The 52,805-nt window shown below is 68.2% G+C and carries 50 protein-coding genes and 2 pseudogenes; 24 read left to right on the top strand and 28 right to left on the bottom strand.

The annotated features are described in order from the left end of the window. The 6 genes from A5663_RS17180 to A5663_RS17155 form a co-directional block, all read right to left on the bottom strand. Positions 1–292 (bottom strand): CNNM domain-containing protein (locus tag A5663_RS17180; protein ID WP_156744519.1); only part of this gene is annotated, 292 nt, incomplete at its 3' end. After that, positions 285–1,646, bottom strand: coding sequence for a hemolysin family protein (locus A5663_RS17175; RefSeq protein ID WP_068151626.1), 1,362 nt, complete (start codon positions 1,644–1,646; stop codon positions 285–287). The genes A5663_RS17180 and A5663_RS17175, both read right to left, overlap by 8 nt. Positions 1,647–1,848: 202 nt before the next feature. Beyond that, the gene (locus tag A5663_RS17170) at positions 1,849–3,285 is read right to left on the bottom strand and encodes a GuaB1 family IMP dehydrogenase-related protein (RefSeq protein WP_068151625.1); all 1,437 of its coding nucleotides are present in this window, start codon (positions 3,283–3,285) and stop codon (positions 1,849–1,851) included. A 47-nt stretch (positions 3,286–3,332) separates the two neighbouring features. Next, complete coding sequence (gene gndA / locus A5663_RS17165) at positions 3,333–4,796, bottom strand: NADP-dependent phosphogluconate dehydrogenase (RefSeq protein ID WP_068151622.1); 1,464 nt, start codon at positions 4,794–4,796, stop codon at positions 3,333–3,335. Positions 4,797–4,847: 51 nt separating this feature from the next. Then, positions 4,848–5,795, bottom strand: coding sequence for a M56 family metallopeptidase (locus A5663_RS17160; RefSeq protein WP_068151619.1), 948 nt, complete (start codon positions 5,793–5,795; stop codon positions 4,848–4,850). A 14-nt stretch (positions 5,796–5,809) separates the two neighbouring features. Further along, positions 5,810–6,226 (bottom strand): BlaI/MecI/CopY family transcriptional regulator, encoded by a 417-nt coding sequence (locus tag A5663_RS17155; RefSeq protein WP_068151616.1) that lies wholly within the window; start codon positions 6,224–6,226, stop codon positions 5,810–5,812. A gap of 172 nt (positions 6,227–6,398) precedes the next feature. Between A5663_RS17155 and A5663_RS17150 the strand changes: the two genes are divergently transcribed. Next, positions 6,399–7,172 carry an iron reductase gene (locus A5663_RS17150; RefSeq protein ID WP_068151611.1) on the top strand — a complete coding sequence of 258 codons (774 nt, stop codon included), beginning with the start codon at positions 6,399–6,401 and terminating at the stop codon, positions 7,170–7,172. A 177-nt stretch (positions 7,173–7,349) separates the two neighbouring features. On the opposite strand, the gene A5663_RS17145 is transcribed toward A5663_RS17150, so the two are convergent. Next, a complete protein-coding gene (locus tag A5663_RS17145) occupies positions 7,350–7,727 on the bottom strand; it encodes a rhodanese-like domain-containing protein (protein ID WP_068151606.1) in 378 nt (125 codons plus the stop codon). 56 nt (positions 7,728–7,783) lie between these two features. Here A5663_RS17145 and A5663_RS17140 point away from each other — a divergent pair, with 56 nt between their 5' ends. Continuing rightward, positions 7,784–8,206 (top strand): PaaI family thioesterase, encoded by a 423-nt coding sequence (locus A5663_RS17140; protein ID WP_369816655.1) that lies wholly within the window; start codon positions 7,784–7,786, stop codon positions 8,204–8,206. An 8-nt stretch (positions 8,207–8,214) separates the two neighbouring features. On the opposite strand, the gene A5663_RS17135 is transcribed toward A5663_RS17140, so the two are convergent. From A5663_RS17135 to A5663_RS17125, 3 genes are all read right to left on the bottom strand, one after another. Then, a complete protein-coding gene (locus A5663_RS17135; RefSeq protein WP_068151604.1) occupies positions 8,215–9,588 on the bottom strand; it encodes an NAD(P)/FAD-dependent oxidoreductase in 1,374 nt (457 codons plus the stop codon). Positions 9,589–9,696: 108 nt separating this feature from the next. Continuing rightward, positions 9,697–10,626, bottom strand: a complete 930-nt coding sequence (locus A5663_RS17130) for an LLM class F420-dependent oxidoreductase (RefSeq protein WP_068151601.1) — start codon at positions 10,624–10,626, stop codon at positions 9,697–9,699. Between the two features lie 66 nt (positions 10,627–10,692). After that, complete coding sequence (locus tag A5663_RS17125) at positions 10,693–11,364, bottom strand: SDR family oxidoreductase (protein WP_068151599.1); 672 nt, start codon at positions 11,362–11,364, stop codon at positions 10,693–10,695. A gap of 139 nt (positions 11,365–11,503) precedes the next feature. On the opposite strand from A5663_RS17125, the gene A5663_RS17120 reads away from it, so the two are divergent. The 4 genes from A5663_RS17120 (at position 11,504) to A5663_RS17105 (ending at position 16,047) form a co-directional block, all read left to right on the top strand. After that, positions 11,504–12,298: an ABC transporter permease gene (locus A5663_RS17120; protein WP_197503437.1), complete on the top strand. Its 795-nt coding sequence runs from the start codon at positions 11,504–11,506 to the stop codon at positions 12,296–12,298. 6 nt (positions 12,299–12,304) lie between these two features. After that, on the top strand, positions 12,305–13,357 hold the full coding sequence (locus tag A5663_RS17115; RefSeq protein WP_068151597.1) for a sulfate/molybdate ABC transporter ATP-binding protein: 1,053 nt from the start codon (positions 12,305–12,307) through the stop codon (positions 13,355–13,357). 220 nt (positions 13,358–13,577) lie between these two features. Continuing rightward, on the top strand, positions 13,578–14,567 hold the full coding sequence (locus tag A5663_RS17110) for an APA family fibronectin-binding glycoprotein (RefSeq protein ID WP_068151590.1): 990 nt from the start codon (positions 13,578–13,580) through the stop codon (positions 14,565–14,567). A 463-nt stretch (positions 14,568–15,030) separates the two neighbouring features. Then, positions 15,031–16,047 carry a zinc-binding alcohol dehydrogenase family protein gene (locus tag A5663_RS17105; protein ID WP_068151587.1) on the top strand — a complete coding sequence of 339 codons (1,017 nt, stop codon included), beginning with the start codon at positions 15,031–15,033 and terminating at the stop codon, positions 16,045–16,047. A 12-nt stretch (positions 16,048–16,059) separates the two neighbouring features. Here A5663_RS17105 and A5663_RS17100 read toward each other — a convergent pair whose 3' ends face one another. After that, positions 16,060–16,824 (bottom strand): CPBP family intramembrane glutamic endopeptidase, encoded by a 765-nt coding sequence (locus A5663_RS17100; protein ID WP_068151584.1) that lies wholly within the window; start codon positions 16,822–16,824, stop codon positions 16,060–16,062. 11 nt (positions 16,825–16,835) lie between these two features. Next, positions 16,836–19,253 carry a phosphoketolase gene (locus A5663_RS17095; RefSeq protein ID WP_068151582.1) on the bottom strand — a complete coding sequence of 806 codons (2,418 nt, stop codon included), beginning with the start codon at positions 19,251–19,253 and terminating at the stop codon, positions 16,836–16,838. Positions 19,254–19,351: 98 nt separating this feature from the next. On the opposite strand from A5663_RS17095, the gene A5663_RS17090 reads away from it, so the two are divergent. Genes A5663_RS17090 through A5663_RS17080 form a run of 3 tightly spaced genes read left to right on the top strand, consistent with a single transcriptional unit; the run spans position 19,352 to position 23,978 of the window. Further along, positions 19,352–20,224 (top strand): TIGR03619 family F420-dependent LLM class oxidoreductase, encoded by an 873-nt coding sequence (locus A5663_RS17090; protein ID WP_082974202.1) that lies wholly within the window; start codon positions 19,352–19,354, stop codon positions 20,222–20,224. After that, positions 20,221–22,509, top strand: a complete 2,289-nt coding sequence (locus A5663_RS17085) for a CoA transferase (RefSeq protein WP_068151577.1) — start codon at positions 20,221–20,223, stop codon at positions 22,507–22,509. The genes A5663_RS17090 and A5663_RS17085 overlap by 4 nt, the downstream gene beginning before the upstream one ends. Then, complete coding sequence (locus A5663_RS17080) at positions 22,509–23,978, top strand: acetyl-CoA acetyltransferase (RefSeq protein ID WP_068151575.1); 1,470 nt, start codon at positions 22,509–22,511, stop codon at positions 23,976–23,978. The genes A5663_RS17085 and A5663_RS17080 overlap by 1 nt, the downstream gene beginning before the upstream one ends. A gap of 22 nt (positions 23,979–24,000) precedes the next feature. Here the strand turns inward: A5663_RS17080 and A5663_RS17075 are convergent, their stop codons facing one another. The 6 genes from A5663_RS17075 to A5663_RS17050 all read right to left on the bottom strand — a co-directional run bounded on the left by A5663_RS17075 (position 24,001) and on the right by A5663_RS17050 (position 30,666). Then, positions 24,001–24,588: a hypothetical protein gene (locus A5663_RS17075; RefSeq protein WP_068151573.1), complete on the bottom strand. Its 588-nt coding sequence runs from the start codon at positions 24,586–24,588 to the stop codon at positions 24,001–24,003. Beyond that, complete coding sequence (locus tag A5663_RS17070) at positions 24,576–25,331, bottom strand: DUF72 domain-containing protein (protein WP_068151569.1); 756 nt, start codon at positions 25,329–25,331, stop codon at positions 24,576–24,578. The genes A5663_RS17075 and A5663_RS17070 overlap by 13 nt, the downstream gene beginning before the upstream one ends. Before the next feature lie 32 nt (positions 25,332–25,363). After that, positions 25,364–25,696 carry a TfoX/Sxy family protein gene (locus tag A5663_RS17065; protein ID WP_068151566.1) on the bottom strand — a complete coding sequence of 111 codons (333 nt, stop codon included), beginning with the start codon at positions 25,694–25,696 and terminating at the stop codon, positions 25,364–25,366. Between the two features lie 39 nt (positions 25,697–25,735). Then, positions 25,736–28,057 (bottom strand): endopeptidase La, encoded by a 2,322-nt coding sequence (gene lon / locus A5663_RS17060; protein ID WP_068151565.1) that lies wholly within the window; start codon positions 28,055–28,057, stop codon positions 25,736–25,738. A gap of 229 nt (positions 28,058–28,286) precedes the next feature. Next, positions 28,287–29,291, bottom strand: coding sequence for an esterase family protein (locus A5663_RS17055; RefSeq protein ID WP_068151562.1), 1,005 nt, complete (start codon positions 29,289–29,291; stop codon positions 28,287–28,289). Between the two features lie 121 nt (positions 29,292–29,412). Beyond that, a complete protein-coding gene (locus tag A5663_RS17050; protein WP_068151644.1) occupies positions 29,413–30,666 on the bottom strand; it encodes an alpha-hydroxy acid oxidase in 1,254 nt (417 codons plus the stop codon). 56 nt (positions 30,667–30,722) lie between these two features. Between A5663_RS17050 and A5663_RS17045 the strand changes: the two genes are divergently transcribed. Continuing rightward, entirely contained in the window at positions 30,723–31,178 is a 456-nt protein-coding gene (locus tag A5663_RS17045) for a DUF1810 domain-containing protein (RefSeq protein ID WP_068151558.1), read from the top strand. Here A5663_RS17045 and A5663_RS17040 read toward each other — a convergent pair. Genes A5663_RS17040 through A5663_RS17030 form a run of 3 tightly spaced genes read right to left on the bottom strand, consistent with a single transcriptional unit; the run spans position 31,162 to position 34,083 of the window. Continuing rightward, positions 31,162–32,478, bottom strand: a complete 1,317-nt coding sequence (locus A5663_RS17040; protein ID WP_231976814.1) for an alpha-amylase family protein — start codon at positions 32,476–32,478, stop codon at positions 31,162–31,164. The two genes, A5663_RS17045 and A5663_RS17040, sit on opposite strands and share 17 nt — an antisense overlap. Next, complete coding sequence (locus A5663_RS17035; protein ID WP_231976813.1) at positions 32,439–33,497, bottom strand: hypothetical protein; 1,059 nt, start codon at positions 33,495–33,497, stop codon at positions 32,439–32,441. Before A5663_RS17035 ends, A5663_RS17040 begins: the two co-directional genes overlap by 40 nt. Next, positions 33,490–34,083 (bottom strand): TetR/AcrR family transcriptional regulator, encoded by a 594-nt coding sequence (locus A5663_RS17030; RefSeq protein WP_068151555.1) that lies wholly within the window; start codon positions 34,081–34,083, stop codon positions 33,490–33,492. The genes A5663_RS17035 and A5663_RS17030 overlap by 8 nt, the downstream gene beginning before the upstream one ends. Positions 34,084–34,217: 134 nt before the next feature. Between A5663_RS17030 and A5663_RS17025 the strand changes: the two genes are divergently transcribed. After that, complete coding sequence (locus tag A5663_RS17025; RefSeq protein ID WP_068151550.1) at positions 34,218–34,844, top strand: PaaI family thioesterase; 627 nt, start codon at positions 34,218–34,220, stop codon at positions 34,842–34,844. Here A5663_RS17025 and A5663_RS17020 read toward each other — a convergent pair. Beyond that, complete coding sequence (locus A5663_RS17020) at positions 34,816–36,804, bottom strand: FUSC family protein (protein ID WP_231976812.1); 1,989 nt, start codon at positions 36,802–36,804, stop codon at positions 34,816–34,818. The two genes, A5663_RS17025 and A5663_RS17020, sit on opposite strands and share 29 nt — an antisense overlap. Positions 36,805–37,078: 274 nt before the next feature. Here A5663_RS17020 and A5663_RS17015 point away from each other — a divergent pair, with 274 nt between their 5' ends. The 5 genes from A5663_RS17015 to A5663_RS16995 are packed head-to-tail and all read left to right on the top strand — an operon-like array spanning position 37,079 to position 40,494. Further along, entirely contained in the window at positions 37,079–37,915 is an 837-nt protein-coding gene (locus A5663_RS17015) for an SH3-like domain-containing protein (protein ID WP_068151631.1), read from the top strand. Then, on the top strand, positions 37,912–38,625 hold the full coding sequence (scnC, locus tag A5663_RS17010; RefSeq protein WP_068151544.1) for a thiocyanate hydrolase subunit gamma: 714 nt from the start codon (positions 37,912–37,914) through the stop codon (positions 38,623–38,625). Before A5663_RS17015 ends, scnC begins: the two co-directional genes overlap by 4 nt. Then, the gene (locus A5663_RS17005; protein WP_068151543.1) at positions 38,622–38,972 is read left to right on the top strand and encodes a thiocyanate hydrolase; all 351 of its coding nucleotides are present in this window, start codon (positions 38,622–38,624) and stop codon (positions 38,970–38,972) included. The genes scnC and A5663_RS17005 overlap by 4 nt, the downstream gene beginning before the upstream one ends. A 27-nt stretch (positions 38,973–38,999) precedes the next feature. After that, a complete protein-coding gene (locus A5663_RS17000; RefSeq protein WP_068151541.1) occupies positions 39,000–39,707 on the top strand; it encodes an EthD domain-containing protein in 708 nt (235 codons plus the stop codon). 16 nt (positions 39,708–39,723) lie between these two features. Next, positions 39,724–40,494 (top strand): enoyl-CoA hydratase/isomerase family protein, encoded by a 771-nt coding sequence (locus A5663_RS16995; protein WP_068151538.1) that lies wholly within the window; start codon positions 39,724–39,726, stop codon positions 40,492–40,494. Here A5663_RS16995 and A5663_RS16990 read toward each other — a convergent pair. Together A5663_RS16990 and A5663_RS16985 are read right to left on the bottom strand one after the other, a co-directional pair. Then, the gene (locus A5663_RS16990; protein WP_068151536.1) at positions 40,484–40,681 is read right to left on the bottom strand and encodes a bacterioferritin-associated ferredoxin; all 198 of its coding nucleotides are present in this window, start codon (positions 40,679–40,681) and stop codon (positions 40,484–40,486) included. The genes A5663_RS16995 and A5663_RS16990 overlap by 11 nt on opposite strands. 11 nt (positions 40,682–40,692) lie before the next feature. After that, positions 40,693–41,325: a fatty-acid--CoA ligase gene (locus A5663_RS16985; RefSeq protein WP_068151533.1), complete on the bottom strand. Its 633-nt coding sequence runs from the start codon at positions 41,323–41,325 to the stop codon at positions 40,693–40,695. A gap of 241 nt (positions 41,326–41,566) precedes the next feature. Here A5663_RS16985 and bfr point away from each other — a divergent pair, with 241 nt between their 5' ends. From bfr to A5663_RS16965, 4 genes are all read left to right on the top strand, one after another. Continuing rightward, positions 41,567–42,052, top strand: coding sequence for a bacterioferritin (bfr, locus tag A5663_RS16980; protein ID WP_068151531.1), 486 nt, complete (start codon positions 41,567–41,569; stop codon positions 42,050–42,052). Positions 42,053–42,215: 163 nt separating this feature from the next. Then, entirely contained in the window at positions 42,216–44,264 is a 2,049-nt protein-coding gene (locus A5663_RS16975; protein WP_068151521.1) for an MDR family MFS transporter, read from the top strand. Between the two features lie 32 nt (positions 44,265–44,296). Beyond that, on the top strand, positions 44,297–44,779 hold the full coding sequence (locus A5663_RS16970) for a carboxymuconolactone decarboxylase family protein (RefSeq protein ID WP_068151518.1): 483 nt from the start codon (positions 44,297–44,299) through the stop codon (positions 44,777–44,779). Between the two features lie 30 nt (positions 44,780–44,809). After that, on the top strand, positions 44,810–46,165 hold the full coding sequence (locus tag A5663_RS16965) for a glutamine synthetase (protein ID WP_369816653.1): 1,356 nt from the start codon (positions 44,810–44,812) through the stop codon (positions 46,163–46,165). Between the two features lies 1 nt (position 46,166). Here A5663_RS16965 and A5663_RS16960 read toward each other — a convergent pair whose 3' ends face one another. Both A5663_RS16960 and A5663_RS16955 read right to left on the bottom strand, forming a co-directional pair. Next, positions 46,167–46,610 carry a nuclear transport factor 2 family protein gene (locus A5663_RS16960; RefSeq protein WP_068151511.1) on the bottom strand — a complete coding sequence of 148 codons (444 nt, stop codon included), beginning with the start codon at positions 46,608–46,610 and terminating at the stop codon, positions 46,167–46,169. After that, positions 46,600–48,390: an amidohydrolase family protein gene (locus A5663_RS16955; protein WP_082974204.1), complete on the bottom strand. Its 1,791-nt coding sequence runs from the start codon at positions 48,388–48,390 to the stop codon at positions 46,600–46,602. The genes A5663_RS16960 and A5663_RS16955 overlap by 11 nt, the downstream gene beginning before the upstream one ends. Before the next feature lie 176 nt (positions 48,391–48,566). Between A5663_RS16955 and A5663_RS16950 the strand changes: the two genes are divergently transcribed. From A5663_RS16950 to A5663_RS16940, 3 genes are all read left to right on the top strand, one after another. Then, a complete protein-coding gene (locus A5663_RS16950; protein WP_068151507.1) occupies positions 48,567–48,962 on the top strand; it encodes a hypothetical protein in 396 nt (131 codons plus the stop codon). Between the two features lie 96 nt (positions 48,963–49,058). Next, a complete protein-coding gene (locus A5663_RS16945) occupies positions 49,059–49,481 on the top strand; it encodes a hypothetical protein (RefSeq protein ID WP_068151504.1) in 423 nt (140 codons plus the stop codon). Then, positions 49,478–50,176: an HAD family hydrolase gene (locus A5663_RS16940; RefSeq protein WP_068151500.1), complete on the top strand. Its 699-nt coding sequence runs from the start codon at positions 49,478–49,480 to the stop codon at positions 50,174–50,176. The genes A5663_RS16945 and A5663_RS16940 overlap by 4 nt, the downstream gene beginning before the upstream one ends. Here the strand turns inward: A5663_RS16940 and A5663_RS16935 are convergent, their stop codons facing one another. Next, the gene (locus tag A5663_RS16935; RefSeq protein ID WP_068151496.1) at positions 50,177–51,283 is read right to left on the bottom strand and encodes a hypothetical protein; all 1,107 of its coding nucleotides are present in this window, start codon (positions 51,281–51,283) and stop codon (positions 50,177–50,179) included. It lies immediately after the preceding gene. 55 nt (positions 51,284–51,338) lie between these two features. After that, a pseudogene (locus A5663_RS16930) lies at positions 51,339–52,244 on the bottom strand (cytochrome P450); the annotation flags it as partial. A 101-nt stretch (positions 52,245–52,345) separates the two neighbouring features. Between A5663_RS16930 and A5663_RS16925 the strand changes: the two are divergent. After that, positions 52,346–52,805: pseudogene (locus A5663_RS16925) on the top strand (cytochrome P450); the annotation flags it as partial.

Below are 52,805 nucleotides of genomic sequence, written 5' to 3'. Positions count from 1 at the left end.
CGTCGGAGACGCCGACGGCGTCGAACGGCTTCTCCAGCAGATGTGCCACCGCGGGCTCACCGACGCGGCCGAGCAGGATCGAGCAGATCGTGATGCCCAACTGCGCACCGGCCAGCATCAGCGACAGGCGCTCGCCCGCGCGGATCACCGCGACCGCGCTTTTCTTGCCCTGCTCGGCCAATGCCTCGAGCCGGTCACGGCGCGCGGAGATCAGCGCGAACTCCGACGCGACGAAGAACGCGTTGACGGCAAGCAGCAGCACCGTCAGCAGCACGCCGAGGAAGTCACCCATCGTGGTGCCCGTCCCCGCGGCGGCCCAGCTCGGTCAGCTCGAGCAGATCGATGCGCCGCCCGTCCATCCGCAGTACGGTCGCCAGCCAGCGGTTGGGGTCGTCGAGCGGCCCGTCGGGATCGAACGCGTCGAGCTCGACCGACTCGCCCTCCTCGGGGATGTGCCCGAGCTTCTCGAGCATCAGGCCGCCGATCGTCTCGTAATCGCCCTCGGGGGCGCGAAACGATGTGGCGCCGGCGACCTCGTCGATGCGCAGCAGCCCGGAGATCTGCCAACCGCCGCCCGCGGGCACCACATCCGGTGCCTCGTCGTCGTGCTCGTCGCGGACGTCGCCGACGATCTCCTCGATGAGGTCCTCCACGGTCACCATCCCCGCGGTGCCGCCGTATTCGTCGACCACCAGCGCGGTCTGCAGCCCGTTGGCGCGGATCTGCGTCATCAGCGTGTCCCCGTCCAGCGTGGAGGGCACCCTCGCGACCGGCAACGCCAGACCGGCCAACCGGGTGGCGTCGCGCTTGCCGGCGGGCACCTCGAACACCTGTTTGACGTGTGCGATCCCGATCGTCTCGTCGAGATCACCCCGGATGATCGGGAAGCGTGAATAACCGGTCCTGATCGCGGCGCTCACCAGGTCGGCGACGGTGTCGTCGGCCTCCAGCGCCTCGATCTTCTGCCGCGGCGTCATGAGCTCTTCGGCGGAGCGGTCGCCGAACCGCAGCGACCGGTCCACCAGCACCGCGGTGGTCTGGTCCAGCGCGCCGCTGCGAGCCGAGCTGCGCACCAGCGACACCAGTTCCTGCGGAGAGCGGGCCGAGCGCAGCTCTTCGGCCGGCTCGATGCCCAGCCGGCGCAGGATCGTGTTGGCGGTCCCGTTGGTCAGCCGGATCAGCGGCGTGAACAGTGCCGAGAACAGCAGCTGGGGCGCGGCCGACCAGCGCGCGGTCGTCACCGGCCGCGCGACGGCGAGATTCTTCGGCACCAGCTCGCCGAAGACCATCGACAACGAGGTGGCGATCATGATGGCCAGCACCAGGGCCAGCCCGCCGGTGAATCGTGGCGGCACCCCGATGGCGTCCAGGCCGGGATGGATCAGCCGGGCCACCACCGGTTCGGCGAGGAAGCCGGTCGCCAGCGTGGTGATCGAGATGCCCACCTGGGCGCCGGACAATTGGAATGACAACGTGCGGTGCGCTCGACGGACCATCTGGTCGCGGCGGTCGCCCTTGCGCGCGTTGGCTTCCACGGTGCTGCGCTCGAGCGCGGTCAACGAGAATTCCGCGGCGACGAACACCGCGGTGCCTGCGGTCAGCAACGCGAACGCCAGCAGCGACAGCAGCGTTGTCGCGACCGTCATCGGACTCTCCGTGCGCGGGTGCCGGGCCTGCTGCCCGGCCCTCTAGAGGAGGGCTCGGCGTCGGGAGGCTCGCGGTCGGGCCGCTCGGCCCGGAAGGCCCCCTCTGAAACCCGGGCCTCGACGGGTGCCTGCGGCACGGGATCCCTTTCGCGTAGAGGAGTGACGAAAACCCATGGTAACGGGTGACAGGCCGGGGGCGGGCTCACCAACCGGTGGGCAGCGGATGTCCTTCGGCGAAGCCGGCCGCCGACTGCACCCCGAGCACCACCTTGTCGTGCAGCTCGGACAGGTTCGCTGCACCGACGTACGTGCAGGTACTGCGCACGCCGGAGGTGATGTGGTCGAGCAGGTCCTCGACCCCGCCGCGGGACGGATCGAGACCCATCCGCGATGTCGAGATGCCCTCCTCGAACAGGGCCTTACGCGCCCGGTCGAACGCTCCGTCGCCTGCGGTGCGGGCCGCCACGGCGCGTTTGGACGCCATGCCGTAGCTCTCCTTGTACGGCTGGTCCTCGCGGTCACGCATAAGGTCGCCGGGAGACTCGTAGGTGCCCGCGAACCACGAGCCGATCATCACGTTGGCCGCGCCGGCCGCCAGCGCAAGCGCCACGTCGCGCGGGTGCCGGATACCGCCGTCCGCCCACACGTGAGCGCCCAATTCCCTTGCCGCTGCCGAACATTCGACGACCGCGGAGAACTGGGGCCGACCCACGCCGGTCATCATGCGGGTGGTGCACATCGCGCCAGGCCCGACGCCGACCTTGACGATCGAAGCTCCCGCGTTGATCAGGTCCCTGGTGCCCTCGGCGGAGACGACGTTGCCCGCGGCCAGCGGCAGCCCGAGGTCCAGCGAGGCGACCGCTTCGATCGCGTCGAGCATTTTCTGCTGGTGGCCGTGCGCGGTGTCGATCACGATCAGGTCGACCCCGACTTCGGTGAGGCTGCGCGCCTTGGCGCCGACGTCGCCGTTGATGCCGACCGCGCCCGCGATGCGCAACCGCCCCCTGGCGTCGACCGCCGGTGTGTACATCCCCGCTCGCACCGCGCCGGTGCGGGTGAGCACGCCGGCGAGCGTTCCGTCGGTCTCGGTGAGCACGGCGAGGTCGATGAGCGCGTGTTCGAGCAGGTCGAAGACCTTGCGCGGCTCGGTCCCGACCGGAGCCGTGACGAAGTCGGAGACCGCCACGTCGCGCACCCGGGTGAAGCGGTCCACGCCCACACAGTTGGCCTCGGTGACCAGCCCGATCGGCCTGCCCTCGAACACGACGACCGCCGCGCCGTGCGCGCGCTTGTGGATCAGCGCCGTCGCGTCCGACACCGAGTCGTCGGGGGAGAGCACGACCGGGGTGTCGACGACGAGATCGCGGGTCTTGACGAACTCGACGGTCTCCTTCACCGCGGAGACCGGCAGGTCCTGCGGCAACACCACGAGGCCGCCGCGACGGGCGACCGTCTCGGCCATCCGGCGGCCGGCGACCGCGGTCATGTTCGCCACGACGACGGGGATGGTGGTTCCCGAGCCGTCGGAGGTCGACAGGTCGACGTCCATCCGAGACAGGACGTCGGAGCGTCCCGGAACGATGAAGACGTCGTTGTACGTCAGGTCATACGGGGGTCGGTGGCCGTCGAGAAAGCGCATCTCTGCCGAGTGTAGTGCGCCGAATCCGCCCGCCGGGCAGACGGAATCTACGCCTCGACCTCGCTGCGGTCGCCGCTCCACAGGGTGTGGAACCGCTTGGCGGGGTCGGCGTCGATGCGGCCGTAGGTGTGCGCGCCGAAGTAGTCACGCAGCCCCTGGGTCAGCGCGGCGGGCAGCCGCTCCTGACGCAGCGCGTCGTAGTACGACAGCGCCGAAGCGAAACCGGGGATGGGGATGCCGAGTTCGGTGGCGGTGACGACGACGCGTCGCCAGCTGTCGATCGCCGCCTCGATCGCACTGCGGAAGTAGGGCGCCACGATCAACGTCGGCAGGTCAGGGTTCTCGTCGAACGCGTCCTTGATCCGGTTGAGGAACTTGGCCCTGATGATGCAGCCGCCACGCCAGATGGTGGCCAGGTCGCCGGGTGTGACGCCCCAGTCGTACTCGGCGCTGCCCGCCTGGATCTGGTTGAAGCCCTGCGCGTAGGCGATGATCTTCGACGCGTAGAGGGCCTGGCGGACATCTTCCGTGAATTTTGTTGCGTCAGTGGGCTTTTCGCCGAGATCGCCGGAGGCCAGCCCGGTCGTCGCCTTGCGCTGGGTCACCGACCCGGACAACGCGCGCGCGAACACCGCCTCGGCGATACCGGTGACCGGCACGCCGAGGTCGAGCGCCGACTTCACCGTCCAGCGGCCGGTGCCCTTCTGCTCGGCCTCGTCGAGGATGACGTCGACCAGCGGCTTGCCGGTCTTGGCGTCGGTCTGACGCAACACCTTCGCGGTGATCTCCACCAGGAAGCTGTCCAGGTCGCCTTTGTTCCACTCGTCGAACACGTCGGCGATCTCCCCGGCCGACTTGCCCAGCCCGTCGCGCAGCAGCTGGTAGGCCTCGCCGATGAGCTGCATGTCGGAGTACTCGATGCCGTTGTGCACCATCTTCACGAAGTGGCCGGCGCCGTCGGGCCCGATGTGGGTGCAGCACGGCACGCCGTCGACGTGCGCGGAGATCTCCTCGAGCAGCGGGCCGAGCGACTTGTAGGACTCCGCGGGGCCGCCCGGCATGATCGACGGCCCGTTCAGCGCCCCCTCTTCGCCACCGGAGATGCCGGCGCCGACGAAGTGCAGACCGCGTTCACGCATCGCCTTCTCGCGGCGGATCGTGTCGGTGTACAGCGCGTTGCCGCCGTCGATGATGATGTCGCCCTCTTCCATCGCATCGGCGAGCTCGTTGATCACCGCGTCGGTGGGGTCTCCGGCCTTGACCATGATCAGCACCCGGCGCGGCTTCTCCAGCGCGTCGAGGAACTCGGCGATCGTCTCGCTGCGCACGAACTCGCCGTCCGAGCCGTGGTCTCGCAGCAGCGCGTCGGTTTTGGCGATCGAGCGGTTGTGCAGCGCGACGGTGTAGCCGTGCCGGGCGAAGTTTCGCGCGATGTTGGAGCCCATGACGGCAAGGCCGGTGACCCCGATCTGAGCGGTACCGGTGGTCGCAGCGGAAGCATCAGAGCTCATTCGGGCAGCCTTTCGTTGTTCTGTTGTGGGGGAACGTTTGTAGAGCCTGGCTCATCCGTGAGCGGTGAAGAGCCGTTGCAGTTCGGTCAGCCAGGGCAGGGCCACCGCGATGGTCGGCAGGACCAGTACAGCCGCGGCCGCCGCGTATGCGCCGGCGGCCAGCGCCAGGCTGTTGGGCCGACCGCCGAGGCGACGCACCCGCAGAATCGTGGTCGGCCCGCCCGCCGCCAGGGCGCCCGACGGCGCGCGACCGGCGGCGCAGGCGACCAGCGCGCGGGCCAGGGGCGTGGGACCGGCGGCGCGCACCGCGGCGTCGTCGGCGAGCATCTCGACCAACAGACGCACCGCGTCCAGTGCGCTTGCGCTGCGGACGAAGCGGGGGAACGCCGCGTGCACCGCGGTGAACATCTCGAGGACCAGATCGTGGCGGGCCCGCAGGTGCGCGCGTTCGTGCGAGAGAATCGCGGCCAGTTCGTTGTCCGCCAGCGTCGACAGGGCGCCTTCGCTCAGGACGACGCGGCTGCGCACTCCGGGCAGGCAGTAGGCCAGCGGTTGCGCCACGTCGAGGATTCGCAACCCGTCCCCGGTTGCCACGTGGGCCCACTTCTGTGACTTACCGACGAGGTCGACGACCATGCGATGGTGCGCGCGACGGCGCCGGGTGGCGATCGCCACCTGCAGGACCGAGGTGATCAAGCGAGCGCCGATCACCGCCGTCAGAGCGAAAACCACGACGTAGGCGGTCCACAGCGGCCAGCCCAGAACGGCGATCTCGTTGGTCACGGTGGTGGTGGGCAGGCCGTCATCGCCAGGGGTCAGCAGCCGGCTGGCGATCGCGATGCCGGCCGAGAACGCCGACAGGACGGCCGCCATGGCGATCGCCTGCCACAACACGATGGCCGCTCGAGGCGCGCGGAAGGGCCATGAGGCGCGCGCCAGCATCGCGGGCACCGGTCCGCACAGGACCAGTGCCAGAACGGTGAAGGCCAGCGCGGACACGCCGTAAGTCTCCCTCAGCCGGTGCCCGGATTACCAGCGGACGACGTAACGCGATGTTTGTCTTCGAGTTCGGCCAACGCGCGACGCAGCGCCGCCGCTTCGTCGGCGCCGACACGCTCGACGAAATGCACCAGAGCCGCTTCCCGGCTGCCCGAGTCGGCAGCCTGGTCGAGCGCGTCGACCATCAGGCCCGCAACCAGTTCGTCGCGGCCGTGGGTGGGCGCGTAACGGTGGGCGCGGTCATCGCGGTGCTGCACGACGAGGTTCTTCTTCGCCAGCCGTTGCAGCACGGTCATGATCGTGGTGTAAGCCAAGTCGCGATGTGCGGAAAGCGCCTCGTGAACTTGGCGCACGGTTTGGGGCTCGCGCGTGGACCACAGGTGATCCATCACTGCGCGTTCCAGTTCCCCTAGACGCGTCAACTTCGCCATGTCGGTTCATCTCCTAGAGGCTGTAGATCCAGGGTACTACGGGTTACTACCGTGTGTCGTATTCGTTCGCCGGATAGCTGGCCGACCCCCGTGTGAGAGCAGTCACAGGGTCTGGCCCTCGTTGGCACCCTGACTATAGTAAGGCTTACCTAACTCCAAATAGGGAGGCCTCATGACGGTTCTGGTCGACGATCCGCTCATCGCGAGCATGGCAATCCGCAGGACGCTGCCGCTGCACGAGTCGAGTCGACGACTTCGCGACCTCTACCCCGAATGTCCGCGGGTGTACGGAGTGGCGGTGATGGGCGATCTGTCCCGGCGGCGATGGTGGCCGCTGGCCGAGGCGCTGACCACCGACCGACTGAAGGCCATGTTCGACCTGGCCGCCGAGGAGACCGACAGTCGGGGTGCGGTGGCCCATCAGTTGGCGGCCACGCTCGCGCACGTCGTCATCGGACGGGTGGTGCCGCTGCTCGTGCTCGAGGGCCGGGCCTGGGACACCGGCCTGGAGAACCTGTGGGTGCACGTCGACTCGGAGGGTGCCATCGACTGGGTCGGCGTCGTCGACGCCACCCTGCGGGCCCTCCCGGACGATCCACATTTCGCCCACGGACCGGACCGCTCCGGCCCCTCGGCGCGCGACGGCATCGTGGCGCTGCCCAGCGAAGCGGCGCTGACGACGTGGATCGCGCACCGCAGTCACCGCGCGCTGGCTCCGCTGTTCGCCAAGCTGAGCGAGATCAGCGGGGGCGCCATGTCGGTCGCTGCGATGTGGCACGTCGTCGGCGGATCCGTCGTCGGCGCGGCGACGCAGGTTCCGCTGCTCGCCGGGACGAGCGAGTGGACGAGCATGCGGCGCGGCCAAGCGGTGCTGGACGCGTTCATGGGCTTCGGCCTACCGGTGCGAGGCGCTTCCAGAGTAGGGGGGAAGGTCTTGCTTAATTAGGGCAGCCTTGCCTATGCTGATCCGCAGAGTTCCAACCGAGAACCACCGGACCGCGCCGGAGTCCTGAGGGCTGCAGAGACCCCCGGTCCACACGGAGGACGGGCCCCGCACCATTGGTGTGGGGCCCGTCCGCATGCACGGCACTTCTTCGAGAGACACCTCGAAAACCGTTGTAAGTCAGCCTGTTTCGACGGCGCCTCCGCTTTCGGCCCAGTCGCTGAACGCGCCCAGGTTGTAGACGTCGGCGTAGCCGAGTTCCTTGAGGGCCCGACCCGACAATGCCGAGCGTCCGCCGGACGCGCAGTACACGATCACCGGCTTGTCCTTGGCGAAATGCTCGTCGTGGTACGGCGACTCCGGGTCCGCACGGAACTCGAGCATGCCGCGCGGCACATGGACGGCACCTGCCACCTTGCCGCTGCTCTCGAGTTCAGGGGCGTCGCGCACGTCGACGACCAACGCTCCCTTGGCGATCAGCTCCTGGGCTTCGGCGTGGGAGATCTTCGGCACCACGGCATTGGCTTCTGCAACGAGGTCTTTCGCGGTCTTGGCCATGGCCGAGCCTAACTCCCGCCCCGGCGCGCCCAGGGAGCCGATGGGCGTGTAGACACATTCGCGTGACCCCCGATGCGACCGCAGACCTGTTTTCCGAACTGGGCAAGGGCTTCGACAGCGAGCTCGGCCTCACCTATCTGGAAATCAGCCCCGACGGCGGCCGCGCACAGCTGAAGATCGACGACAAGCTGCTGCAGCCGTACGGCATCGTGCACGGCGGCGTGTACTGCTCGATCGTGGAAAGCCTGGCCAGTGTCTCGGCCGCCGTCTGGCTGGCGGAGAACGGCGGAGGACACGTCGTCGGCGTCAACAACAACACCGACTTCCTGCGGGCCATCTCGTCGGGCACGGTCACCGCGGTCTCCACGCCCGTGCACCGGGGCCGCCGTCAGCAGCTGTGGCAGATCACGATCACCGACGACAACGACAAGCTCGTCGCGCGCGGCCAGGTGCGGCTGCAGAACATGCCCGCCGAATAGCGCTGCTACTAGCCGGCCACCTTCTCGGTGTCTCGGACGCCCGCGGCGATCTCCTCGAGCTCCTCGATCCGGGTGCGAGCGTAGGCCTGCTGCTCGGTGATGGTCAGGTTGCCGCGCTGCGTCGACAGGAACGTCACCGTCCACGACAGCAGCGTGGTGATCTTGCGGCGGAAACCGACCAGGTACACCAGGTGCAGCACCAGCCAGGCCAGCCACGCGATGAAGCCGCCGAACTCGAGCGGGCCGATCTTGGCGACCGCGGAGAACCGCGACACCGTCGCCATCGAACCCTTGTCGAAGTACTGGAACGGCTCGCGCTGCGCGGGGTCGGCGCCCTTGAGCTCGGCCTTGACCGCGTTGGCGGCGTACCTGCCGCCCTGGATCGCTCCCTGCGCCTGGCCGGGCACGCCCTCGACGTGGGCCATGTCGCCCACCACGAACACGTTCGGGTGACCGGGGATCGTCAGGTCGGGCTGCACCAGGACGCGTCCCGCCCGGTCCACTTCGGCATCGGACTGCTCGGCGAGGTCGCGGCCCAACGGGCTGGCCTGCACACCGGCCGACCACACCTTCGTCGCCGACTCGATGCGCCGGATCGTGCCGTCGGAGTCCTTGACCGTGATGCCGTTGCGGTCCACATCGGTGACCATCGCGCTGAGCTGGATGTCGACGCCCATCTTCTCCAGCCGCGCCTGCGCCTTGCAGCCGAGCTTCTCACCCATCGGGGGCAGCACCGCGGGGGCCGCGTCGAGCAGGATCACCCGCGCCGTCGTCGAATCAATATGGCGGAACGCACCTTTGAGTGTGTGGTCCGCCAATTCGGCTATCTGCCCGGCCATTTCGACGCCGGTCGGGCCGGCGCCGACGACGGTGAACGTGAGCAGCTTCTCGCGGCGGGCCGGGTCGCTCGAGCGCTCGGCCTGTTCGAACGCGCTGAGGATGCGCGCACGCAACTCCAGCGCGTCGTCGATGGACTTCATGCCGGGCGCCCACTCGGCGAAATGGTCGTTGCCGAAATAGGACTGGCCCGCGCCGGCAGCGACGATCAACGTGTCGTACGGAGTGACGTAGGTGTGGCCGAGCAGCTCGGACTTGACCGTCCGGCTGGCGAGGTCGATGTGGTTGACGTCGCCGAGCAGCACCTGACAGTTCTTCTGCTTGCGCAGGATCATCCGCGTCGGCGGGGCGATCTCGCCGGACGGGATGATGCCCGTCGCCACCTGATACAGCAGCGGCTGGAAAAGGTGGTGGGTGGTCTTGGCGATCAGCTTGACGTCGACATCGGCGCGCTTCAGCTTCTTGGCAGCGGTCAGCCCGCCGAACCCTGATCCGATGATGACGACCTTGTGCCGATCTGATGCAGTGGCTCCGGGATGGCTCATGTTGGGCTCCTCGACGGTGTCACGTGCAGTTCTACCCGTAACGGTAGTCGCCCGAACCTCGGTTCGACGATTCCCTTTGCTGTGGCATATCCCACGCCGGGGGCCGGATCACCCGGCCAGGATCGGCCTGAGCAGCTCGCCGACAGCTGTCACGCCGCCGGGGTGGTATCCGTTCAGGCTCGTCACGGGACTCAAGATCACACCGTCGACGCCGGCGTCGAAGACCTTGGCCTGCAACTGCTCGACGACCTGCTCGGCGCTGCCGTAGACCGCGCGCTGCTTGAAGTCGTCGGGGATGACGTCACCGGAAACGTTCTCGTCGATGATTGCGACGACGAGCATGCTGGTCTCCAGCGTCGCGGGGTCGCGGCCGATCTCCTCGCAACGCTCCCGCACGGCTTGCAGCTTGCGGGGCAGCTCGTCGAAGCCCGCGATGATGTTGAGGTGGTCGAAGTGCCGCACGGCCAATGGGATCGTTTTCTTCTCGCCGCTGCCGCCGATCAGCAGCGGGATGTGGTCGCGCAACCGCGGCTCGGCCATCGCCTCTTTGGTCCGGTAGAACTTGCCGTCGACGGTCGGCCGCTCGCCCGCGAGCATCGGCAGGATGATCTGCAGCGCTTCGTCGAGCTTGTTGAAGCGGTCGGTGAAGGTGCCGAACTCGAAACCGAGGCTGTCGTGCTCCAGTTCGTACCAGCCGGTGCCGATGCCGAGCACGGCGCGGCCCTGGCTGACCACGTCGAGCGTGGTGATCGTCTTCGCCAGCAGGGTGGGGTTGCGGTACGTGTTGCCGGTGACCAGCGTGCCCAGCTGGACGCGCTCGGTGGCGGTGGCCAAACCGCCCAGCGCCGTGTACGCCTCGAGCATCGGCTGGTCCGGGGTGCCGAGCCCGGGCAGTTGGTAGAAGTGGTCCATCACGAAGACCGAGTCGAAGCCGGCAGCCTCGGCTTCCTGCGCCTGCGCGATGACGGTCGGGTATATCTCCGCGACGCTTGTGCCGTATGAGAAGTTGGGAATCTGAAGCCCGAGTTTGATGGTCATGTTTTCACGTAACCACACCCCCCCGTGACGATCGGCCGCGTCAGCTTCGGGCGAACGGGGGAATACTCAGCCGAAGTTCGCTAGCGCGCCCTGGCTCACATGCAGTGTCTGACCGGTGATGTGGCGCGCCGCAGGCGTGGTCAGGAAGAGCGCCAGGCGGCTGATCTCTGCTGCGACCGACGGCGTGGTGCGCGACAGGCCTTCATAACCGGGCTCGGCGCTGCGCCCGGACGCCACGGCGTTGACCGTGATGCCCCGGGTACCGAAGTACGTGGCCTGGCCGGCGGTCCAGTCGGACACCGCTGCCTTTATCGCCGCCGCCGCGCTGCCCTCGGCCGGGTTCTCGGGAATCACGCTGACGATCGAACCGCCCGAACGCAGAAGGTCACCGAGAATCTGCACCGTCAGCACCGCCGAGACCATCGTCGAGTCCAGCGCCTCCCGCCACGCTGTGGCCACATCGGCGAGCGAATAGGTGCGCGGGTCGCCGCCATCCCAGCGCGGTGCCGGCACGTTGACGATCGTGTCGAGGTGGTGGGGGAACTGCGGCCGCGCTGCTTCCAGGCTGGCCGGGTCCGTGCTGTCGAACACGACGGCGTCGACATCGAGTTCTTTCGCGGCGATCTCGAGCTCGTCGCGGCGCGCACCGGCGATCACCACCCGGTGACCGGCGTCGCGGAATCCTTCGGCGATCGTTCGACCCAGATCGGTGTCACCAGCGGTGACCAGCACCTCCATCGCGAGACCCTCCCTGATCGTTTCGGTCGCTGACCCAGCGGTCCACCGCAATGTTACTGGACAGTAGCTAGCGGACGAAACCGACGCGCGGCGCCACGTGCCCTAGGGTTTGGCGGGTGAGGTGGAGGGCGGCATCGGCTTGACTGCATCGGCCGGCCTTCCGCGCTGGCTCTACGTGCCCGCCGCGGTCGGCGCGCTGTTCGTCGCGGTCCCTCTTGTCGCGATTGCCCTACGGGTCGACTGGCCGGATTTCCTTCATCTGATCAGCAGCGACTCCTCGGTCAGCGCGCTGCTGCTGAGCCTGCGCACGGCGGCGGCCAGCACGGCGCTGTGCCTGGTCGTCGGCGTGCCGATGGCGCTGGTGCTGGCCCGCAGCGACAGCCGGCTGGTGCGCGCGGTGCGGCCGCTCATCCTGCTGCCCCTCGTCCTGCCTCCCGTTGTCGGCGGGATCGCCCTTCTGTACGCGTTCGGCCGCCTCGGCCTGATCGGGCAGTACCTCGACGCGGCGGGTATCCAGATCGCGTTCACGACGACGGCCGTCGTGCTCGCGCAGACGTTCGTGTCGTTGCCGTTCCTGGTCGTCGCGTTGGAAGGTGCGGCGCGGACAGCGGGTTCGGACTACGAGTTGGTGGCCGCGACGCTGGGCGCTCGGCCGTCACGCGTGTGGTGGCGGGTCACCCTGCCCTTGCTGACGCCCGGCCTGGTGTCGGGCGCGGTGCTGGCATTCGCGCGCTCACTCGGCGAGTTCGGGGCGACGCTGACCTTTGCGGGCTCACGCCAGGGCGTTACCAGGACGCTGCCGCTGGAGATCTATCTGCAGCGCGAAAGCGACGCCGACGCCGCGGTGGCCCTGTCGTTGCTGCTGGTCGCCGCGGCCGCCGCTGTCGTGCTCGGTCTCGGCAGTCGACGGTTGCGCGGCGCGGATGCGTGGTAGGCGAATGTGACCGGAGTCAGCCTGCGCGCCGTCGTCGAGCATCGCGACGTGGACGTCGAGTTCGACGTCTCGGCCGGCGAGGTACTGGCTGTGCTGGGACCCAACGGCGCGGGCAAGTCGACGGTGTTGCATGTGCTCGCGGGCCTGGTGCGCCCGGACGACGGCTTCGTGCGTGTCGGCGAGCGGGTGCTCACCGACACCGCGTCGGGTGTGCACGTCCCGACCCACGACCGCCGCGTCGGCCTGTTGTTACAGGATCCGCTGTTGTTCCCGCATCTCGACGTGACCGCCAATGTGTCGTTCGCACCTCGCAGCACGCGACCGGAGCACTGGCTCGAGCAGACCGATGCGATGCATCTGGCCGATCGCAGGCCTCGACAGCTGTCGGGGGGCGAGGCCCAACGGGTGGCGCTGGCCCGCGCGCTGGCCGCCGAACCGGACGTGTTGCTGCTCGACGAGCCCCTGGCCGGCCTCGACGTCGCTGCGGCCGCTGCGATGCGCAAGGTGCTGGGCCGGGTGCTCGCACGCGATGGCCGATCGGCTGTGCTGGTGACGCATGATGTGTTGGACGTGGCCACCCTCGCCGATCGGGCGGTGGTGCTCGAATCCGGGCGCGTCGTCGAAAGTGGTTCTGCTGCAACAGTATTAGCGACACCGCGCAGCGCGTTCGGCGCGCAGCTGGCCGGGGTGAACCTGGTCCGCGGGACGGCGGCCGGCGACGGGGTGCTGAGCACCCGGTGGGGGAGCACCTGGTACGGGATTCCCGGCGCGGATGTGGCGGTGGACAGCTCGGCGGTGGCGCTCTTTCACCCCACCGCGGTCGCCGTCTATCGCGACCCGCCGCACGGCAGCCCCCGCAACACCATCAAGGTGACGGTCGCCGAACTCGACGCCCGCGGACCGGCGATCCGGGTACGCGCCGAGGAGCAACCCGACGGTGGTCCGGGCCTCGCCGCCGACATCACCGCGGACGCCGCGGCCGCGCTGCGGCTTGCGCCTGGCGAGCAGGTGTACTTCGCGGTGAAGGCCCAAGAGGTTGCGATCCATCCGGATCCGTAACGCACGTCGAGTCCGTCGCGAAAAATGGGACAGATGACCGGCGGCCGCACGACGAGAGCCGTCCGGCGACCCCCGCGACACCCGCGGGGGTCTTGTCATGGCAGCAACCCAGGAAATCGGCCAGTAACTGGGCATTTGCTCTGCACAGCAATTTCTCATTTGAACACTTTTTGAGCAACTCGCACTTGCGTCACGGCGGTAACACGGTAGTTTCTTTTCCATGGATCAGCCGGACGCGATTTCCCGCCCCCACAGGGGCCTCTCCAAGCTGGCAGCCGCCGCCCTGACGGGCGCCACCGCCGTGGCGCTTGCGTTGCCGACCGTGGCGCAGGCACAGCCCGAGCCGACGCCTCCGCCGACGCCCGCGCCGTCGGGCAACACATTCCTGGGCGGTCCGCCACCGCCAGCGGCGCCGGCCGCGCCCGCTCCGGCACCGCCGGGTCAGCCCGCGCCGCCGCCTGCGCCCGGGGCGCCCGCACCCGCGCCTGGTGCACCCCCGGCGCCCGGTGCACCGCCGCCGGGAGCGCCCGCGCCTGCTCCGCCGCCCGCCGACCCGGGCCGCGTCGAAGCGCCCGCCGGCGGACTCAGCTACGTCGTGCCCGCGGGATGGAAGGTGTCGGATTCGACGCAGCTGTCCTACGGCCAGGCACTGCTGACCAAGATTCCGCCGGAAGGCGCCGCGCCGCCCAATGACACCAGCATCCTGCTCGGACGGCTCGACCTGAAACTGTTCGCGGGCGCCGAGACCGACAACACCAAGGCCGCCCAGCGGCTGGCGTCCGACATGGGCGAGTTCTTCATGCCGTTCCCCGGCACCCGGATCAACCAGGAGACCGTGGAGCTCAACGCCGACGGCATGCCGGGCGTCGCTTCGTACTACGAGGTGAAGTTCACCGACACCAACAAGCCCAACGGCCAGATCTGGGCCGGCGTCGTCGGCAACCCGGTCGACCCAGGCACGGAGCGCAGCCAGCGCGAACCGCAGCGATGGTTCGTGGTCTGGCTCGGCACGGCGAACAACCCGGTGCCCAAACAAGAAGCGCTGACGCTGGCCAACTCCATCCGGCCGTATACGGCACCGCCGGCACCGCCGGGTCAGCCCGCACCGTCGGCCGCTCCCGCGCCCGCCGCGCCTGGCCAGAACCCGAACGTCGGCGTTCCAGTGCCGGTCGCGCCACAGAACGCGCCCGGGATGCTGCCCCCGCCCTGACGCAAACCGGGAACTCTCACCGGCGACAACGCGTGTCGCAATGCTGGCGAGTTGCCGCAGTGACAACGATCGACGCCATAGTCAATTTTTGCTGACGTGGCCCACACGGCGTTCTACGATGGCGGTAAGCCGATGTCGGGGATCGCCGAAGGAGGCCTGCAGTGGGGACGTTGATCAATCGCCTGGCGATGGGCATCGCGGTAATTCCAGCGTCGCTTACGTTCGCGACGCTGGTGGCGCCTGGGCTGGGTAAGGCTACAGAGTGCGGCGTCGGAACCGTTTATGACGCTCCGTCCAACACATGCGTGGCTGCTGCTCTTCCTCCTCCGCCGCCACCACCTCCACCACCGCCACCGCCCCCGGTGTGGAACGGTGACCCCACGCCATATTTTTCAGTAGGTATCTGCGCGCCCATTCCATTCGTGTCGATCTGCGCCAACATCTGACGCGCCGTGACTCGGCGATGAGCCCCTCGACCATGGCCGCGTGGCGAGTCGAACGCCCGGGCCCGATGAACACTCGCCCGCTCGAACGCCTCACGATCGGAGCGCCCCGCCCCGGACCCGGCGAACTCCTGGTCGCGGTGCGGGCGTGCGGCGTGTGCCGCACCGATCTGCACGTCGCCGAAGGGGACCTGCCCGTGCACCGGCACGGAGTCATACCGGGACACGAGGTCGTCGGCGAAGTGGTCGAACTGGGGCAGAGCGCCGGCGCGGCGTTCAGCGTCGGTGATCGCGTCGGCATCGCATGGCTGCGACATACCTGCGGGCGATGCCGCTACTGCACCGCAGGGAACGAGAACCTGTGCCCGGACTCCCGCTACACCGGCTGGGATGCCGACGGTGGATACGCCGAATTCGCAACGGTGCCAGCCGAATACGCTCACCCGCTGCCGCCCGGCTATTCCGACGCCGAGCTTGCGCCGCTGCTGTGTGCGGGCATCATCGGCTATCGCGCACTCATGCGTGCGGACCTGCCGCCCGGCGGGCGGTTGGGAATCTACGGGTTCGGCGGCAGTGCACACCTGACCGCGCAGGTGGCGATTGCGCAGGGTGCAGAGGTCCACGTCATGACCCGCGGGGAAGCCGCACGCACACTGGCGCTGTCCTTGGGAGCGGCTTCGGCTCAGGGCGCCTCCGAGCGCCCACCCGTCGCCCTCGATGCGGCAATCCTGTTCGCCCCGGTCGGCGACCTCGTGCTGCCCGCGCTCGAAGCGCTCGATCGCGGTGGCACCCTGGCCATCGCGGGCATCCATCTGTCCGACATTGCCGCGCTGAACTATCAGCGCCACCTCTTCCAGGAGCGGCAGATCCGCTCGGTCACCGCCAACACCCGAGCCGACGCCCGCGACTTTCTGGCGTTCGCGGGTGAGCACCGTCTCGAGGTGACCAGCCCGCAGTATCCGCTCGAGCGGGCCGACGACGCGCTGAGCGACCTTGCGTCCGGACGCGTTGCGGGGGCAGCCGTTCTGATCGTCTAGCAGGCCCGCGATTCAGGTGGACAGGTGCCACACCAGCGCGGCGGCCAAAGCGCCGAGCCCGTTGAGCGACCAGTGCAGGGCGATCGGCGCGATCAGGCTGCCGCTGCGCCGCCGCAGCCAGGCGAACACGAAACCGGCGACCCCGGTGGCCGACACAGCCATCACCACGCCCGCGACGGTGCCCAGCACACCGCCGCCGAAAAGTCGGGTGAACCCGACATTGCTACTGGTCAGACCCAGTGAGGTGGCGATATGCCACAGCCCGAACAGCAGTGAGCCCGCCGCGGCGACACCGCGCCAGCCCCACGCCCGGTCCAGCGCGCCGTGCAGCACCCCGCGAAACGCGAGCTCTTCGGGGATCACCGTCTGCAGCGGAATGATGACCATCGAGGCGATCAACGCGCCCGATACCGTCGCGTAGTTGTTGTTCATGAACATCGGTCGCGTCCAGGGCAGCAGAGCGCCGATCGCGATGACCGACAGCACCATCACGACCGCTGCCAGCGCGTATCCCGCACCGGACTTCCAGTACTCGCGGCTCAGGCCGAGTTCGGCCCAGCCCAGACCGCGGGAGCGCACCAGCGCCACGAGCAGCACCGCCGCCGCGGGAACGGTCGCGACGCTGGCCCACGGCGTGGTGAAGTGCGCGATCAGGTTGGTCAACGCGAGGACCACCACGACCACCGCGATGTCGACATAGACGCGGAAGTGCTGCAGCGCGGAAAGCTGTTCGACCAGCGGATGCGGGCGCTGGACTGAAACCGCTTGGTCGGACACGAAAATCCAGTCTAGCGATCGTGTTCGCTCTGTGTGTCCTGCGAAAATGACGGTGCGCGGTAGTCCGGGTCCCAGGTCCAGCCGGAGATCGCGGGATCGTCCTCTCCGTGCTCACGGGTGTAGTGGCGGGCCGCCAGGCGGGCGTCGGCCATTTCCTGGCGCAGCCCGGCTGCGTCACTGCCCAGGCCCTCGACGCGGTCGATGACGTCCATGACGAGATGGAACCGGTCGAGGTCGTTGAGCATCACCATGTCGAACGGCGTCGTGGTGGTACCGCGCTCCTTGAACCCGCGCACATGCAGTTGGGCGTGGTTGGCATGGCGGTACGTCAGCCGGTGGATCAGCCACGGGTAACCGTGGTAGGCGAAGATGACCGGCTTGTCCTGGGTGAAAATCGAGTCGAAATCCCGTGCGGACAACCCGTGCGGATGTTCGGAGTCCGGTTGCAGCCGCATGATGTCGACCACGTTGACGACGCGCACCTTCAGCTCGGGTAGCCGGCGGCGCAGGATGTCGGCGGCGGCAACGGTCTCCAGCGTCGGAATGTCACCGGCGCAGGCGAGCACCACGTCGGGTTCGCCGGTGGTGTTGCTCGCCCATTGCCAGATTCCGAGCCCCCGCGTGCAATGCGCGATCGCGTCGTCCATGTCCAGGTAGGTCAGCGCCGGCTGCTTGCCGGCGACGATCACGTTGATGTACTGGCGGCTGCGCAGGCAGTGGTCGGCCACCGACAACAACGTGTTGGCGTCCGGCGGCAGGTAGACCCGCACCACCTCCGGGCGCTTGTTGGCGACGTGGTCGATGAACCCGGGGTCCTGGTGCGACGCGCCGTTGTGGTCCTGGCGCCAGACATGCGATGTCAGAAGGTAATTCAGTGAAGCGATCGGCCGGCGCCAGGACAATTCCCTGCTGCTGGAGAGCCACTTGACGTGTTGGTTCAGCATCGAGTCGATGATGTGGACGAAGGCTTCGTAGCAGTTGAACAGCCCATGCCTGCCGGTCAGCAGATAGCCCTCGAGCCAGCCCTGGCAGAGATGCTCGGACAACACCTCCATCACCCGGCCCTCCGGACCGAGGTTCTCGTCGTCGGGCCCGATCTCGGCGAGCCACGCCTTGTCGGTCACCTCGAGGGTGGCCGACAGCCGGTTCGACGCGGTCTCGTCGGGGCCCATGAGCCGGAACCGGTCTGGGTTTCGCGCGATGACGTCGCGCAGGAAGGTGCCCAGCACCCGCGTCGCCTCGGCGGACTCCGAGGCGGGCTTGTCGGCCGCCACCGCGTAGTCGGTGAACGCCGGCAGGTCGAGATCCCGCAGCAGCAGGCCGCCGTTGGCGTGCGGGTTCGCGCTCATCCGCCGCTCACCGCGCGGGGCGATCGCACGCAGTTCCGCCCGCAGCGCGCCGTTGTCGTCGAACAACTCCTCGGGGCGGTAGCCGCGCAGCCACTCTTCGAGTTGGGCGCGGTGCTCGGGGTTGGTCCGCGTCTCCGAAAGCGGAACCTGATGCGATCTCCAGGTGCCCTCGACCTTCTTGCCGTCGACCTCTGCGGGACCGGTCCAGCCCTTCGGGGTGCGCAGCACCAGCATCGGCCAGAGCGGCCGGCCCTGCTCGCCGTCGAGGCGGGCGGCCCGCTGGATCGCTGCGATCTGGTCGAACGCCTCGTCGAGCGCGGCGGCCATCTGCTGGTGCACGTTCGCCGGATCGTCGCCCGCCACCGTGATGGGCCGGTAGCCGTAACCGAGCAGCAGCGACTCGAGTTCCTCCTGCGGGATCCGCGAGAGCACCGTCGGGTTGGCGATCTTGTAGCCGTTCAGATGCAGGATCGGCAACACGGCACCGTCGGTCACCGGGTCGAGGAACTTGTTGGAGTGCCAGCTCGCCGCCAGCGGGCCGGTCTCGGCCTCACCGTCGCCGATCACGCAGGCGACCACCAGATCGGGGTTGTCGAACGCGGCGCCGTACGCGTGCACCAGCGCGTAGCCGAGCTCTCCGCCCTCATGGATCGAGCCGGGCGTCTCAGCGGCGACATGGCTGGGGATGCCGCCCGGAAAGGAGAACTGGCGGAACAACTTTCGCAGCCCGTCGGTGTCCTCGGAGATCGAGGAGTACACCTCGGTGTACGTCCCTTCCAGATAGGCGTTCGCCACCAGCCCGGGCCCGCCGTGCCCCGGCCCGGTGATGTAGATGACGTTCGCGTCGCGCTCACGGATGATGCGGTTCAGATGCGCATAGACGAGGTTGAGTCCCGGCGTGGTGCCCCAGTGGCCGAGCAGCCGCGGTTTGACGTGCTCGGGTGCGAGCGCTTCGCGCATCAGCGGGTTGTCCAGCAGGTAGATCTGCCCCACGGACAGGTAGTTCGCCGCGCGCCAGTAGGCGTCGATCAGCGTGAGCTCATCATCGGAGAGCGCGGGTGACAGTGCCTGGGCGGTCATCTGACTCATCATCGTCGAGACGGGCGAACATCGCCCGTGTGATCTGACACCCGTCCTGATACCCGATGCGCCGGAACCTACGCACTAGCCTGTCCAGCGTGTTGGGCTTCGCGGTGCCGCAGTACGGGAACTCCGCGCGCGCCGACGTCGCGCGGTACGCAGCCGCCGCCGAAGAGCTCGGCGCCGACAGCCTCTGGGTGGGCGATCGCCTGGTTGCTCCGGTGCACCCGAGCGTCGGCTACGCGGGCACGGACACCATCCCGGCGGAGTTCCGCGCGGGCCTCGACCCGTTCATCGCGTTGGCGGTGGCCGCGGCTGTCACCAGCCGGGTCCGGTTGGGTGCCAGCGTGTTCGTCGCCCCCTGGTACCCGCCGGTGCAGTTGAGCCGACAGCTGACCGCGCTCGACGTGGTGAGCGGGGGCAGGTTGCTGCCGGGGTTCGGCATCGGCTGGTCGCCGGAGGAGTACCAGGCGGCGGGCGTCCCTTTCCGGCGCCGCGGCGCCCAGCTGGAAGAACTGCTCGATGCATTGCAGCAGCTCTGGAGGACGAACCCGGTGGCACACGACGGTGAGCGCTGGACCATTCCGCCGTCGTGGGTCGACCTCAAGCCGGTGCAGACGCCGCCGCCGATCTATCTCGCTTCCTTCTCGGCGGCCGGCCTGGCCCGCATCGGCGCGCGTGCCGACGGATGGCTGCCCGCGGTGCAGGTGCCCGGCGGGGTGTTCCCGGACCTGCTCGACCGCCTGCGCAGCGTGATCGACGACGCCGCCCGGGCGGCGGGCCGCGACCCGGCTGCCATCCACACCTACGTCCGGGTGAACGTCGCGGCGGGAACGAGCGTCGAAAGCGTCGCCGAGGCGCTGCACACACTGCGTGCTGCCGGCTACAGCGACGCGTTCGTCGACCTGATGTACGTCGCGGATGACACCGACGAACACCTGAGCTGGGCCGAACGGCTGCTGGCCGCATGAGCGACGCGCTGCTGGCATCGGTGCGGGTGCTCGATCTGGGCGGTTCCGATTCCGACGCGGTGGGCCGACTGTTCGCCGACCTCGGCGCCGACGTGCTGAAGATCGAACCGCCCGCAGGCAGCCCCGCGCGCCGGGCACTTCCGGCCGTCGCCGGGGTGAGCGTGCCGTTCGCATTGGACAACGCGAACAAGCGCTGCGCGGCCCTCGATCCCGCTGACCGCCGGGCGCTGCTCGACCTGGCGAGCACCGCCGACATCGTGATCGACAGCGGAAAACCCTCTGGCGCAGCACTGTTCGGGACTTCCTGCGTCGAGTTGGCTCAGCGGTTCGGCCATCTGGTGGTGTTGTCGGTGACCGATTTCGGCACCGCCGGACCGTACGCCTCCTGGTCGGCCACCGACCCGGTGTTCTACGCGCTGTCGACGGCGCTGTCTCGCACCGGGCCGACTTCGGGCGAGCCGGTGCTGCCGCCGATCGGGTTGGCTTCGGCAACGGCGGCGGTGCAAGCGGCCTGGGCCACTCTGGCGGCCTACTACCGCCGGTTGCGTGACGGTACAGGCGAATACATCGATTTCTCGCGGTTCGAAGGGGTGCTGCAGTCGCTTGATCCGCCGTTCGGCTCGGAGGGCCAAGCCGCCGTCGGCGTCAAGAAGACCACCGAGATCTGGCGCGGCAGGCCCCGTAACCAGAACATCTATCCGATCTTCGCCTGCAAGGACGGGCATGTCCGCATCTGTCTACTGTCGGCGCGCCAATGGCGCGCGATGCGCGCCTGGTTGGGTGAACCCGAGCAGTTCGCCGACCCGAAGTTCGAGACGATCGCGGCGCGGTACGCGGCCTCGCGCGAACTCAACGCGCTGATCGCCGAGTTCGTCGCGCCGCAGACGATGGACGACCTGGTCGCGCAGGGCCAGTCGCGCGGGGTGCCGATCGCCGCGGTGCTGACTCCCACGGAGGCGTTGGCCTCCGATCATTTCCGCGCCGTCGGCGCATTGACCACCGTGCCCTTCGCGCCGGGCGCCGACGTCGTCGCGCCGGCGGGACCGTTCGTCGTCGACGGACGCCACTGCACCGTGGGGTGGCCGGCCCGGCCGCCTGGCGCCGATGCACCCGCCTGGCGCGGCGAACCAGTCGCGGCGGGTACCACACCGGTGCAGCGCCCGTTCGACGGCGTGCGAATACTCGACCTCGGCGTCATCGTGGCCGGCGGCGAACTCGGCCGGTTGTTCGCCGACCTCGGCGCCGAGGTGATCAAGGTCGAGAGTGCCGCCTACCCCGACGGGCTGCGACAGAACCCGCCGGGCCAGGTGATGAGCCGGTCGTGGGCGCTCACCCACCGCAACGAGCGAAGCCTCGGCCTCGACTTGCGCGCCCCGGCCGGTGCCGAGCTGTTCGCCCGGCTGGTCGCCGAGGCGGACGCCGTGTTCGCCAACTTCAAACCGGGAACCCTTGCCGCACTTGGATTCTCGTATGACCGTCTGCGAGAGCTGAATCCGCGCATCATACTCGCCGAGAGCAGCGCCTTCGGCGCGACGGGGCCGTGGAGCGCACGCATGGGGTATGGACCGCTGGTTCGTGCGACCACCGGGGTCACGTCGCTGTGGACGTCGGCTGACGGTGGGTTCTACGACGCGACAACGGTGTTCCCGGACCACGTGGCGGCCCGGATCACCGCTGTCGCCGCGCTGGCGGCGCTGATCCGGCGCGACCGCACCGGCCAAGCCGCACATGTGCATGTCTCGCAGGCCGAGGCCGCCGTGCACCAGCTGGCGGCCCGTTATGTCACCGAGGCCGCACTCGCGCGACACCTGCCGGTGCTCGACGACGCAGCGGGGCACGGCGTGTACCCGTGCGCGGGCGAGGACGAGTGGTGCGTCATCTCACTCCGAGACGACGCCGACCGCGCGGCGTTGCAGTCGCTGACCGGCGGCGTCGACACGGCACAGTGGACGCGCGCCCGCGACAAGACGGCGGTGGCGGCGCTGCTGCAGGAGGCCGGCATACCCGCCGCGCCGATGAACCGCGCGATCGACGTACCGACAGATCCCCAAGTCGTTTACCGAAAGGTGTTCGCAGGCATGGCTCATCCGCTGTTCGACGAGCCCATGCTGAGCGAGACCGGGCCGGCGCCCTACACGAACATCCCGCCCGCGCAGATGCGGCCGGCGCCGATGCCGGGGGAGCAGACCCGCGAGATCTGCCGCCGCGACATCGGCATGTCCGCCGACGAGACCGATCGGCTCATCGCCGACGGGACACTCTTCGCCTACCGAGAAAGGCCGTGATGGACCCCAGGACACCGGTGCTGGCCGGGTACGGACAAGTCAACCAGCGCGAGGTTCGCCCCGACGTGGAACCGATCGACCTGATGGTCGAGGCTGCGCGGGCCGCCGCCGATCCTCGCGTACTCGAAACCGTCGACTCCGTGCGTGTCGTCAGCCTCCTGTCGTGGCGGTACCGCGACCCCGGACTGCTTCTGGCGCAACGGATCCGGGCTTCGGAGGCCGCAACCAGGTATACGGGCGTCGGCGGCAACACGCCGCAGTCACTGGTGAACGAGGCCTGCCTGGACATCCAGCGCGGACGTGCCGACGTCGTCGTGATCGCCGGTGCGGAGACCTGGCGGACCCGAACCCGGTTGCGCGCCAGCGGTGTCAAGCCGGACTGGACAAGCCAGGACGAGTCGGTTCCGCTCGCGCCCGGAGCCGACGAGGGCGTGCCGATGGCCGGTCCCACCGAAATCCGGATCCATCTCGACCGGCCCGCCTACGTCTACCCGATGTTCGAGCAGGCGTTGCGGATCGCCGCCGGCACCTCGAGCGAGGAGCACCGCCGGCGCATCGGCGAACTCTGGGCGCAGTTCAGCGAGGTGGCCGCGGGCAATCCGCACGCCTGGAGCCGAGACGCCGTGCCGGCGGAGCAGATCTGGCAGCCCGGCCCGGACAACCGCATGATCAGCTGGCCGTATCCGAAGCTGATGAACTCCAACAACATGGTCGATCAGGCCGCTGTCCTGGTGCTCACCTCCGCCGAGAAGGCGACCCATCTGCAGATCCCGAAGGACCGGTGGGTTTTTCCGTATTCGGGCACCGACGCGCATGACACGTATGCAATCGGGGAACGCGCGGAGTTCTACACCTCACCGGCCATCCGCATCGCGGGGCGTCGTGCGCTGGAACTGTCCGGGGTGACCATCGACGACGTCGGACTCGTCGACCTGTACTCCTGCTTCCCGTCGGCCGTGCAGGTGGCCGCCAACGAGCTCGGGCTACCGATCGGCGATGCGGCCAGACCGCTCACGGTCACCGGAGGCCTCACCTTCGCGGGTGGCCCGTGGAACAACTACGTCACCCACTCGATCGCCACCATGGCCGAACGTCTGCTCGACGACCCGGGCCAACTGGGGTTCATCAGCGCCAACGGCGGCTATCTCACCAAGCACAGCTTCGGCGTCTACAGCGCTCGACCGCCGGCTCACGAATTCCGTTGGCAGGACGTGCAATCCGAGGTCGATCGCGAGCCGACGCGCACCGCCCTGGTGGAGTGGTCCGGGATGGGCACGGTGGAGACCTGGACGACGCCGGTCAACCGGGAAGGCGCGGCGGAGAAGGCGTTCCTGGCGGTCCGCACACCGGAGGACTCGCGGGTGCTGGCCGTCGTCAACGATGCGGACGAGGCCGAGGGAACGATGGCCGAGGACATCGCCGGCGCCAAGGTTCAGGTCAACGCCGACGGCACCGCGACGCTGCGCTGAGCACGAGACTTTTTCGGGCCTGTCAGGGCGCGTTGGGCGGGACTTCGGTGTACTGCGGCTTGAATCCCTCGGGGGCGAAGGTGAATCCCTGGCCGCTGGCTTCGCTCATACATGAGACGCCGGCTTCCTGTACGTTGCACCGGAAATCCGCCGCCATGAGAATCCGGTTGAACTCCAACGCCTTTGCGCCTTCCCCGACGAATTCCGGATGCTCGAGCGCGACGAAGTGCGGTTCGCCCACGCGCTCGACGGTGATCGCGTTCGGCGCCGTTTGCTCACCGGCGGCGTTCGGCACGGATTCCGGTTCGCCGGCGATGTTCATGCTCGACTGCCATGCGGTCGCCGATTGGCACCCGGCCTTGACGCGCGGCACGATCGCGCACGCCCACCGGCCGCTCGGGGTGGTGAAGTAGTAGACGGCCGACTCGCCCGGGTGCGCGACGTAGTCGAACGCATCGACGACGTGCGCGCTGTTCGGCGGCGGCGGAGGCGGCGCGTTCGTCGAGCTCACCGGTGCCTGCGGGCGCGGCTCGTCGTTGTTGACGATCTGCGGGCCCGCGCAGCCCGCAGCAATGATCGCGACCGCCGAGAGCAGAGTTACGACACGCATTTCGGCTCCCGACCGTTTGCACCGGCCACCATGGCCTTGAGCGTCTGCGCGTTGCGCACCGCGTGGCCACCCAGGTCGTTGTTGAAATAGACCAGGACGCGCCTGCCTTCGCCGTCCCACTCCAGGATCCGGTCCGCCCAGCGGCGCAGCTCGTCGTCGGGATAGGAGCCGGCGTACATCGAGTGCTGGTCGGGTCCGTGCATCCGGATGTACACGAGCCGGCTGGTCGCCCGCGGAACGCAGCGCAGCCCCGCACCGCTCATGATGACGTACGCGGCTCCGTGGCGCGCCAGCAACTCGTAGACCGCCGGGTCGTCCCACGACGGGTGTCGCAGCTCCATGGCCACCGGAATCCGGTCGGGCATCAGTGTCAAGAAGTGGTCCAGCCGGGCGTCGTCGCGCTCCAGCTCCGGATGCAGCTGCACGAGCAGCGCCTCGCTGCGGTCACCCAGCAGCGTCCAGCACCGGTCGAAGCGCTCGATCCACGGCTCGGGCGCGTTCAGCCGCCGGTAGTGGGTCAACCCGCGCTGCGCCTTGACCGACATCGTGAATCCGTCGGGCAGCCGTTGACGCCAACCCGAGAACGCGGTGTCCTTGGGCCAGCGGTAGAAGCTGGCGTTCAGCTCGACGGTGTCGAACTGCTCGACGTAGAGCGCCAGCCGCTTGGCCGCCGGCGTGCCGGCTGGGTACAGCACGTCGGTCCAATGGTCGTAGGACCAGCCCGATGTGCCGATCCGGATCATGGGCCGATCACCACCTCGGCGGCTTACCCGCGCTATTTCGGCGGCAAACTTCTCGCATAGCCGACCCCGCGGTCGACCCAGGACCGCAGCTGGCGCTTCGTCCTGACGCCGTCGGTGGACACCCGCAGCCATCCGCGAGTCTGCCTGCCCGCCATCACCATTGGTTCGACGTGCTCGCGCGAGAGCAGCTCCGCGGTGTCGTCGGGTGGCACCCGCACCATCAGACCGCCCTGGCCGCTGGCGGCCACCGCCATGTTGCCGTCGATCAGAAACGCCAACCCGCCGAACATCCGTCGCTCGTCGACACCGGGTTCGCCGCTCAGCAGCTCCCGGATGCGGTGCGCCAACTCCTCGTCATGAGCCATGCGAAGACGGTAGCGGCATCGCGGGCGGCACACGCTCGATCAGGCGGCGACGGTCGCGATCTCCTCGGCGGGCTGCAGGGCGAGCGCGACGATGTCGGCGACATCGGTCATCGGTTTGACCTCGAGCGCCGCCAGCACGTCGGCGGGCACATCATCAAGATCCGCCTCGTTGCGCTGCGGGATGAAAACCGTTGACAGACCGGCACGTTGGGCGGCCAGCAGTTTCGGCTTGACGCCCCCGATGGGCAGCACCCGGCCGTTGAGCGTGACCTCGCCGGTCATGCCGACGTCGGACCGCACCTGACGGCCGGTGGCCATCGACACCAGCGCGGTCACCATCGTCACACCCGCCGACGGGCCGTCCTTCGGCACCGCGCCCGCGGGCACGTGTACGTGGATCCGACGGTCCAGCGCCTTCGGGTCGACGCCCAGCTGCTCGGCGTGCGAACGCACATAGGACAGCGCGATCTGCGCGGACTCCTTCATGACGTCGCCCAGCTGTCCGGTGAGCTGCAGCCCCGGTTCGCCGTCCGTCGCGCCGGCCTCGATGTAGAGCACATCGCCGCCGAGCCCGGTGACGGCCAGCCCGGTCGCCACACCCGGCACGGCCGTGCGTTCGGCCGACTCGGGTAGAAACCGTGGACGGCCAAGGTAGTCAACGAGTTCTGGCTCGTCGACGACGATCGGGCCGGCCTCGGCGGCCAGCTTCGTCGTCACCTTGCGCAACGCCTTGGCCAGCAGCCGCTCGAACTGGCGGACACCCGGCTCGCGGGTGTAGTCCGCGGCGATCTTGCGCAGCGCGTCCTCGGTGACCGTCACTTCGTCCTCGGTGAGCGCTGCCCGCTCCCGTTGCCGGGGCAGCAGGAAGTCACGGGCGATCGCGACCTTGTCGTCTTCGGTGTAGCCGTCGATCGAGACCAGTTCCATGCGGTCCAGCAGCGCCGACGGGATGTTCTCGACGACGTTGGCCGTCGCCAGGAACACGACGTCGGACAGGTCCAGATCCAGGTCCAGATAGTGGTCCCGGAACGTGTGGTTCTGCGCGGGATCGAGGACCTCGAGCAACGCCGCCGCGGGGTCGCCGCGGAAGTCGGAGCCGACCTTGTCGATCTCGTCGAGCAGCACGACGGGGTTCATCGACCCGGCGTCTCCGATCGCACGCACGATGCGGCCGGGCAGGGCGCCGACGTACGTCCGCCGGTGCCCGCGGATCTCGGCCTCGTCGCGGACGCCGCCGAGGGCGACGCGCACGAATTTGCGGCCCAGCGCCCGCGCGACGCTCTCACCGAGCGACGTCTTGCCGACGCCGGGCGGCCCGGCCAGCACCATCACCGCACCGGAACCGCGTCCGCCGACGACCTGCAACCCGCGTTGCGCACGCCGGGCGCGCACTGCCAGGTACTCGACGATGCGCTCCTTGACGTCGTCGAGGCCGTGGTGGTCGGCGTCGAGAATCTCCCGCGCCTCCGTCAAGTCGGTGGCGTCGTCGGTGCGCACGTTCCACGGCAGGTCGAGCACGGTGTCCAGCCAGGTGCGGATCCAGCCGCTCTCCGGGCTCTGGTCGCTGGAGCGCTCCAGCTTGCCGACCTCGCGCAGCGCCGCTTCGCGCACCTTCTCGGGTAGGTCGGCGGCCTCGATGCGGCCGCGGTAGTCGTCCGAGGAGCCGGCTCCCTCGTCGTCGCCGAGTTCCTTGCGGATCGCCGCCAACTGTTGGCGCAGCAGGAACTCCTTCTGCGTCTTCTCCATGCCTTCGCGGACGTCCTCGGCGATCTTCTCGTTGACCTCGACCTCGGCCAGCTGGTCGCCCGTCCAGTCGATCAGCGCGCGCAACCGCGCAGCGACGTCGGGGGTCTCGAGCAGCTGACGCTTCTGGACCTGGGTCAGATAGGACGCGTATCCGGCGGTGTCGGCCAGCGCCGACGGATCGGTGAGCTGGTTGACGAAGTCGATGATCTGCCACGCCTCACGCCGCTGCAGCATCGCCAGCAACAGTTTCTTGTACTCCGCGGCGAGTTTGTAGGTCTCTTCGTCGGGTTCGGGCTCGGTCACCTCGGTCACCTCGACCCACAACGCGGCACCGGGGCCGCTGGCGCCGGCGCCGATGTGCGCGCGGCTCCCGCCTCGCACTACCGCGGCGGGCCCGCCCACCATGCGGCCGATCTGCACGATCGACGCCAGCACGCCGTGCGACGGGTACCGGTCGTCGAGCCGGGGGGCGATCAGCAGCTCACCGGACTCGCTGGCCCGGGCCGCGTCCACTGCGGCACGTGCGGCGTCGTCGAGCTCGATGGGCACGACCATCCCGGGCAGCACGATCGATTCGCTCAGGAACAGGATCGGCACAGTCTTGGCTTCAGCCATCAAATCCTCCAAGGTTTGAGTCTGATGCGCTCAACCTTGCGGGGCCCCGGTTTGTTCCCGCGCGTTCCACGGGCGCGAAATAGCATTCCTGGTCGCAGTGCACGCGTATTCACGACCATGGCTTCTCACTCGCGGACGGACGCAGGCGCGGCGGGCCACTCATGGCAGGAAGCCTGCCGTTCGGGGGAAACGGCAGGCTTCCTGTTGTGGGTGGATCTAGGCGGTGCGGTCAAGCAGTGGCCTGAGCTCCCAGCACCCGCTGGATGTCGGGCTTCATCATCTGGAGCTGCTGGCCCCAGTAACCCCAGCTGTGTGTGCCTTGCGCCGGGAAGTTGAACACACCGTTGGTGCCGCCCGCGGCGACGTAGTTGTCGCGGAACGAGACGTTGGTCCGCAACGTGAATCCTTCGAGGAACTGCGCCGCCATCAGGTTCTGACCCGCAGTACCTGAATCCAGGTCCGACGGCGTACCGGTGCCGCAGTAGATCCAGATCCGGGTGTTGTTCGCCACCAGCTGCTTGATGTTGATCATCGGGTCGTTGCGCTTCCATGCGGGATCCGACGAGGGGCCCCACATGCTCTCGGCGTTGTACCCGCCGGCGTCGTTCATCGCGAGGCCGATCAGCATCGGCCACCAACCCTCGGAGGGATTGAGGAAGCCTGACAACGAGGCCGCGTAGATGAACTTCTGCGGGTAGTAGATCGAGTAGGTCAGCGCGGTGCTGCCCGCCATCGAGATACCCACGACCGCATTGCCGTTCGGGTCGACGCCCTTGTTGGCCTGCAGCCACGCCGGCAGCTCCTGGGTCAGGAACGTCTCCCACTTGTAGGTGTAGTCCTGGCCGTTACCCCGCGACGGCTGATACCAGTCGGTGTAGAAGCTGGACTGCCCACCGACCGGCATGACGACCGACAGCCCCGACTGGTGATACCACTCGAAGGCCGGGGTGTTTATGTCCCAGCCGTTGAAGTCGTCCTGCGCGCGCAGGCCGTCGAGCAGATAGACCGCGTGCGGCCCACCACCCTGGAACTGGATCCGGATGTTGCGGTTCATCGCCGCGGAGTGCACATCCAGGTATTCGACGGGCAGACCCGGCCGGGAGAACGCTCCCGCGGTCGCCGAACCCCCGACGACACCGACCAGTCCGGGCAGCACCGCCGCCGCGAAGGCGACCACCGCCGTTCGGCGCAACAATTTCGTGCCGGTACCTCGGCACCTCTTCAAGAACTTCATAACGGCAACCAACCCACCTTTCATCGCTTCCACAAGCATTGCCGTTGCTGTGCGTTGGTAATGAAACACGTTCCGCCAACTGGACTGTCGGCTCGACATGCGGTTGCGACGTCGCGAATGGCTAACGATTACGACTCGGCGCGGACTCACGCGCCGTCGACATCCGGTGCAACTGAGTGACGTGCGCAGGCCCCAGTTCGTCCAGCGTCGTCACCCCGAGCAGCCGCATCGTGCGGATGACCTGCTGCGAGAGGATCTCGATCGCGCGGTCGACACCGGCCTCACCGCCGGCCATCAGCCCGTAGAGATAGGCACGGCCCACCAGCGTGAACCGCGCGCCGAGGGCGACGGCCGCGACGATGTCGGCACCGGACATGATGCCGGTGTCCAGCAGAACTTCGGTGACGTCCCCGACCTCGGCCGCAACACGCGGCAACAGGTGGAACGGCACCGGTGCCCGGTCCAGCTGCCGGCCACCGTGGTTGGACAGCACGATGCCGTCGACGCCGAGCTCGGCGACCGTCCTGGCGTCACTGAGGGTCTGAATTCCCTTGACCACCAGGCGCTTCGGCCACTGCGCCTTGATCCACGTCAAGTCCTCGAAGGTCACGGTCGGGTCGAACATCGTGTCGAGGTACTCGGCGACCGTCCCTGGCCATCGGTCCAGCGACGCGAACGACAGCGGTTCGGTGGTCAGCAGGTCGAACCACCACCGCGGGTGGGGGACCGCGTCGAGCACGGTGCGCAGGGTCAGTGTCGGCGGGATCGACATGCCGTTGCGGGTGTCGCGCAGGCGCGCACCCGCCGTCGGGACGTCGACGGTCACGAGCAGCGTGTCGTAGCCCGCAGCCGCCGCCCGCTCGACGAGCGCCATCGACCGGTCCCGGTCCTTCCACATGTAGAGCTGAAACCAGTTGCGCCCGTGCGGGTTGGCTTCCTTGACTTCTTCGATGGACGTGGTGCCCAACGTCGACAGCGCGAAGGGAATACCCGCGCGTGCGGCGGCGCGGGCACCGGCGAGCTCGCCCTCGGTGTGCATCAGCCGGGTGAAGCCGGTCGGCGCGATGCCGAACGGAAGCGCGACGCGGTCACCGAGCACCGTCGCGCTGGTGTCCACGTTCGCGACGTTGCGCAGAATCGCGGGATGGAACTCGATGTCACGGAAGGATTGCCGGGCGCGCGCCAGCGAGAGTTCTTCCTCGGCGGCGCCGTCGGTGTAGTCGAACGCCGCTCTGGGGGTGCGGCGCTTGGCGATCCGCCGCAGGTCCTCGATGGTCAGCGCGGAAGCCAGCCTGCGTTGTGTCGGGTTCAGTCGCGGCCTCTTGAACTGCAGCAGCGGCGCCAACTCGCGGGGACGCGGTAAGCGGCGCTTCACGATGGTGCAGTGGTCGTCATTGAATCGCACAGCGTAGCTTGTCAGACTTGGCGGAGATGGCTAACGACAAATCCGGCGACCCGTTCGACCTACAGCGCTTCGTCGATGCGCAAGCGCGCGTATACGACACAGTGCTGGCGGAACTGCGCGCCGGCTGCAAACGCAGCCACTGGATCTGGTTCGTGTTCCCACAGTTGCGCGGGCTCGGCAGAAGCGAGCTGGCGCAGCGCTACGGCATCTCGTCGCTGGACGAGGCGCGCGCCTACCTCGGTCACGACGTGCTGGGCCGGCGGCTCGGGGAGTGCGCGCACCTGGTCGCGCACAGCGCGCAGCCGTCGGCCGAGGATCTGTTCGGCTGGCCGGACAACCTCAAGGTGCGGTCGTCGATGACGTTGTTCAGCCGCGCGGCGGGCGACCTCGAGGCCGGGGCCGTGTTCCGTGCGGTGCTGACCAAGTACTACGACGGCGAACCGGACCCGCTGACCGTCGAACGGCTCAGCGGGGGGCGATGATCTGCCAGCCGTGCGGGCCGACCTCGGTGGCGTTGACGACATCTGCCGGCGGCGCTCCCGAGCCCGCGAGGATCTCGCCTCGGCCGAACCCGAGTTCTGGCAACGAGATCGACAAGGCCTTGTCGTCGATGTTGAGCGCGACGATCAGCGTCTCGGCCCCCGCTCGCGTCTGGTAGACGTACTGGCGGTTGGTCAGCAACAGCGACGACGTGCGCGCCGTGTGCAGCCACGGGTGCCGTCGGCGCAGCCCGATCAGGTACCGGTGCAGCCGGAGCACGTCCGCACCGAGTGGGTCGACGCTCACCGGTGGGGCGCCGAACTCCGGGCGCACCGCGTCGTCGCCGCCGAACCGCTCCTCTTTGACCGCGCGGTAAGCGAATTCGTCACCGGCGTACACGGTCGGCGTTCCTCCGGTCGTCATCTGCAGCACCAACGCATGCTCGAGGTGCCGGATGTCGTCGAGTCGGCTGGCGATTCGGGTGACGTCGTGATTGCCGACGAACGTCGTGGGGACGAACGTATCCAGAAACTCGTTGTGCCGCACCAGCGCCCAGTCCAGCTCATGGAAGTTGCCGTCGTTGAGGCTGCTCCAGACCGCCTTCCACAGCTCGTACTGGGTGACCGAGTCGAAGCTCGACGCGCGCACCCGCTGCGCGTAGTCGCCGTGGATGATCTCGGCCAGGAAGTACGCGTCGGCAAACTGTTCGCGCACCCGGGGCAGCACGCGGGCCCAGAATCGGTCGGGGACGGCGTAGGCGGCGTCGAGGCGCCAGCCGTCGGCGCCGCGCCGCAGCCAGTGGGTCATCACGTCGACGACGTAGTCCTCTACCTGCGGGTTGTCGTGGTCGAGCGCGACGAGGTCGCCGTGGCCCTCGAATGTCTCAAAGTCGTTGCCACGCCGGCGAAGCCATGCGGTGTGGGCGAAATCGGGGCCGACATGGTTGAAGACGCCGTCGAGCAGGATACGTAATCCGCGGCGCCGTGCCTCGCTCACGAGCGCGTCGAAGTCCTCGTCGTCACCGAGCCGCGGGTCGATGCGGAAGTGGTCGGTGGTGTCATATCCATGAGTGCGCGACGAGAAGACCGGCCCGAGCGCGATACCCGACGCGCCGAGCGATATCGCGTGGTCGAGCCAGTCGACGATGCGCCGCAACCGGTGCTCACCGGGGCCCGGTGCGGGCTGCGCCGGGTATGCGCCGACGAAGCCGAGCGGGTAGATGTGCCACCAGATGACGTGCTCGACCCAGCGCGGCTCAGCGGCTACCGCATCGCGGGCGAGATCGTCGTCGCTGATGGCCACGTGTCGAAGTCTACGGATCGGCGCACCGCACGATATTTCAGCCGCACAGCGGTGGCGACGACCGCGAACAGGCACCCCGCCGCGCCCCACAGCGCGAGGGTCAACAGCGGAGTCTGCGCCCCGTTGCCGCCGAAGTAGACCACGCTGCGCAGCAACGAAACACCCGAGCCCTGAGGCACTATCGCGTTGAAGGTCGAATAGAACGACGACAGCAGCGGAAGGCCCACCGGACCGGCCGCCGCGGCGTTGCCGACGATCACGAAGAATCCGGTCAGCGCGAGCGAGGCAGCGGAGCCGAACGCCGCCGCCACACCGGTGATCGCGCCGGCCACCGCCATCGAGTACACCCACAGCGCGCCGAACACCTGCCAGGTGTGCCCGACGAGCGCGCCGAGGACGGCGTCGACGTAGAGCGTGACGCCACCGGCCAACAGCGCCGAATAGCCGGCCAGCGACGCTGTGCGCAGCGCGAACGTGGCCGGCGTGCGGACGGCGCCCATGAACCTGCCGAGCACGGCGGCCGCCGCCGAGGCGCCGAGGGAGATGAAGATGATCACGTAGAACTCGACCGTGCCGGAGGGATCGCCGGCCGACGGCGCCGCGACGTCCTCGACCACGGCACGCAGACCGGCCTTCGCCGCGACCGCCTCGCCGACGGTTTGTGCCGCCGAAGCGACACTGCGACCACCGCCGCCCGCGACATAGATCGTCATCGCGCCGGGGGGTTCAACAGTGAACGCCGCGTCGGCGTGGCGTTCGTAGACCTGCTGGCGAGCGGCAACTGAATCGTGAACTTCGTTGACCGTCAACGCCTCCTGGGCGCGGATGCCGTCGACGAGTTGCTCGGGGCCGGCGACGGCGACAGTCAGGTTGTGCAGCGTCGGCTTGGCGAATGCGCCGGAGTAGCTGGCGATCATCGCGATGACGACGAACGTCATCGCCAGCAGCGCCAGCGCGGTCATGCGCAGGGCCGTGCGATCGCGGGCCGGGGGGCGCTCGATGGCGTGGTGTCTACCCATTGTTGTGTGGACCTTTCGAATGTTCAGGTACGCCGAGCAAGGCGTTTACGGTGTCCAGTGCGGCCCGCACGCGATCGCCGAGGTCGGTGGAGTCCGGGTCTTCCATCCAGGACCGCAGCACCTCGGTGAAGCCGCCGACCAGGAAGCGGGTGACCGCTTCGGGTGCAACTCCGGCGATCTGCGTGACCGCAGGCATCGCGTCGGCGCTGATCTCCTCGCAGAGCGGCAGGAGCACGGCGCGAAAGGCGGTGATCACGCGCGGTGCCACCGCGCTGAATACCACGTTGCGGTACATCGCACGGTGTTCGGCGACGAAGTCGAACAACCGCGCGATACGGGCACGTACGTCGCCACCGAGGTCAGTCGTCGCCGTGGCGAACGCGGTGGTGACGGCGTTGGCGACGGCGTCGTCGCGGTCGGTGAAGTGCTGATAGAACACCTGCCTGCTGACGCGGGCGCGGGCGACGATGTCACCAACGGTCAGTCGGTCGACCGGCTGCTCATGCGCGAGCGCGAACGCCGCCTCGCGAAGGCGGGCGCGAACTCGTTCCGCACGAGGATCGGCGCTGTGTGCGCGGGCTGCCATGCGAGCAGCTTAAAGCACTTCGTAGACACATGCCCACGATCCTGGACGTAATCCTCTGCGGTGTGTGGCCCCCTTGTGGCGGGCGTCTCGCCGGCGATTCGACAACCCGCTTTGGAACGTGTTCTAGTGCATGCGTGGTGGAGTTCACCGACATCGGCGACGTCTCCGCAGCGGAGATCGAGCGGCTGCGCGGCGTCTATCAGCCGCTCGCCGAGTCGGTCCGGGCGCTGATCGACGCCACCATCCGCACGGAGGTCGATGCCGAGACGGTGGACGCGGTTCGCGCGCAGATCGACAGCGCCACAGCACTTCTGCGCACCCGTCAGCTCGACGGGGCCTTCGGGGTGCGCTATACCACCGGCGGTGACCGGCTGCCCTGGGGCAATCCGGTGATCGGAATCCGCAACCCGGTCGCGCCGCCGTTGACAATCGAGCGCGATCCGGACGGACGCGTCCACACCGCCTTCGAGCTCGGCGCCGCCTACGAGGGCCCACCGGGGCACGTGCACGGTGGCGTCTCCGCGCTGATCCTCGACCACGTGCTCGGTGAGGTCGCGGCGAACTCGGCGAGTCCCCGGTTCACCGGCACCATCACGCTGCGTTATCTACGCCCGACCCGCCTCGGCAGGCTGCACGCGGAGGCCACGATCACCAGGGCCGAGGGCGTCAAGTCCTTCGCGACCGGCCAGCTCGCCGACGACGAGGGTGTGACGGTGGTGGCCGAGGGTGTCTTCATTGCGCCGAGGTGGGCTCGGGAATAGCGCCGATGCCGGACAGGCTGCGGGTGATCGACGTTATCTCTGCGACCAGAACCCGCGCGGCCGCGTCGTCTCCGGTGAGCCCGGCCGCCCGGTCGCGCACCTGCTGGTTAGCGGCAGTCAGTGCAGCCAGGTCGACGGTCCACGGCGTTCCCGGATGCGGCGGGGCTCCGCGCAGGGCGTCGACGAAGTCGTCGACGGCAGCGACGAATTCGGGAGTCAGCGACGCCGGCGGATGAGTGGGCAGGTTGTTCTCCAGAGCCGTGCAGGAGATGGTGACGGCATTGAGCGCGGTGCGGTAGGAACGCAGCCACCGGCGCAGCTCCCGGGAGTCCATCCGGGTGGCGCCGGATGCGGCTTCGAAGCCGGCGCGGGCGCGGTAGGCGTGTTGCCACGCCGACGACACAGCATCGGCCGGACGGTCGATGCGATGGACGTACGCGCGGACAATCGTTGCGGCATAGTCGATCTCGGTCTTGAGCAGTTCGCCGGCCCGATGATGCAACCTGGTCAGCGCGTGGTCGGGAAGCATGACGTGGGCGCCGACCGCGAGCCCGCCGCCGAGGACGACCGAGAACAGCCGGTCCTCGAGCGTCGCACCGGCAGTGGCGGCGTCGATCTCGAGGAGGAACACGACGGCCGCCGACAGGGTCGCGCTGGTGGCGACGTAGCCGGTGCGCGTCGCCGCATACGTCGCCGCGAAGCACAGCGTGGCCAGTACGGCGCCGAACAGCCCGGTGGGGTGCAGCAGCAGCACGATCACCGAGGCGACGACGATCCCCACGGCAATGCCGGCCAACCGGCCGACGCAACGCGTGTAGGTGTGCGCAGTCTCGGGACGCAACACCATCAACACCGTCAGCGGAATCCAGAAACCGAATGCGATCGGCGCGAACCGGTCGGCGACCGCGCCGATCGCGACCGCAACCGACAACCGGACGGCGTGCCGCAGGATCGGCGAGTTCACCGTCATGTGCGCCCGCACCGTGTCGCGGGCCGAGTGCAACGGGCTGATCAGGTCGGGCCGGTACAGGTCGGGAAAGCGCAGTTGCGCCGCTTCGTGCAGTTGTTGCGAAAGCCGTTTCACCCCGGCATCTTCGGGACTGCCGCCCGCCGATACCGCGACCTCCAGCCGCACCAGGCCGTGTTCGGCGCTCCGTCTGGCGGTGCGGCTGTGATCGGCGATCGCGTCGAGGACGTCGGCACCGGCCGCCAGCATGCGCGACACCTCTTCGCGCCGGGCGTCGGGCACATCGCGCAGCATGCGCAACGTCGCCATGATCCGCTCCGGCAACCGATGCCCGCCGCGGTAGGCCTCGGGATGACGGCTCGCCTGCGTGTCGACGAACGCATCGCGCAACGACGGCTTCAGCGTCGCATCGGCGGGGGTGTCCGCATCGTCCGCGACGTCACGGGCGTTCGCCGCCAACGCGCGGTACGCATCGGTCAGCGCGTGGCGTTGAGTGCGCCAGCGCCGTGGCGGCCAGACGGCGATCAACCCCGCTTGCAGAGCACCGCCGGCGATCGTCAGCAGAGTGGCGGCCAACACCGAGGCCGTCGTCGGCGCCAGCGGCGGCGCGATCACAAGCAACGCGCCGCCGGCGGCTGCGACCAGGCCGGCGTTGCGCCCGACCGCCCACTGCAGCCCCGCACCGAAGCACCACAGCCCGACGACGACTACGAACACCACGTCGAACGATGAGGCCAACGACCCGAGGAGAACCGCTGCGCCCATCTCCGCGGCCACCACGAGCACCCGGGCGATCCGGCCGCCGGGACTGTCCTGCAGAGCGACGGCACCGGCCACCGCGGCGGCGCTCGCCGCCCACACCGCCGTCGCCCCCGAGTCCCACAGCAGCGCGATCGCGGCCACTGTCAAAACCCCGAGCAGGCTCCGGGCCGCCGCCCCCACGTCAGCCGCGTTCGGCCGCAAGGCATCCACGACCCGGCTGACGGTGCTCACCGGTCCATTCTGCCGCCTCCCGGGCTCATCACCGGTGCAGTACACGCGCCGATTCTGTGGCGTCGCACCGGCGACTGCGTACAGCAGCAACCGCGTTGTCTCAAACATCATGTGGCACACCGCAAAGCCGGCAGCCCGGGCTGCTCCCGGTCGCTGACTCGAATTGCCCGCACCGAACCGGGTTCGGCGTTAAGGTCAGCTGTCGGGCGGCAACCACCGAGCGAATCCGCGAACGTCGATGGTCGATCGGCCGCGGCAAACGAAGGGAATCGTCATGAGCACGGCGGCGGAGCGAGCAGCGCAACTCGATCTGGTGGCCCGGCTGAAATCGGCCTATCCGGAACTGCCGGACGCGCCGACGCCGGACCTCCTCGATCACGACCGGATCACCGCCTACCTCAAACCCGTACACGACGTCGGCGGGGAACCGGATGCGCCGATGAAGTACGAGAACAAGGAGTACGAGCTCTGGGAGCACATGACATACGTCATCTGCGAGGTGCTTGCCTGGCGCGGCATCTGGCTCTCGGAGGAACGCCGCAGGATCGGCAACGTCGATGTGGGCAGGGCCGAATACCTGGGCCTGCCGTACTACGGCCGCTGGCTGCTGGCCGTGGCACGGGTGCTGGTCGAAAAGCACCACATCGGCTTGACCGAACTGAGCGAACGGATGGCCGACGTCAAGGCTCGGTACGAAGGCGGGTTGGCAGGTAGGACGCTGGAAGCGAAACCGAAGTCCGAAGGTGACGGGTCGCAGGTCAAGCGCAACGCCCATCACAAGCACGCGGTCGGTAAAGGCGACCCGCAGGTGTATGCCGGGCAGGCCGGCGAGCCGAAGTTCAAAGTCGGTGACGCCGTGGTGGTCCGGGAGCTGCCGGTGATCTTCTACACCCGAACGCCGGAATATGTACGGGGCGCCAAGGGCGAGATCGCGACCGTCGCCTACGAGAGCCCGGCGGCCGAGGACGAGACGTGGGACCGCCCGGCGAAACCCGAATGGTTCTACGTCGTGCGGTTCAACATGTCCGAGTTGTGGCACGGCTACACCGGCACCGACGACGATGTCATACAGACCGAGATCCCCGAGCACTGGCTGGAGGCCGCCTCATGACCGACCACGGTCACGACCACGATCACGACCGCACCGTCGCACCGATGGTCGACGAGATCACCGACTTCGAGGTCCTCGAGATCGCCTTGCGTGAACTGTGTATCGAGAAGGGCATATTCACCGCAGAGGAGCATCGCCGCTTCACCGAGTTCGCCGAGCAGATCGGGCCCACGCCGGCTGCCACGCTCGTCGCCCGGGCGTGGCTGGATCCCGAGTTCAAGGAGCTGGCGCTGGCCGAACCGATGACCGCCAGCAAGGAAGTGGGCGTCGACTGGATGGAACCGACAGGTTTCGGAACACCCAGCGACTTCACAGCTTTCGAGATACTCGCCGACACCCCGACACTGCACAACGTGATCGTGTGCGCGTTGTGCTCCTGCTATCCGCGCCCGATCCTCGGCAATTCACCGGAGTGGTACCGGACCCCCAACTACCGCAGGCGCATGGTCCGCTGGCCGCGTCAGGTGCTGGCGGAGTTCGGGCTCTACCTGCCCGACGAGATCACGGTCCGGGTACAGGATTCCAACCAGAAGCACCGCTTCATGGTGATGCCGATGCGCCCGCCGGGGACCGAGGACTGGACCGAGAGCCAACTCGCCGAGATCATCACCCGCGACTGCTTGATCGGGGTCGCGCTGCCCAAGGCGGGCGTGACCACCAACGTCATCATCGACACCCGCCCGGCCGTTCACCCGGTACCAGAAGCATGAATGACACAGCCGCCGTTCCGGAACCGCTCGCCGAGATCGTCGAGCGCAACCAGGTCTGGTCCCGGATGGCCGAGAAGTACGGGGTGACAAACCCGGTGCCGCCGTGGAAGACCAGCCTCGACGGCATGTGCGACGCACTGGATCGTGCCTCCTGCGACGCAGAGGTCCCGGACTTCAAGGAGCGCCGCGACGAGGAGGACGAGTTGTCGGCGACGGTCTATGTGAATCTGCCTTACCCGGAGAACCAGTTGGTGTCACTGGCCCATTCGCTGATGGCGCGCGGCGTCATCGACGAAGCCGAACTCCGGCAACGGCTCGCCAGTATCCGCGCACGGCTGGAGGCCTGAGCGTCCCGGCGGGTTAAGTTCACCGTCGTGGAGAAAGTGATCATCACCCTCAGGGGAGCCGGCGATGACGCCTGGTGCGTGCGGATACGCGAATCCGTCGTGCCGGATCTGCTGGGGTTGGGCCTACCGGGGCTGGCCATCAACGTGCGCGACGATCCGGTGCGCGACTCGCTGATGACGCTGACGACGCTGGATCCGCCGGTGGTCGGGTTCGTCAGCCTGTGGACGCAGCAGTCCTACGGCGAGCAGGTGAGCGCGGCGATCGCCCGGCTGCGACAGGAGGCCGACGAGGTCGCCGGCTATCTCGTCACCGAGTCGGTGCCGCTCCCGCCGCCCAGAACCGCTGCGGGACAGCGCACCGAGGGCTTCGCCAATGTCGCGTTGCTGCGCAGGCCCGCCGAGTTGGACGAAGCCACCTGGCTGACGCGCTGGCACATCGATCACACGCCGGTCGCCATCGAAACCCAGTCGACCTTCGGTTACGTCCAGAACACGGTGGTGCGCGCACTGACCCCCGCGGCACCCGCGATCGCGGCGATCGTCGAGGAACTCTTCCCGGAAGCGGCGATCTCGGATCTGCACGCGTTCTTCGGCGCAGCCGACGACGACGAGTTGCGCAGCCGGATGGAACGCATGGTGACCAGCACAACGGCGTTCGGCGCCAACCGCGACGTCGACACGGTGCCCACCAGTCGCTACGTCTACCGGACGCCGTTCGCCGACGGCACCCCGTGACGCCTACGCTGCTGCCGTGGCTGAAACGACCCTGAAGATCGCCGACGACAACCGGGTGCGCACGCTGACCCTGAATCGGCCCGAGGTGCTCAACGCGTTCGACGACGAGCTGTACCGCACAACTGCAGAGGCGCTGCGGGCGGCCGCCGCCGATCCGGAGGTGGCGGTCGTGCTGCTGACCGGCGCGGGCAGAGCGTTCAGCGCGGGCAACGATCTCAACGAGATGCAAAGGCGCATAACCGATCCCGCGTTCAACGAACAGGGCAGCCACTTCACGACGATGATCGACGCACTCGCCGACTTTCCGAAACCGTTGATCTGCGCCGTCAACGGAGTCGGAGTCGGGATCGGTGCGACGATTCTCGGCTATGCGGACCTGGTCTTCATGTCGTCCACCGCACGGCTGAAGACGCCGTTCACCAGCCTCGGGGTCGCGCCGGAGGCGGCGTCGTCGTACCTGCTGCCGCGCTTGATGGGCCGGCAGAACGCCGCCTGGCTGCTGATGTCGTCGGAGTGGGTCGACGCGGTCGAAGCTCAGCGGATGGGGCTCGCATGGAAGGTTTGTGCGCCCGAGGACCTGCTGGCCGAGGCGCGCCGCCACGCAGCGATCCTCGCGTCGCGGCCCATCACAAGCCTGATGGCGGTCAAGCAGACGATCACCGCGCCGACGCGCGAGGCCGTCACCGCCGCGACCGCACGGGAGAACGAACATTTCGCGGTGTTGATGGGCACCGCGGCGAACGCCAGTGCGCTGGCCGACTTCACCGGTAAGCGGGCTAGCGACTGACCGCTCTGGGTGTCGCGTTGTCGACCTCGTTGTGGGCGGCGATGAGCGCCCGGAGTGTGCGCCGGCACCGCCCGCAGTCGCCGCCCGCGCCGCAGGCCTCGGCGATCTGCTTCGACGTGCGCGCCCCGTTCGCCACGCATTCGGTGACGTCGTGACTGGTGATCCCCATGCACAGGCAGACAAACATCGGCGTCCCCGTCAGCCCTGCTCGCCGACGCTCATCAAGTGGGCGAACCGCCCGACGAACTGGGTCGGATAGGCGCCGAGGCCCACGTTCGACATCCACTCCGCGGCCGCGTCCGGATGGTCGAGCCACTGTCTGGCCGCGTCCTCGTCCTCGATCTCCTGCAGGATCATCACTTCCTGACCGTCATCGAGGGCACGGTAGACCCAGATCTTGCGCACCCCGCCGCGCTTGAAGCGCTCGAGGCCGTCGTGCACCTTGACCATCAGCCTCGAGACGTCCTCGACGGACGACATGACGCCGACGACTACCCGACCGACGTGGTCGGCGGGGGAGGGGGCGTACAGGTCGATCTTCTCGACAACTTCGCCACCGAAGATCGGCGGGATGTCGTCGACCCCGGCGACGTCGAACCATTTGAAGACGCCCGACGAACGCAGGACGTCGCGAATGGACCGGGCATTGCGAATTCCGATCGTCACCAGGACGCGGTTCGCCTCCCAAATGGAGGTGTAGACGACGACATGATGAGCGCCTATTGATTGCAATTCGTCGCGGCGCTTCTTGAGCCATTTCCACATTCGCTCGACGTCGGCGACGCGAAAGTCGCACGCAAGAATCAACGAGTGCAGGTCGTACTGACTCATCGATTCTTCCTGTCCGCCTCGGGCCTCGGTCAACGGTTAGCGCAGTCTAACCTTACTTAGCCTAGGCAGTCCAGAGTAGGGTCCCGATATCGGTCGCGAGTCGGCGGCGAGGCTCGTCATTGCGCCGAAAACACGCCTCGCGCAAGCGATAAAGCGAGCTTGTCGAGGGTAACTGGACTAGGTTGGACGCTGCGCGCGCGACAGCGTCTTCTGACCAGCCCTCAAGTGCCTAGGAGCGACCATGCAAGGCGATCCGGACGTCCTGAAACTGCTCAACGAGCAGTTGACAAGCGAACTCACAGCGATCAACCAGTATTTCCTGCATTCCAAGATGCAGGCGAATTGGGGCTTCACCGAACTCGCCGAATACACGCGCAAAGAGTCCTTCGAGGAAATGAATCATGCGGAGGACATAACCAATCGAATTCTGCTCCTCGACGGCCTGCCCAATTATCAGCGGTTGTTCTCGCTGCGGATCGGCCAGACCCTGCGTGAGCAGTTCGAGGCCGACTTGGCGATCGAGTACGAGGTGGTCGAGCGCCTGCGCCCGGGCATCATCATGTGCCGCGAGAAGGGCGACGCCACCTCGGCGAATCTGCTGGAGAAGATCCTGGGCAACGAGGAAGACCACATCGACTACCTGGAGACCCAGCTTCAGCTGATGGACAAGCTCGGCGACGAGCTCTACGCGGCGCAGTGCGTGTCGCGCCCGCCGACCTCGCTCTAGCGGCTCCCTCCCCTTTTCGCCGCGAGCGTGCGCGTCTGTAGATGACACGCCGCTCAGAATCAGCGTTTTGCGCACGCTCGCGGCGGCAATCCTGTCCCGGCGCGTAACTTTCCTAGCCTGACTAACGATATGGCTGTGGAAGGTTCGACCGCGGGAGGGAGACATGACGGATCAAACTGCGTCTGACGTGAGCCGGGATTCGGGCAACACGATGATCGGCACGCAGCGGCGCAACGTCGTCTTCGTCGCGGTACTGCTCGGCATGCTGCTGGCCGCACTCGACCAGACGATCGTCGCGACCGCGCTGCCGACCGTGGTGGCCGACCTCGGCGGCGCCGGTCACCAGTCCTGGGTGGTGACCAGCTACCTGCTCGCCTCGACGATCGTCACCGCGGTGGTGGGCAAGCTCGGCGACCTCTTCGGCCGCAAAGCGGTGTTCCAGGTGTCGGTGCTGTTCTTCCTCGCCGGGTCGGTGTTGTGCGGCATGGCCGGGACGATGACAGCGCTGGTGGCGTCGCGCGCCCTGCAGGGCATCGGCGGCGGCGCCATCATGGTGACGGCGATGGCGGTCATCGGTGAGGTCATCCCGCTACGGGACCGCGGCCGCTACCAAGGCGCACTCGGCGCGGTGTTCGGTGTCACCACGGTGATCGGCCCGCTGCTCGGCGGGTTCTTCACCGACCACCTCACCTGGCGCTGGGCGTTCTGGATCAACGTTCCCGTCGCGCTCGTCGTGCTCGCGGTCGGTGCCGCGGCCATCCCGTCGCTGGCCAAGACCGGGCGCGCGGTGATCGACTACGCCGGCATCCTGTTCATCGGTCTCGCGGCGTCCGGGCTCACGTTGGCGACCAGTTGGGGCGGCAGCACCTATCCGTGGTCGTCCGGCGTGATCATCGCGCTGTTCGCCGGCTCGGCTGTCGCGCTCGCGATCTTCGTCCGGGTGGAACTCCGTGCGGCCGAACCGATCCTGCCGATCCGGCTGTTCGCCAGCCCGGTGTTCACCGTGTGTTGCGTGCTCGGCTTTATCGTCGGGTTCGCGATGCTCGGAGCGCTGACCTTCCTGCCGACGTTCATGCAGTTCGTCGACGGTGTCTCGGCGACGACGTCGGGCCTGCGCACGCTTCCGATGGTCGCCGGCATGCTCATCACGTCCGTCGGCAGCGGCCAGATCGTCGGGCGCACCGGCAGATACCGGATCTTCCCGATCGCCGGCACCGCGACCATGGCCGTCGCATTCTGGTTGCTGTCCGGTATGGACGCCGCAACACCCACCTGGCAGCAGTCGCTGTACCTGTTCGTCCTCGGTGCGGGCATCGGCCTGTGCATGCAGGTCCTCGTGCTGGTCGTCCAGAACACGTCGAGCTTCGCCGACCTCGGTGTGGCGACGTCAGGGGTCACGTTCTTCCGGACCATCGGAAGTTCTTTCGGGGCAGCCATTTTCGGCAGCCTCTTCGCCAACTTCCTGGCGGCCCGCATCGGCCCCGCCTTGATCGCGGCAGGCGCGCCGCCGCGCGCCGCGGAATCGCCTCAGGCGCTGCACATGTTGGGGCCCGACATGGCCGCGCCGATCATCGACGCGTACGCGGACTCGCTCGGCCGGGTGTTCCTGTGCGCGGTACCGGTCGCGCTTGTCGGCTTCGTCGTATCGCTGTTCCTCAAGGAGGTGCGACTGCGCGAAGTGGAGACGATCTCGGCCTCGGACCTCGGCGAGGGCTTCGGGATGCCGGGCACCGAATCGCCGGAGAAGATCCTCGAAGTGGCCGTCGGTCGGCTGTTCCGCGACTCACCCGACATCCGGTTGCGAGCGCTGGCCGCACAACCCGGCTGCGAACTCGACGTCTGCCAGATGTGGGCGCTGCTCCAGATCTACCGGCAGAACCAGGTGTTCGGCTCCGCGACGCTCACCGACATCGCCGAACGGCTGCGGGTGCCCCATGAGGTCATCGAGCCCGCCTTCGACGATCTCGTGCACCGCGGACTCGCACTGCGTACCGGTGGACGCCTGTGGCTCACCCAGGAGGGCATCAGGCAGGTCGACGCGATCTCCACCGCCATCGTCGGCCGCATCGTCGAGAAGCTGGCCACCTCGCCGTCGTTCGAGGGCCGTCCGGACCGGCTGCAGGTCGAGGCGGCGCTAGAGCGAATCGCCCACCGCATGCTCGTGCAGCGCGATTGGAGCGACGACCGCGCGCAGCTGGTCACCGCGGGCTGAAACAGCGTGCAGTCACGGCGTACGCTGCCGTCATGAGTCGAATTGGGGACTTCGCCGACGACGATGCTGCGGCCTGGGCGGTGAAGTCACCGGACATCGGCGTCGCGATGGCGGGTTTCAGCAACGCGGTCTACACCAAGAACCGACTGCCCCTTCGTGTGCGCGAACTCGCCCGGATGGTGATCGCGTTGAACAACGAATGCGTGGTCTGCCAGAACGTCCGCGACTCCAAGGGGTCGGCGGCCGGCGTCGACGAGGACCTCTACGACCACGCCGCGCAGTGGCAGACCTGGCCGGGTTACAGCGCGCAGGAGCGGATCGCCGCGGAGTTCGCCGAACGCTTCGCCACCGACCACACCGGCTTGCGCGACGACGAGGATTTCTGGCAGCGCTGTCGCGATCAGTTCTCCGACGAACTGCTCACCGACCTGGCGCTGTCGTGCGCGATGTGGCTGGGCATGGGCCGGATGCTGCGCACGCTCGATATCGGGCAAAGCTGCAAGATCACGCTGTGAGTCGCCGCGCGGCCGCGCACAATGGCTCTCGTGAACCCCGCCAAACCGCTCGCCGCCGCGGCGATCGCCCAGCTCGAGGCTGATGGCGTCGCGACCCTGATCGGCACGGTCGTCAACCCGGCCGGGCTGACGCAGGCGAAGACCGTTCCGTTGCGCCGCATGGGCGCTTTCGCCGATCCCGGCCTGGGTGCGAGCCCGGTGTGGCACGCCTTCGCGATCGACCAGACCGGCATCGTGTTCAGCGACGCGATCACCCCCGTGGGCGATCAGCGGGTCCGCATCGACTTGAGCGCCCTGCGTATCCTCGGCAATGGATTGGCTTGGGCGCCAGCAGCTTTCTTCAACCAGGACGGGTCACCCGACCCGTACTGCAGCCGAGGCGCGTTGTCCCGGCTTCAGGACCGGCTGTCGGATGAGGGGCTGAGCACCGTCGTCGGCCACGAGATGGAGTTCGTCCTCGTCGGTCCCGACGGCAGCCGCCTGCCGTCGCATTTGTGGGCGCAGTACGGGCTCGCCGGTGTGCTGGAGTTCGAGGGGTTCGTACGCGACGTCACCAACGCCGCGACCGCTTCGGGGATCGCGATCGAGCAGTTTCACCCCGAATACGGGGCGAACCAGTTCGAGATTTCTTTAGCTCCGCTGCCGCCTGTAGCAGCCGCCGACGCGCTGGTGCTGATGCGGATCATCGTGGCCAGGGTGGCGCGGCAGTGCGGTATGCGCGTCAGCCTGTCGCCGGTGCCGTTCGCGGACAGTGTCGGATCCGGTGCGCATCAACACTTCTCGATGAAGCGAGGGGAGACGCCGCTGTTCTCCGACGGCACGGGCGTCAACGGAATGACCCCGGCCGGCGAGTCGGCGATCGCCGGCCTGGTCGCCGGCTTGCCCGAGGCGCAAGGCGTGCTGGCCGGTTCCGTGCTGTCCGGTCAACGGATGCAACCGGGACACTGGGCCGGCGCATACGTCTGCTGGGGCACCGAAAACCGCGAAGCCTCAGTGCGATACGTGTTCGGCGGCCCGAGCAACCCGCACGGGGCGAACATCGAGGTCAAGGTCACCGACCCGTCGGCGAACCCCTACTTCGCGACCGCCGCCATCCTCGGACTCGCGTTGGACGGGATCGAGCGCCAACAGCCACTGCCGCCGGAGACGACCGTCGACCCCGCGACGTTGTCGGACGACGAGCGCGAACGCTCCGGCACCGTGCTGTTGCATGCAAAGCAGGAAGAAGCGCTCGACGTGCTGGCCGGGTCAGCGCTGATGCGTGGGATTCTCGGCGACGCTGCTGTGGACGCCATCGTGGCAGTGCGCCGCTACGAACACGACAACTTCGGCAACCTGAGCCCCGAGGAAGTCGCGGACAAGTTCCGGTTGGCGTGGAGCGTCTGACTCAGACCAGGCCGGTCGCGTCGAAGACCCACGACATGTCGGCGTTCGCGAAGTCCTCCATCCACGTCGGCGGCGCATGGTTGGCCAGCGCCCCCATGTCCCAGTAGTCCTTCCACAAGGTGATCTTGCCGTCCTGGACGCGGTGCACGCTGACGAACTGGAGTACCGCGGATTCGCCGGTGCGCCAATGCCATTCCTCGTGATGCTCGTACATCACGTCCGCGCCGTTGTCGACCATCAGACCGTTGAAGTTCTCGTAGGAGGCCAGCGGCTCGAGCCCGATCTTCAACCGTTTGACGATGTCCTCCGGCCCACGCGCCGCCGCCGTCGGGCCCACCGGCATGTCGAGGTAGATGCAGTCCTCGGCCAGGAACGTCTTGACCGACTCCCAGTCCCGCGCCGAGAGCGCCTTCCACATGCCGAGCACCGTATCCTCAACTGACACTGGTCAATTCACCTTCCTGGTGAGCGGGGGCCGGCGCCCTGTGCGCCGCACGCAGGAACCGCCCGGTCCGCCGGTTGCCGACCAGTTCGGTGGGGGCGCCGTCGAGGAACACTGCACGTCCGCCGACGAAGACGGCGCTCACCGTGTCGTCGTTGCGGTTGACCATGCGCGACAGCCCGCCGTATTGGTCGACAGCCGCTTCGGCGTAACCGTCCAGCGACTCGTCGAGCCGGGCGGGGTCGATCACAACGACGTCGGCGCGGTCCCCGACGCGCAGATGCCCCGCGTCGATGCGGTACCAGTCGGCCAGCTCTCCGGTGACCCGGTGCACCGCCTGTTCCACGGTCATGAAAGGTCTGCCGGCCTGCTCTGCGTCGCGGACGTGACGCAGCAGGCGCAGGCCCATGTTGTAGAACGCCATGTTGCGCAGGTGGGCCCCGGCGTCGGAGAAGCCCATCTGAATTCCGCTGTCGCGAGCGAGCTTTCGCAGCACCTCGGGCCGATGGTTGGAGATCGTGGTCCGCCAGCGCAGCGCCCTGCCGTGCTCGAGCACCAGGTCGAGGAACGCGTCGACCGGGTGCAACCCGCCGCGGTCCTGCCCGACCCGCCCGAACGACTTACCGACGACCGACTCATCCGGGCAGGCGACGATCTCGGCATCGAAGAAGTCGCGCTGCCACACGCGGATCCCGAGCTTGCTCTCGTACTCCTTGCGGAACCGGCGCCGGTACGCCTCGTCGCGCATCAACTCGTTGCGCTCGACCTCGTCGCGCATGTGCAGGGCCGCCGCGCCCGCGCCGAACTCCTCGAAGACGACGAGGTCGATACCGTCGGCGTAGACCTCGAACGGGACCGGCAGGTGCTGCCACCGGAAGTTGCCGCCGAGCCTGTTCACCAACCGCGCGGCCGGGCCGAGGGCATGGATGGTGTACGGGTTGGATTTCACGTCGGCCGCCGAGAGCAGGCTGGTCTTGAGCGGGTTGCGGAACAAGCCGAGCGACTGCACCAACTGCGAGCCGAGGTTGAGTGGGTTCTGGATGTCGGGACCCGACTGCAGCACCCGGCCGGCGCGGCGCAGCAGCGACTTCAACCGCCGCAGCTCCCGCGGTTTGGCATACGTCGACGGAAGCGTCCGCGACCGGCAGACGTCGCCGTCGAGCTTGTCGAAAAGCAGCTGCTGCGAGGACATTCCGACGAAGCCCGCCTTCAGGGCGTCCGCGAGCCAGCGCTCCATCTGCGCTTGTTCGCCCTTGGTGGGGCGAACGTCCTTGCGGGTGGCGCGGTCCAGGCCCATGACCGCCGCGCGCATGTCGGAATGCCCGATGAACGCCGCGACGTTGGGGCCGAGCGGCCGCGCCTCGAGGGCGTCGATGTACTCCTCGCAGTTCGTCCAGGTCTTGTGCTGCTCGACCGCGCCGATCACGTAGTCACGGGGGATCGCTTCGACCCGGCCGAAGATGTCCCCGGCGTCGGTGGCGTCGGCGTGCACCGTCGACAGCGAGCAGGAACCGAGCATCACGGTCGTCACGCCGTGCCGCAGGGACTCTGAGAGCGCGGGGCCGTCGAGGACCTCGACGTCGTAGTGCGTGTGGATGTCGAGCATGCCCGGCAGCACCCACTTGCCAGTCGCGTCGATGACCTGGGAGCAGTCGGTCGCGTCGAGGTCGTCGGCGCTCACCGCGACGACGCGGCCGTCCCGGATGCCGAGGTTGCGCACCGCCGACGGAGCGCCGGTGCCGTCGAACCAGCGCCCGTTGCGGATGATCGTGTCGTAGCTCACCACGCCATAGAACAGTGCGTGTTGACTGGTGTCAACAAAATCGTGAACACTTTTCGGAATTTGTCTACTGAGGCGATCGACGGGCTCTCACCCGCCGCGAGTGACCCCATCCGCACGCCGAAACGCGGCGCGTCGCTGTGCAGACACGGTCGGTCGGCCAACAGTAGGATCTGAGGATGATCAGGTCGCTGATGGTCGCCGTCTTCACCGTCACCCTGAGTTGTCTTTCGATCTCGGCCGTGGCGAACGCCGACCCCGCGCCGCCGTGCTCCTACACACTGTCTCCGCCGCACGTCGTGCAGGTGTCCGGCACGGACCTCGTCGCCGTGACGGTATCGCCGGCCGGTTGCAACGGCGCCACCCCGTATCAATCCGTCGCCTGCGTCCAACTGCAGGGCAGCCCGGGCCCGGGTCGGTGCAAACAGAACAACGGCTTGTTGGCAGCGCAGGTGTACTTCGCGCCGCACCAGCCCGGTGCGACGTACGTCGCCACCGGCCGAGGGTGCGCGACGACCGGCAATCCGCCGCAACCGGTCTGCCAGCCCGTCGGGCCGCTGACCGCGACGCTGTAGCGGCGGCCGGCCGCCGTTTAGCCGCAAGCGCCTCCGGGCATCCGCGAAATCAGCGGGTTCGTCAAGGAGCCGGCTCGACCGACCGAAGGAGCCGAGATGAACAACAACGTCATCGTGTGGATCATCGTCGCCATCGTCGTGATCGCCCTCATCGCTCTGGTGGCGTTCCTCGCCCGCAACGCGCGCACCAAGCGCCGGCGCGTCGAGGCCCAACGGTTGCGAGCGGAGATCGACCAGAAGTCGCAGCACGTCGACAAACGAGAATCCGTCGCCAAGGAAACGGAGGCCCGGGCCCGCGCCGCACAGGCCGAGGCCGAGGCGAAGGCCGCAGAAGCCGCCCGGCTGCAGGACGCCGCCCGTACGCACCACGACGCCGTGAGCAGCCAGCGCGACGAACTCGACGAGCAGCGCGCCCGCGCCGACGCGCTCGATCCCAAGGGCGGCAGATCAGACGCGGTGCCGCCCGAAGCCGACGGCACGCCCACCGACACCCGGGCGCCGGAGCAGCACCGTTCGTGACCAGCCGGACCCAGACCGCGTCGGCGGTGTTGTTCGACATCGACGGCACGCTGGTCGACTCGAACTATCTGCACGTGCACGCCTGGTACCGGGCGTTCGAAGAGGCCGGTCAGCCCGTGGAGGCCTGGCGCATCCACCGTTCGATCGGCATGGACGGTACGACGCTGGTCAACACGCTGGCCGGGGACGCCGACGCGGACGTGCGCGAGCAGGCGTCCGATCTGCACTCGCGCTACTACAAAGAGCTGACACCCATGCTCAGACGGTTACCGGGCGCCCGTGAACTGCTCGAAGCGGTGCACAAGCTCGACGTGAAAGTGGTGCTGGCCACCTCGGCGCCGGAGGACGAACTGACCATCCTGCGCGAGGTGCTCGACTGCGACCACCTGGTGTCCGCGGTGACGTCCTCGGAGGATGTGGACACCGCGAAACCGAAGCCCGACATCGTCAACGTCGCGTTGAAGCGTGCAGGCGTGACGGCTCCGCACGCGGTCTTCGTGGGTGACACGGTGTGGGACGCGGAGGCGTGCCGGCGCGCCGGCGTGGACAGCATCGGGGTGCTGAGCGGGGGAGTGTCCCCCGCAGAACTCGAAACGGCCGGTGTGCAAAGAGTTTTCGAGCATCCGCTCGATCTCTGTCAGCACCTCGACGACACCCCGATCGCGGCACTGGCCAATATCGTCGGCTCTCGTTGATCAACGCTCAGCGGGCAGGGCGTAGCGCAGGACCGCGGCGACGCCGTCGGCCGGATCGATGCGCTCGTCTGTGCGGATCAGCGCGGCGCCCGTCGCGATTGCCGCCATCGGCAGCGCCTCGTCGGCGCGCAGCGTCTGGTTCGCGGCCGTGCCGAGTTCGGACAGCACGTTGGCGTTCGGCGCGATCGTCATGAGGTCGTCGCCGGCCACGACTGTCCGGTCGCCGACGTCGCCGATGATCAGCGTCTCGACCGCGCCGGCCCGCAGCGCCGCGGTCACCCCGTCGAGCCCTTCCGTCGCCAAGCCCTCCCCGCGACCGAGCTCCGCGCTGAACCGCTGTGCGGCGTCGTCGATCGCGGCCAGGCGGCGATGCTGGAACTCCTGATAGATCGCGTGCTGCAGGTCCGTGTCGTCGAAACCGCTGTGCCGCGCCCCGACGGCGACGTCCACGACGAGCTCGGTTGCCCGCTCGGGCAGTTGCGCGACCAGGTCGGTGCGTGACTGCACCTCGCCGACGACGAACAAGACCTCGGGCGCGGCGTCGTCGACCAAGGCGGTGAGCCGGTTCGCGACGGCGCGGATGTTCTGTTGGCGCGCACCCTCGGCGCTGCGCTGCGGATCGCCGTAACCCGGTGACTCCGCACCCGAGGCCTTGTGCACCGGGTACGCGTCGCCGTCGACCGTGTCCGACACCGAGGTGCCGTCGCGGTACAGCGTGATGTCACCGCCCTCGTGGTCGACGATCACCACCGCGTACGTCGGCCGGTCGAGGCCGTGTTCGACCACGGGAACGATGTAAGGCAGCGGCGAGACGCGCACGACAGGCCCGATGGGCCGGATGAGATGTTCGTTGACGAGGACGCCCTCGATGCTCGCGATCACACCGCGACCACTGCGCCCCACCGGCGGAGTCGCGTCGAGGACGGCCTGCTCGATGTTCTGCGTGACGCCGGGATCGGCGCCCTGCTGCTCGAGCTCCTCGCGCAACGACCGCCACTTCAGCTCGAGCTGGGCGGCGGCGTCGGCGGTGTTGTGCGAATCGTCGAAATACACCGACGCGTAGGGGCCGTTCGAGGACAGCAGGGTGCGAAAGTGTTCGGGTTGCATGGCCGTTGGTTACCCGTCGAGCGACTGATGACACCCGTGCCCGCGAACCGGGCGCTCAGCGCGGTGGTGTCCAGGACACCGGCAGTCGCTTGATGCCGTGGATGAACGGCGACAGCAACATGGCCGGTTCCTCGGTCGCGGCGATGTCGGGTATCCGGCGATGCAGCTCCTCGAAGACGACGCTGATCTCGCGCCGCGCCAGGTTCGCGCCCAGGCAGAAATGCGCGCCACCGCCACCGAACCCGGCATGCGGGTTGGGGCTGCGTCCCACGTCGAACCTCCACGGGTCGGCGAACCGGTTCTCGTCACGGTTCGCAGAGCAGTACCACAGCGTCGCCTTGTCGCCCGCGGCCATCTTGACGCCGCTGAGCTCGCAATCCTCGGTGAGCGTGCGACGCATGTAGATCACCGGAGAGGCCCAGCGGACGATCTCCTCGACCGCGGTCGGCGCGAGCGTTTCGTAGTCCGCCCACCAGCGCGCCCGCTCCTCGGGGTACTGGGTGAGCGCGAGGACGCCGTGGCTGATCGCGTTGCGAGTGGTCTCGTTGCCGGCGACCACCAGCAGGATGAAGAACGACGCGATCTCGGCCGACGTCAGCCGTTCCCCGTCCACCTCGGCCTGCACCAGGGCCGTGGTCAGGTCTTCCTGCGGGTTGGCCCGACGGTCTTCGGCATGAGCGGTCGCATAGGCGCCGATGTCCATCGCGACCTTGACGAACTCCTCGTAGTCCTGCGCGATGTCCTTGTCCCCGAAACCGAGGATCACGTTGGTCCAGTGAAAGATCTGCTGGTGGTCGTCTTCCGGGATGCCCATCATGTCGCAGATCACCTGCAGCGGCAGTGGGCCGGCCAGGTCCGCGACGACTTCACCGTGGCCGTCGGGATGTTCGGCGATCATCGTCTCGACCAGGCGGCGGGCCCGGTCCCGCACCGACTCCTCGGTGCGCGCGACGACGCGCGGGTGTTCGCCGAGAACATGAACTGGCAATTGTCCTAACGATTTCCGCTTCTGCGGCCGGACACCGGCCTACGCTCGGGAGGGTGGATACCGCGACGCCGAGCATGCAAGAGGCTGCACTGGTTCGGGTGAACGGAGCCCCGCCGCCCGAGGTCCCGTTGTCCGACATCGACCTGGGCTCGTGGAAGTTCTGGGTGCAGCCCGACGAGTACCGGGACGGCGCATTCACGACGCTGCGACGTGAAGCGCCGGTGTCGTTCCATCTGCCGCTGGAGACGCCCGGCGTCGAGGAGGGGCCCGGGCACTGGGCGATCACCAGGTTCGACGACGTCTGGTATGCGAGTCGTCATCCGCACATCTTCAGCTCGAGCCCGAGCATCACGATCAACGACGCCAACTCGGAGGTGTCGGAGTACTTCGGCTCGATGATCGTGATGGACGATCCCCGACACCTGCGGCTGCGCAACATCGTCAGCCGGGCGTTCACCCCGCGCGTCGTCGCGCGCACCGAGGAGTCGGTGCGGGACCGGGCCCGCCGCCTGGTCGAGACGATGATCGCCGAAC

This window comes from Mycobacterium sp. E740, assembly GCF_001672895.1.
Classification (GTDB): domain Bacteria; phylum Actinomycetota; class Actinomycetes; order Mycobacteriales; family Mycobacteriaceae; genus Mycobacterium.
Note: the sequence above shows the minus strand (reverse complement) of the source record. Positions and strands in the feature narration are given on the sequence as shown.

What these genes read in the sequence shown, in the direction of transcription:
- A5663_RS17175 (WP_068151626.1), bottom strand. Translation starts at nt 1,646, where the DNA reads ATGACGGTCGCGACAACGCTGCTGTCGCTGCTGGCGTTCGCGTTGCTG.
- A5663_RS17170 (WP_068151625.1), bottom strand. Translation starts at nt 3,285, where the DNA reads ATGCGCTTTCTCGACGGCCACCGACCCCCGTATGACCTGACGTACAAC.
- gndA (WP_068151622.1), bottom strand. Translation starts at nt 4,796, where the DNA reads ATGAGCTCTGATGCTTCCGCTGCGACCACCGGTACCGCTCAGATCGGG.
- A5663_RS17155 (WP_068151616.1), bottom strand. Translation starts at nt 6,226, where the DNA reads ATGGCGAAGTTGACGCGTCTAGGGGAACTGGAACGCGCAGTGATGGAT.
- A5663_RS17150 (WP_068151611.1), top strand. Translation starts at nt 6,399, where the DNA reads ATGACGGTTCTGGTCGACGATCCGCTCATCGCGAGCATGGCAATCCGC.
- A5663_RS17145 (WP_068151606.1), bottom strand. Translation starts at nt 7,727, where the DNA reads ATGGCCAAGACCGCGAAAGACCTCGTTGCAGAAGCCAATGCCGTGGTG.
- A5663_RS17135 (WP_068151604.1), bottom strand. Translation starts at nt 9,588, where the DNA reads ATGAGCCATCCCGGAGCCACTGCATCAGATCGGCACAAGGTCGTCATC.
- A5663_RS17130 (WP_068151601.1), bottom strand. Translation starts at nt 10,626, where the DNA reads ATGACCATCAAACTCGGGCTTCAGATTCCCAACTTCTCATACGGCACA.
- A5663_RS17125 (WP_068151599.1), bottom strand. Translation starts at nt 11,364, where the DNA reads ATGGAGGTGCTGGTCACCGCTGGTGACACCGATCTGGGTCGAACGATC.
- A5663_RS17110 (WP_068151590.1), top strand. Translation starts at nt 13,578, where the DNA reads ATGGATCAGCCGGACGCGATTTCCCGCCCCCACAGGGGCCTCTCCAAG.
- A5663_RS17105 (WP_068151587.1), top strand. Translation starts at nt 15,031, where the DNA reads ATGAGCCCCTCGACCATGGCCGCGTGGCGAGTCGAACGCCCGGGCCCG.
- A5663_RS17095 (WP_068151582.1), bottom strand. Translation starts at nt 19,253, where the DNA reads ATGACCGCCCAGGCACTGTCACCCGCGCTCTCCGATGATGAGCTCACG.
- A5663_RS17085 (WP_068151577.1), top strand. Translation starts at nt 20,221, where the DNA reads ATGAGCGACGCGCTGCTGGCATCGGTGCGGGTGCTCGATCTGGGCGGT.
- A5663_RS17080 (WP_068151575.1), top strand. Translation starts at nt 22,509, where the DNA reads ATGGACCCCAGGACACCGGTGCTGGCCGGGTACGGACAAGTCAACCAG.
- A5663_RS17075 (WP_068151573.1), bottom strand. Translation starts at nt 24,588, where the DNA reads ATGCGTGTCGTAACTCTGCTCTCGGCGGTCGCGATCATTGCTGCGGGC.
- A5663_RS17070 (WP_068151569.1), bottom strand. Translation starts at nt 25,331, where the DNA reads ATGATCCGGATCGGCACATCGGGCTGGTCCTACGACCATTGGACCGAC.
- A5663_RS17065 (WP_068151566.1), bottom strand. Translation starts at nt 25,696, where the DNA reads ATGGCTCATGACGAGGAGTTGGCGCACCGCATCCGGGAGCTGCTGAGC.
- lon (WP_068151565.1), bottom strand. Translation starts at nt 28,057, where the DNA reads ATGGCTGAAGCCAAGACTGTGCCGATCCTGTTCCTGAGCGAATCGATC.
- A5663_RS17055 (WP_068151562.1), bottom strand. Translation starts at nt 29,291, where the DNA reads ATGAAGTTCTTGAAGAGGTGCCGAGGTACCGGCACGAAATTGTTGCGC.
- A5663_RS17045 (WP_068151558.1), top strand. Translation starts at nt 30,723, where the DNA reads ATGGCTAACGACAAATCCGGCGACCCGTTCGACCTACAGCGCTTCGTC.
- A5663_RS17035 (WP_231976813.1), bottom strand. Translation starts at nt 33,497, where the DNA reads ATGGGTAGACACCACGCCATCGAGCGCCCCCCGGCCCGCGATCGCACG.
- A5663_RS17030 (WP_068151555.1), bottom strand. Translation starts at nt 34,083, where the DNA reads ATGGCAGCCCGCGCACACAGCGCCGATCCTCGTGCGGAACGAGTTCGC.
- A5663_RS17015 (WP_068151631.1), top strand. Translation starts at nt 37,079, where the DNA reads ATGAGCACGGCGGCGGAGCGAGCAGCGCAACTCGATCTGGTGGCCCGG.
- scnC (WP_068151544.1), top strand. Translation starts at nt 37,912, where the DNA reads ATGACCGACCACGGTCACGACCACGATCACGACCGCACCGTCGCACCG.
- A5663_RS17005 (WP_068151543.1), top strand. Translation starts at nt 38,622, where the DNA reads ATGAATGACACAGCCGCCGTTCCGGAACCGCTCGCCGAGATCGTCGAG.
- A5663_RS16990 (WP_068151536.1), bottom strand. Translation starts at nt 40,681, where the DNA reads ATGTTTGTCTGCCTGTGCATGGGGATCACCAGTCACGACGTCACCGAA.
- A5663_RS16985 (WP_068151533.1), bottom strand. Translation starts at nt 41,325, where the DNA reads ATGAGTCAGTACGACCTGCACTCGTTGATTCTTGCGTGCGACTTTCGC.
- bfr (WP_068151531.1), top strand. Translation starts at nt 41,567, where the DNA reads ATGCAAGGCGATCCGGACGTCCTGAAACTGCTCAACGAGCAGTTGACA.
- A5663_RS16975 (WP_068151521.1), top strand. Translation starts at nt 42,216, where the DNA reads ATGACGGATCAAACTGCGTCTGACGTGAGCCGGGATTCGGGCAACACG.
- A5663_RS16970 (WP_068151518.1), top strand. Translation starts at nt 44,297, where the DNA reads ATGAGTCGAATTGGGGACTTCGCCGACGACGATGCTGCGGCCTGGGCG.
- A5663_RS16950 (WP_068151507.1), top strand. Translation starts at nt 48,567, where the DNA reads ATGATCAGGTCGCTGATGGTCGCCGTCTTCACCGTCACCCTGAGTTGT.
- A5663_RS16945 (WP_068151504.1), top strand. Translation starts at nt 49,059, where the DNA reads ATGAACAACAACGTCATCGTGTGGATCATCGTCGCCATCGTCGTGATC.
- A5663_RS16935 (WP_068151496.1), bottom strand. Translation starts at nt 51,283, where the DNA reads ATGCAACCCGAACACTTTCGCACCCTGCTGTCCTCGAACGGCCCCTAC.